The organism is Aeromonas sp. R9-2 (assembly GCF_040908025.1).
In the GTDB taxonomy this organism is placed as follows: domain Bacteria; phylum Pseudomonadota; class Gammaproteobacteria; order Enterobacterales; family Aeromonadaceae; genus Aeromonas; species Aeromonas veronii.
In genome coordinates, this window is record NZ_JBFOCX010000026.1 from 171,659 (window position 1) to 228,474 (window position 56,816).

51 protein-coding genes (2 of these 51 running past the window's edge) are annotated in these 56,816 nt (G+C 61.2%); 35 read left to right on the top strand and 16 right to left on the bottom strand.

The genetic code is table 11. The annotated features are described in order from the left end of the window. The 4 genes from macA to nadK all read right to left on the bottom strand — a co-directional run. Nucleotides 1–1,138: the 5' portion of a macrolide transporter subunit MacA gene (gene macA, locus AB5Y71_RS14945; RefSeq protein ID WP_368171912.1), read on the bottom strand. It extends 26 nt beyond the left edge of the window; only the first 1,138 of its 1,164 coding nucleotides appear in the window; the start codon lies at nt 1,136–1,138; its stop codon lies beyond the left edge, outside the window. A 249-nt stretch (nt 1,139–1,387) separates the two neighbouring features. Beyond that, a complete protein-coding gene (locus AB5Y71_RS14950; RefSeq protein ID WP_335832770.1) occupies nt 1,388–2,278 on the bottom strand; it encodes a manganese-dependent inorganic pyrophosphatase in 891 nt (296 codons plus the stop codon). A 321-nt stretch (nt 2,279–2,599) separates the two neighbouring features. Continuing rightward, the gene (gene recN / locus AB5Y71_RS14955; protein WP_368171913.1) at nt 2,600–4,264 is read right to left on the bottom strand and encodes a DNA repair protein RecN; all 1,665 of its coding nucleotides are present in this window, start codon (nt 4,262–4,264) and stop codon (nt 2,600–2,602) included. Nucleotides 4,265–4,514: 250 nt separating this feature from the next. Then, complete coding sequence (nadK, locus tag AB5Y71_RS14960; protein ID WP_005338038.1) at nt 4,515–5,399, bottom strand: NAD(+) kinase; 885 nt, start codon at nt 5,397–5,399, stop codon at nt 4,515–4,517. A 291-nt stretch (nt 5,400–5,690) separates the two neighbouring features. Here nadK and grpE point away from each other — a divergent pair, with 291 nt between their 5' ends. The 8 genes from grpE (at nt 5,691) to AB5Y71_RS15000 (ending at nt 16,479) form a co-directional block, all read left to right on the top strand. Continuing rightward, nucleotides 5,691–6,266 carry a nucleotide exchange factor GrpE gene (grpE, locus tag AB5Y71_RS14965; protein ID WP_005338036.1) on the top strand — a complete coding sequence of 192 codons (576 nt, stop codon included), beginning with the start codon at nt 5,691–5,693 and terminating at the stop codon, nt 6,264–6,266. 297 nt (nt 6,267–6,563) lie between these two features. Next, a complete protein-coding gene (dnaK, locus tag AB5Y71_RS14970) occupies nt 6,564–8,492 on the top strand; it encodes a molecular chaperone DnaK (protein WP_005338034.1) in 1,929 nt (642 codons plus the stop codon). Nucleotides 8,493–8,593: 101 nt separating this feature from the next. Further along, complete coding sequence (gene dnaJ / locus AB5Y71_RS14975; RefSeq protein ID WP_005338032.1) at nt 8,594–9,736, top strand: molecular chaperone DnaJ; 1,143 nt, start codon at nt 8,594–8,596, stop codon at nt 9,734–9,736. A gap of 264 nt (nt 9,737–10,000) precedes the next feature. After that, nucleotides 10,001–11,506, top strand: a complete 1,506-nt coding sequence (locus tag AB5Y71_RS14980) for a carbohydrate porin (protein ID WP_368171914.1) — start codon at nt 10,001–10,003, stop codon at nt 11,504–11,506. A gap of 115 nt (nt 11,507–11,621) precedes the next feature. Beyond that, entirely contained in the window at nt 11,622–12,578 is a 957-nt protein-coding gene (locus AB5Y71_RS14985) for an aminoimidazole riboside kinase (RefSeq protein WP_368171968.1), read from the top strand. Between the two features lie 83 nt (nt 12,579–12,661). Beyond that, nucleotides 12,662–14,026 (top strand): sucrose-specific PTS transporter subunit IIBC, encoded by a 1,365-nt coding sequence (locus AB5Y71_RS14990; protein ID WP_368171915.1) that lies wholly within the window; start codon nt 12,662–12,664, stop codon nt 14,024–14,026. Beyond that, entirely contained in the window at nt 14,026–15,441 is a 1,416-nt protein-coding gene (locus tag AB5Y71_RS14995; protein ID WP_368171916.1) for a glycoside hydrolase family 32 protein, read from the top strand. Before AB5Y71_RS14990 ends, AB5Y71_RS14995 begins: the two co-directional genes overlap by 1 nt. A gap of 27 nt (nt 15,442–15,468) precedes the next feature. Next, nucleotides 15,469–16,479: a LacI family DNA-binding transcriptional regulator gene (locus AB5Y71_RS15000; protein WP_100654144.1), complete on the top strand. Its 1,011-nt coding sequence runs from the start codon at nt 15,469–15,471 to the stop codon at nt 16,477–16,479. A 90-nt stretch (nt 16,480–16,569) separates the two neighbouring features. Here the strand turns inward: AB5Y71_RS15000 and AB5Y71_RS15005 are convergent, their stop codons facing one another. The 4 genes from AB5Y71_RS15005 to AB5Y71_RS15020 form a co-directional block, all read right to left on the bottom strand. Further along, entirely contained in the window at nt 16,570–17,298 is a 729-nt protein-coding gene (locus AB5Y71_RS15005) for an MgtC/SapB family protein (protein ID WP_368171917.1), read from the bottom strand. Between the two features lie 217 nt (nt 17,299–17,515). Continuing rightward, entirely contained in the window at nt 17,516–17,920 is a 405-nt protein-coding gene (locus AB5Y71_RS15010; RefSeq protein ID WP_368171918.1) for a hypothetical protein, read from the bottom strand. A 380-nt stretch (nt 17,921–18,300) separates the two neighbouring features. After that, a complete protein-coding gene (locus AB5Y71_RS15015; protein ID WP_368171919.1) occupies nt 18,301–19,572 on the bottom strand; it encodes an NAD(P)/FAD-dependent oxidoreductase in 1,272 nt (423 codons plus the stop codon). 55 nt (nt 19,573–19,627) lie between these two features. Next, complete coding sequence (locus tag AB5Y71_RS15020) at nt 19,628–19,813, bottom strand: DUF2892 domain-containing protein (RefSeq protein ID WP_323891095.1); 186 nt, start codon at nt 19,811–19,813, stop codon at nt 19,628–19,630. A gap of 88 nt (nt 19,814–19,901) precedes the next feature. On the opposite strand from AB5Y71_RS15020, the gene AB5Y71_RS15025 reads away from it, so the two are divergent. From AB5Y71_RS15025 to AB5Y71_RS15065, 9 genes are read left to right on the top strand one after another with little or no spacing between them, the layout of a single operon-like run. Further along, the gene (locus AB5Y71_RS15025) at nt 19,902–20,216 is read left to right on the top strand and encodes a helix-turn-helix transcriptional regulator (RefSeq protein WP_182927555.1); all 315 of its coding nucleotides are present in this window, start codon (nt 19,902–19,904) and stop codon (nt 20,214–20,216) included. After that, nucleotides 20,216–20,629, top strand: coding sequence for a YeeE/YedE family protein (locus AB5Y71_RS15030; RefSeq protein WP_368171920.1), 414 nt, complete (start codon nt 20,216–20,218; stop codon nt 20,627–20,629). The genes AB5Y71_RS15025 and AB5Y71_RS15030 overlap by 1 nt, the downstream gene beginning before the upstream one ends. A 13-nt stretch (nt 20,630–20,642) precedes the next feature. Continuing rightward, nucleotides 20,643–21,113, top strand: coding sequence for a YeeE/YedE family protein (locus tag AB5Y71_RS15035; RefSeq protein ID WP_005338003.1), 471 nt, complete (start codon nt 20,643–20,645; stop codon nt 21,111–21,113). A gap of 41 nt (nt 21,114–21,154) precedes the next feature. Then, nucleotides 21,155–22,195: an efflux RND transporter periplasmic adaptor subunit gene (locus AB5Y71_RS15040; protein ID WP_368171969.1), complete on the top strand. Its 1,041-nt coding sequence runs from the start codon at nt 21,155–21,157 to the stop codon at nt 22,193–22,195. Beyond that, complete coding sequence (locus AB5Y71_RS15045; RefSeq protein ID WP_368171921.1) at nt 22,188–25,364, top strand: efflux RND transporter permease subunit; 3,177 nt, start codon at nt 22,188–22,190, stop codon at nt 25,362–25,364. The genes AB5Y71_RS15040 and AB5Y71_RS15045 overlap by 8 nt, the downstream gene beginning before the upstream one ends. Nucleotides 25,365–25,391: 27 nt before the next feature. Next, nucleotides 25,392–26,531 (top strand): efflux RND transporter periplasmic adaptor subunit, encoded by a 1,140-nt coding sequence (locus AB5Y71_RS15050; RefSeq protein ID WP_368171922.1) that lies wholly within the window; start codon nt 25,392–25,394, stop codon nt 26,529–26,531. Further along, nucleotides 26,524–27,213 (top strand): ABC transporter ATP-binding protein, encoded by a 690-nt coding sequence (locus tag AB5Y71_RS15055; protein WP_216955074.1) that lies wholly within the window; start codon nt 26,524–26,526, stop codon nt 27,211–27,213. Before AB5Y71_RS15050 ends, AB5Y71_RS15055 begins: the two co-directional genes overlap by 8 nt. Continuing rightward, the gene (locus tag AB5Y71_RS15060; protein WP_368171923.1) at nt 27,214–28,428 is read left to right on the top strand and encodes an ABC transporter permease; all 1,215 of its coding nucleotides are present in this window, start codon (nt 27,214–27,216) and stop codon (nt 28,426–28,428) included. Continuing rightward, nucleotides 28,428–29,627, top strand: coding sequence for an ABC transporter permease (locus tag AB5Y71_RS15065; RefSeq protein ID WP_216955076.1), 1,200 nt, complete (start codon nt 28,428–28,430; stop codon nt 29,625–29,627). The genes AB5Y71_RS15060 and AB5Y71_RS15065 overlap by 1 nt, the downstream gene beginning before the upstream one ends. A gap of 52 nt (nt 29,628–29,679) precedes the next feature. Here the strand turns inward: AB5Y71_RS15065 and AB5Y71_RS15070 are convergent, their stop codons facing one another. After that, nucleotides 29,680–32,094, bottom strand: a complete 2,415-nt coding sequence (locus AB5Y71_RS15070; RefSeq protein WP_368171970.1) for a diguanylate cyclase — start codon at nt 32,092–32,094, stop codon at nt 29,680–29,682. A 478-nt stretch (nt 32,095–32,572) separates the two neighbouring features. Between AB5Y71_RS15070 and AB5Y71_RS15075 the strand changes: the two genes are divergently transcribed. Both AB5Y71_RS15075 and AB5Y71_RS15080 read left to right on the top strand, forming a co-directional pair. After that, nucleotides 32,573–33,589 (top strand): lipoate--protein ligase A, encoded by a 1,017-nt coding sequence (locus AB5Y71_RS15075; RefSeq protein ID WP_236268456.1) that lies wholly within the window; start codon nt 32,573–32,575, stop codon nt 33,587–33,589. A 223-nt stretch (nt 33,590–33,812) separates the two neighbouring features. Further along, nucleotides 33,813–35,507 (top strand): aspartate aminotransferase family protein, encoded by a 1,695-nt coding sequence (locus AB5Y71_RS15080; protein ID WP_368171924.1) that lies wholly within the window; start codon nt 33,813–33,815, stop codon nt 35,505–35,507. Between the two features lie 144 nt (nt 35,508–35,651). Here the strand turns inward: AB5Y71_RS15080 and AB5Y71_RS15085 are convergent, their stop codons facing one another. The 4 genes from AB5Y71_RS15085 to AB5Y71_RS15100 all read right to left on the bottom strand — a co-directional run bounded on the left by AB5Y71_RS15085 (nt 35,652) and on the right by AB5Y71_RS15100 (nt 40,629). Continuing rightward, nucleotides 35,652–36,281: an NAD(P)H-binding protein gene (locus AB5Y71_RS15085; protein WP_113738797.1), complete on the bottom strand. Its 630-nt coding sequence runs from the start codon at nt 36,279–36,281 to the stop codon at nt 35,652–35,654. A 172-nt stretch (nt 36,282–36,453) separates the two neighbouring features. Then, nucleotides 36,454–36,792 (bottom strand): outer membrane protein assembly factor BamE, encoded by a 339-nt coding sequence (gene bamE, locus AB5Y71_RS15090; RefSeq protein WP_005337980.1) that lies wholly within the window; start codon nt 36,790–36,792, stop codon nt 36,454–36,456. Nucleotides 36,793–36,917: 125 nt separating this feature from the next. Continuing rightward, on the bottom strand, nt 36,918–37,622 hold the full coding sequence (locus tag AB5Y71_RS15095; protein ID WP_368171925.1) for a hypothetical protein: 705 nt from the start codon (nt 37,620–37,622) through the stop codon (nt 36,918–36,920). A gap of 1 nt (nt 37,623) precedes the next feature. After that, nucleotides 37,624–40,629, bottom strand: a complete 3,006-nt coding sequence (locus tag AB5Y71_RS15100) for a DUF1566 domain-containing protein (RefSeq protein WP_368171926.1) — start codon at nt 40,627–40,629, stop codon at nt 37,624–37,626. 61 nt (nt 40,630–40,690) lie between these two features. Between AB5Y71_RS15100 and AB5Y71_RS15105 the strand changes: the two genes are divergently transcribed. The 13 genes from AB5Y71_RS15105 to AB5Y71_RS15165 are packed head-to-tail and all read left to right on the top strand — an operon-like array spanning nt 40,691 to nt 51,683. Continuing rightward, entirely contained in the window at nt 40,691–41,053 is a 363-nt protein-coding gene (locus tag AB5Y71_RS15105; protein ID WP_368171927.1) for a Flp family type IVb pilin, read from the top strand. Further along, a complete protein-coding gene (locus AB5Y71_RS15110) occupies nt 41,053–41,466 on the top strand; it encodes a prepilin peptidase (RefSeq protein WP_183042107.1) in 414 nt (137 codons plus the stop codon). The genes AB5Y71_RS15105 and AB5Y71_RS15110 overlap by 1 nt, the downstream gene beginning before the upstream one ends. 9 nt (nt 41,467–41,475) lie before the next feature. Further along, a complete protein-coding gene (gene cpaB, locus AB5Y71_RS15115; protein WP_110302831.1) occupies nt 41,476–42,366 on the top strand; it encodes a Flp pilus assembly protein CpaB in 891 nt (296 codons plus the stop codon). Nucleotides 42,367–42,385: 19 nt separating this feature from the next. Continuing rightward, the gene (locus AB5Y71_RS15120; RefSeq protein ID WP_368171971.1) at nt 42,386–43,783 is read left to right on the top strand and encodes a type II and III secretion system protein family protein; all 1,398 of its coding nucleotides are present in this window, start codon (nt 42,386–42,388) and stop codon (nt 43,781–43,783) included. Between the two features lie 11 nt (nt 43,784–43,794). Further along, the gene (locus AB5Y71_RS15125; protein WP_368171928.1) at nt 43,795–44,343 is read left to right on the top strand and encodes a pilus assembly protein FlpD; all 549 of its coding nucleotides are present in this window, start codon (nt 43,795–43,797) and stop codon (nt 44,341–44,343) included. 3 nt (nt 44,344–44,346) lie between these two features. Beyond that, complete coding sequence (locus AB5Y71_RS15130) at nt 44,347–45,480, top strand: CpaE family protein (protein ID WP_368171929.1); 1,134 nt, start codon at nt 44,347–44,349, stop codon at nt 45,478–45,480. After that, nucleotides 45,480–46,793: a CpaF family protein gene (locus tag AB5Y71_RS15135; RefSeq protein ID WP_368171930.1), complete on the top strand. Its 1,314-nt coding sequence runs from the start codon at nt 45,480–45,482 to the stop codon at nt 46,791–46,793. Before AB5Y71_RS15130 ends, AB5Y71_RS15135 begins: the two co-directional genes overlap by 1 nt. Next, nucleotides 46,790–47,674 (top strand): type II secretion system F family protein, encoded by an 885-nt coding sequence (locus AB5Y71_RS15140; protein ID WP_368171931.1) that lies wholly within the window; start codon nt 46,790–46,792, stop codon nt 47,672–47,674. Before AB5Y71_RS15135 ends, AB5Y71_RS15140 begins: the two co-directional genes overlap by 4 nt. 3 nt (nt 47,675–47,677) lie before the next feature. Beyond that, entirely contained in the window at nt 47,678–48,562 is an 885-nt protein-coding gene (locus tag AB5Y71_RS15145; RefSeq protein ID WP_368171932.1) for a type II secretion system F family protein, read from the top strand. Between the two features lie 19 nt (nt 48,563–48,581). Further along, nucleotides 48,582–49,340 (top strand): tetratricopeptide repeat protein, encoded by a 759-nt coding sequence (locus AB5Y71_RS15150; protein WP_368171933.1) that lies wholly within the window; start codon nt 48,582–48,584, stop codon nt 49,338–49,340. Next, nucleotides 49,337–49,810, top strand: coding sequence for a TadE/TadG family type IV pilus assembly protein (locus tag AB5Y71_RS15155; protein WP_005359316.1), 474 nt, complete (start codon nt 49,337–49,339; stop codon nt 49,808–49,810). The genes AB5Y71_RS15150 and AB5Y71_RS15155 overlap by 4 nt, the downstream gene beginning before the upstream one ends. Next, nucleotides 49,807–50,298 carry a pilus assembly protein FlpK gene (locus tag AB5Y71_RS15160; RefSeq protein ID WP_368171934.1) on the top strand — a complete coding sequence of 164 codons (492 nt, stop codon included), beginning with the start codon at nt 49,807–49,809 and terminating at the stop codon, nt 50,296–50,298. The genes AB5Y71_RS15155 and AB5Y71_RS15160 overlap by 4 nt, the downstream gene beginning before the upstream one ends. After that, nucleotides 50,298–51,683 (top strand): pilus assembly protein FlpL, encoded by a 1,386-nt coding sequence (locus AB5Y71_RS15165; RefSeq protein WP_368171935.1) that lies wholly within the window; start codon nt 50,298–50,300, stop codon nt 51,681–51,683. Before AB5Y71_RS15160 ends, AB5Y71_RS15165 begins: the two co-directional genes overlap by 1 nt. Before the next feature lie 49 nt (nt 51,684–51,732). On the opposite strand, the gene yiaY is transcribed toward AB5Y71_RS15165, so the two are convergent. After that, complete coding sequence (gene yiaY, locus AB5Y71_RS15170) at nt 51,733–52,884, bottom strand: L-threonine dehydrogenase (RefSeq protein ID WP_005359322.1); 1,152 nt, start codon at nt 52,882–52,884, stop codon at nt 51,733–51,735. Between the two features lie 382 nt (nt 52,885–53,266). Between yiaY and udp the strand changes: the two genes are divergently transcribed. Then, on the top strand, nt 53,267–54,022 hold the full coding sequence (udp, locus tag AB5Y71_RS15175; RefSeq protein ID WP_005337975.1) for a uridine phosphorylase: 756 nt from the start codon (nt 53,267–53,269) through the stop codon (nt 54,020–54,022). Nucleotides 54,023–54,189: 167 nt separating this feature from the next. Here udp and AB5Y71_RS15180 read toward each other — a convergent pair whose 3' ends face one another. After that, nucleotides 54,190–54,885: an RluA family pseudouridine synthase gene (locus AB5Y71_RS15180; protein WP_368171936.1), complete on the bottom strand. Its 696-nt coding sequence runs from the start codon at nt 54,883–54,885 to the stop codon at nt 54,190–54,192. Between the two features lie 239 nt (nt 54,886–55,124). Between AB5Y71_RS15180 and rihA the strand changes: the two genes are divergently transcribed. Together rihA and AB5Y71_RS15190 are read left to right on the top strand one after the other, a co-directional pair. Then, nucleotides 55,125–56,060, top strand: coding sequence for a pyrimidine-specific ribonucleoside hydrolase RihA (gene rihA / locus AB5Y71_RS15185; protein WP_368171937.1), 936 nt, complete (start codon nt 55,125–55,127; stop codon nt 56,058–56,060). Between the two features lie 33 nt (nt 56,061–56,093). Then, on the top strand, nt 56,094–56,564 hold the full coding sequence (locus AB5Y71_RS15190; protein ID WP_368171938.1) for a hypothetical protein: 471 nt from the start codon (nt 56,094–56,096) through the stop codon (nt 56,562–56,564). Between the two features lie 186 nt (nt 56,565–56,750). On the opposite strand, the gene AB5Y71_RS15195 is transcribed toward AB5Y71_RS15190, so the two are convergent. Beyond that, a protein-coding gene (locus AB5Y71_RS15195; protein ID WP_005344341.1) for a helix-turn-helix domain-containing protein crosses the window boundary here: on the bottom strand, nt 56,751–56,816 show its final stretch. 231 nt of this gene lie beyond the right edge of the window; the window shows 66 of its 297 coding nt (coding positions 232–297); its start codon lies beyond the right edge, outside the window; the stop codon is at nt 56,751–56,753.

Consider the following 56,816-nt stretch of genomic DNA (forward strand, 5'->3'; position numbering starts at 1 on the left):
TGTCGGCGGGGGCTCCGTGATTGAGCTGCACCTCCTCCTTCTCACTCAGCCCGCTGATCACCTCAATGCGGATCTCGTCCTTCATACCTGTCTTGATATGACGGGTTTCGGTCGTCTCATCGTCCTTGATCACGGTGACTTCATACTCGTTGTCACCCAGCGACTTGCCGAGGGCTGTTTGCGGCACAGTGAGCACCTGCTTGCGCTCGCCGAGCACAATGGTCACCTGGGTGGTCATTGCGACCCGCAGGGTATGGTCGGGATTGGGCACATCGAACAGGGCGTAGTAGTAGACAGCCGCATTGTTGGTGGTGGTGCCTGTGGTGGCCTGATCGTTGATGTTGGTAGGCGCTAACTCCACGGCGCGAAGGGTACCCTGATAGCTGGTATCCGGATCGCCAATGAGGGTGAAGTAGACTGGCATGCCGGCTTTGACCTTGGTGACATCAGCTTCGGAGATCTGAGCCTTGACTGTCATGGTCTCGAGGTTGGCCAGCTTGAGCACGGTCGGCACCGTCTGGCTGGCAGCCAGGGTCTGGCCCTGACGGGTCACAATGCTGATGACGGTGCCATCCATCGGCGCCAGGATCTTGGTGTAGCCCAGCTCGGTCTTGGCCCGATCAACCTTGATCAGGGCGTTGTCGATATTGGCCTGACTGTTTTGCAGTTCGGCGCGGGTGACCGCCAGCAGTGCCTCGGCACTCTCCAGATCGGCCCGTGAGCTCGCCTCCTGCTTGAACATCTGCTGCTGGCGCCGCCAGGCGAGCTCGTTCTGTTTGAGTTGTGCCTGCTTGATCTTGAGCTGGGCGCGGTTGCTGGCAAGCTCCGCCTCGGCCGTCTTGAGGTTGTTCTGGGCAATCAGGGGATCAATCTCGGCCAGCAGGTCTCCCTGCTTGACCTGATCTCCGGCCTCGACGGCCAGCTTGGTAACCTGACCGGAGACCTGGGCCCCCACATCCACCTGCTCTACGGCCTGCAGCACACCACTGGCCAGCACGGTTTGGGCAATATCCTCGCGGGTCACCTGAGCGGTCAGCATCGCCTTGGGTGGTTGACTGGGCCAGAGCAGCCAGCCGAGGAGTACCACGGCGATCAGCATGGTGATGGCCAGGGTTCTCTGCTTGGGGGTTATGTTCATCGATCACCTGAATGGAAACGGGAAAGGTTGTGCGCGGCGAATATCCTGCAGCAAAGCCCTGATAAATAACAGCCGCAAATATGTAAGCAAAGTTATGGCGTTAACTGTCAATAATCCGTGAAAGGAGTAAGCGAGAGACCGCAGTGATGAGCAAGATGGTCAGCAAGAGGATAGGAGTGCCGCTGGCGGTGGCGATGAAAAAGCCCTGCGCAGAGGCAGGGCTTTGGAATAGGTGATGGCGAGGGAGGATCAGGCCTTGGCCAGCAGATCCATCACCCAGGGCAGACCCTGCTTCTTGCGGCTGACAAAGCCTGGGTGGTAGCTGGACTCTGCCGGTACTTTCGGGTGTGCAGTAAAGTAGATGCGGCTGGCTGCGGCCGTCAGGTCAGTCACCATCAGCACGAAGAAGTCGAGCCCTTCGCTCGCCACGCGCTGGGCCATCTCCTGCTGCAGGGCTGGCAGGTGCTCGGCCAGCTGCTGCTCGCTGCCCACTTCGATCTGGCTCATGATGAAGTTCAGACCTTCGGCCTGGAATGCTTTCTCATCCTGCTGCAGCAACTGCGCAGGAGTGAGACCGCTCAGGTCGGTTTTTGCCATCAGCAGCTGTTGACCAAACTCGGCCAGCGACACCTCGGCCAGCGGCGCAAGACGCTCGCAGGCGATCTTGTCCTGCTCGGTGGTGGTTGGCGAGGTGAGACAGAGGGTGTCGCTCATGATGGCACCCAGCATCAGGCGAGCCTGGCTGCGGGTTACAGTGCCTTGCTGGCTCAGCAGATCGAAGGCGATGGTGCAGGTGCAACCGACGGCCCGGATCCAGGCATCCAGCGGAGACTGGGTGACCAGGGTACCGAGACGGTGGTGATCCACCAGACCCAATACATTGGCTTGTGCCAGTGTGGCAGGGCCCTGTTCCAGATCACTGAAATCCACCAGCCAGACATCTTCACCGGTCAAATCTTTGGTCAGCAACTCGGGTTCGCTGACGCCTGCCTGCTCCAGAATAAAACGGGTTTCGGTGCGCAGGTCACCCAGACGCCATGGGGTGGCCTGACGGCCCTGGCCATTGAGCCAGTCGGTGATAACCAGCGCACTGCAGATACTGTCGCTATCAGGATTCTTGTGACCAAAAACGTGGATCATAGACAAAGCCTCACAATTGGATACCCATAAAGGGGGGAAACACTATGCGAAATCCGCCACATGAAGGCAACCGGATCCACGCCCATGTTGCTGCCAGCTTCGCCTAACTCGCCATTTTATTGATCTGGGTCGGTAATCCTGACGCGAGTTCGGTTCTCACAGTTGGCTATTGGCTATTGGCTATTGGCTATTGGCTATTGGCTATTGGCTATTGGCTATTGCTGACTGTGCAGGCTATGGCACTCGTTCGTGCCTGCGCAGTCAGCATGTTCTGTCAGCGTTATCAGTCGCCATCGCTGCAAATGGGCTTTATTGCCTGATTCAGCGACGCAGCAGCTCGCGGGCATTGGCCAAGGTGTTGTCGGTGATCTGGTCGCCACCGAGCAGGCGTGCCAGCTCGTTGAGACGGGCTGTCTCATCAAGGGCGCTCATTTGGGTTTCGGTGGTTTTGCCATCGGTATGCTTGCTCACCACCATATGCTGGTGGCCGTTGCCTGCCACCTGAGGCAAGTGAGTGACCACCATCACCTGAGTGGACTCCCCGAGCTGGCGTAGCAGGCGACCGACCACGGCGGCAGTTGGGCCGCTGATCCCGACATCCACTTCGTCGAAAATCAGGGTCGGGGTTGAGACCTTGCGAGCACTGATCACCACGATGGCAAGGCTGATACGTGACAGCTCACCGCCTGAGGCTACCTTGCCAAGCGGCTGGATCGGTTGGCCCGGGTTGGTGGTGACCATAAATTCCACCCGATCTATACCCAGCGGAGAGAGGCTGCTATGGGCATCGGGTCGTACCTCGATGGCAAAACGGCCATCGGGCATCGCCAGTTCGTGCATGCTACTGGTCACCTTGGCGCCCAGCTCCTGGGCGTAACGCTGACGGCTCTGGCTCAGGGCCTCGGCGGCCTGGACAAAAGCCTGACGAGCCTCGGCCAGCTCATCCTCCATCCCCTCTAACCGCTCCTCATCGGAGTTGAGGCGGGCGAGATCAGAGGCCAACTCCTGATGGTACTGAGCCAGATCTGCCGGTTTGACATGGTGCTTGCGGGCCAGATTGATCGCCTTGGAGAGGCGGGCTTCCAGCTCGTTAAAACGCTCGGGATCCAGCTCCAGCCGATCGAGGTAGCTGCGCAGCTCGCTGTGGCTCTCCTGCACCCCGATCAGGGCTTCGTTCAGCATCTCCAGTACCGGACTGAGGCGGCTGTCCATGCTGACCAGCCCCTCGGCCCGATCGACGGCTGATTGCAGCAGGCCAGCGATAGTGGTCTCTTCGTTGTCATAGAGCAGATCGAGGCAAGCCCCGCACTCCTGCATCAGCTCGGTGCCGTTGGCCAGACGCTGGTGCTCCTCTTCTATCTCTTCGAACTCCCCCGGTTGCAGGGCAAATTCGTCCAGCTCCTGCACCTGATACTCGATAAGCTGGCGACGGGCCTCCCGCTGCTGCTGCTCGGCCTTGAGCCGGTTCAGTTCGTTTTGCAGTTGGCGCCACTGCTGATAGTGCTGGCGCACCTCGTCGAGCAGCAGATGGTGACCGGCATAGCCGTCGAGCAGGGCGAGCTGGTAGTCCGGTTTTAGCAGCATCTGGTGGGCATGTTGACCGTGTACGTTGACCAGCAACTGGCCCAGATTCTTGAGCTGGGTGAGGGGGACAGGCACGCCGTTGATATAGCTGCGTGAGCGCCCCTCGGCGGAGATGACTCGCCGTACGATACACTCACCTTCATTTTCCAGCTCGTTGGTGGCGAGCCAAGCGCGGGCGGCCGGGTTGTTGTCCAGCAGGAAGCGGGCGCTGACCTCGCTTTTGTCGCTATCGGGTCGCACCATGCCGGCTTCGGCCCGCTCGCCGAGGCAGAGACCGAGAGCATCGATGGCGATGGATTTACCGGCGCCGGTCTCACCGGTGATGCAGGTCATGCCCGGTTGCAGATCGAGTTCGAGAAACTTGACGATGGCGAAGTTGTTGACGGTCAGCTGGGTCAGCATGGTCTCATCCTGTATAGGTCAACATTACTGTGTATGCATCCAGTATATACTGGTCTTATATACAGTAAAGAGGGCGCCGTCATTTTTAACACAGGAAAGCCGCGCCAGTGTGGTATCGCAATGAAAATGCGGTACTGACTATTGGTACGCGGTACGGGTATGAGAGTGCAGGCGACGTTGCCACGACAGAAAAGAGAAGGGCGCCAATTCAGGCGCCCTCTCTGGCAATGCCGTTGTCGGTCAGCGCCGATTAAAACAGCTTGCTGCCCCAGCCGAGCTTGTTGCGCAGCACGTGGAAGTAGCTGTAGTCGAGCGGATGCACCAGATGAAGCTGATGGTGGCTCTTCTTGATAAGGATCTCGTCCCCCGGGTGGACCGCCAGGGTCACCTGACCGTCACAGCTGACCTGCATGGCATCGTCCTGATTGTCAGGCGAGACCAGCAGCCGCACTTCACTGTCGGCATCGAGCACGATGGGGCGACTGCTCAGGGTATGCGGGAACATCGGCACCAGCGTGATGGCGTTGAGCTTGGGGGTGAGGATGGCGCCACCTGCCGACAGGGAGTAGGCGGTGGAGCCGGTCGGGGTGGCCACTATGATGCCGTCCGAGCGCTGGCTATACATAAAGCTGCCATCGATATAGACCTCGAACTCGATCATGTGGGCGATCTTGCCCGGGTGCAGCACTGCTTCATTCACCGCCAGATTGCTCGACTTGCGCTCGCCGTGGCGATAGACCGAGGCCTCAAGCAGGAAGCGGTGTTCGCTCTTGTAGTGGCCGGAGAGCACCTGCTCCAATGGCAGCAGGTAATCCTGCGGCGAGAGATCGGTCAGAAAGCCGAGGTTACCCCGGTTGACCCCGATCACTGCTACATCGAAGCGTGACAGCACTCGCGCCGCCCCCAGCATGTTGCCGTCACCGCCGACCACGATGGCGAGGTCGGCCTGCTGGCCCAGTTGTACCAGGTCCATCACGTTTTCATCGAGGATGCTCAGGGTCTGGGCGACCCGGCTCTCCACCAGTACCCGAAAGCCGCGGGCGGTCAGGTATTGATGCAGGCCGGTCAGCGTCTGGTTGGCCCCCTCATGGTGGGGTTTGCCAATCAGGGCGATGGTTTTGAACGGAGAATCCATAGTCAGTCAGATCTGGGATGGGTATTGCGGGCCAGTATACAGTGCTTTGCTCCGCTTGTGACGCTCTCCCGTGTGACGGGGCCGGCTATCCCCTTGAGGCTACTGGTTAAACGGTGAGCGGTAACCCGGATAAACCGACGGTTGCGGCTATTCAGCAACCCAGATTGCCCTTTACCCCTTGAAAGCCGGGGATGCATCCCCATAATAGCGCCAACATAGTCGGTCTGTTGTCGTCCGGTCGCTCAACCAGACGTCAGGGCCCTCATAAGTAACCCCGGAATTGGAGATGTCATGAACCACGAAGAGCAAAAGGTTGAAGCGATGGAGCAAGTGGAAGCCCAGCCAGTCGAGCCGACCGATGTAGACAGTGAAGTGACAGCCGAGCAGGCCCGCATTGCCGAACTGGAAGCGCAGCTGGAAACCGCCATCCAAAAAGCGGCGGAAGAGCGTGAACGCGCCCTGCGTACCGCCGCCGAGATGGAGAACCTGCGCCGTCGTACCGAGCTGGATGTGGAGAAGGCGCATAAATTCGCTCTGGAGAAGTTCGCCAATGAACTGCTGCCGGTGCTGGACAACCTTGAGCGTGCCATCGAACTGGCCGACAAGGAGAACGAAGCCCTCAAGCCGATGATCGAAGGTGTCGAGCTGACCCTGAAATCCATGCAGAGCGGCGTGGCCAAGTTTGGTCTGGTGGCGCTCGACCCGATCAACCAGCCGTTTGACCCCAACGCCCATCAGGCGATGAGCATGGTACCGAGTGCCGATGTGGCGCCGAACACCGTGATCGCCGTAATGCAGAAGGGCTATGACCTCAACGGTCGGGTGATCCGTCCTGCCATGGTGATGATCGCCAAAGCGGTCGACTGATTGGCTGTGGGTGCCCGAGCCCGCCCTGTGGCGGGCTTTTTGTTTCGCAGTGCAGCACCTGTTCATCTTGCCCGGTTTACGGCTCAACGTGACCGCGCAACCATGACAAAGGGTGTGGTTTTTTAGGGTTGGGGCTTGAAGCTGCGTCTGGCGACCCCATATAGGGTGCAAGGCCGCGGCGGCACAAAAAATTTGATGCCGGGAGCTTGAAAGCCAGATTGGCAGCCCCCACCTAGCCGTTAACGCATTAAGGCGAGTTCCTCGCCAGTTTATTCAAAGTATTTGGAGATTCGTCAAATGGGTAAAATCATCGGTATTGACCTGGGTACTACCAACTCCTGCGTCGCTATTCTGGATGGCGACACTGCTCGCGTGATCGAGAACGCAGAAGGCGATCGTACTACTCCGTCCATCATTGCCTATGCCGATGATGGCGAGATCCTGGTTGGTCAGCCGGCCAAGCGTCAGGCCATCACCAACCCGAAAAACACCCTGTTCGCCATCAAGCGTCTGATCGGTCGTCGTTTTGAAGATGAAGAAGTGCAGCGTGACCTGAAAATCATGCCGTACGCCATCGCCAAAGCTGACAACGGCGATGCTTGGGTTGAAGTGAAGGGCAAGAAAATGGCACCGCCGCAGATCTCTGCCGAAGTGCTGAAAAAGATGAAAAAGACCGCCGAAGACTATCTGGGTGAGCCGGTAACCGAAGCAGTCATCACTGTTCCGGCCTACTTCAACGACGCCCAGCGTCAGGCTACCAAGGATGCCGGTCGCATCGCCGGTCTGGATGTAAAGCGCATCATCAACGAACCGACTGCTGCTGCATTCGCTTACGGCGTGAACAAGGTCAAGGGCGAGCGCAAGGTTGCCGTATATGACCTGGGTGGCGGTACTTTCGATATCTCCATCATCGAGATCGACGAGGTGGAAGGCGAAACCACCTTCGAAGTACTGGCGACCAACGGTAACACCCACCTGGGTGGTGAAGACTTCGACAACCGCGTCATCAACTATCTGGTAGACGAGTTCAAGCGTGAGCAGGGCATCGACCTGCGTAACGACCAGCTGGCTCTGCAGCGTCTGAAAGATGCCGCCGAGAAAGCCAAGATCGAGCTCTCTTCTGCCCAGCAGACCGACGTCAACCTGCCGTACATCACTGCAGATGCCACCGGTCCGAAGCACATGAACATCAAGGTGACCCGCGCCAAGCTGGAATCCCTGGTAGAAGACATGGTGAAAGACTCTCTGGAGCCGGTTCGTGTCGCCCTGAAAGACTCCGGTCTGGCAGTTGGCGAGATCGACGACGTGATCCTGGTTGGTGGTCAGACCCGTATGCCGCTGGTTCAGAAGACCGTTGCCGAGTTCTTTGGCAAAGAGCCGCGTAAAGACGTCAACCCGGACGAAGCCGTGGCCATGGGTGCTGCCATCCAGGGGGCCGTACTGTCCGGTGACAAGACCGACGTACTGCTGCTGGACGTCACCCCGCTCTCCCTGGGTATCGAAACCATGGGCAGCGTGATGACTGCGCTGATCGAGAAGAACACCACTATCCCGACCAAGAAGTCCCAGGTGTTCTCCACTGCCGAAGACAACCAGTCTGCCGTGACCATTCACGTGCTGCAGGGTGAGCGCAAGCGCGCCAGCGACAACAAGTCTCTGGGCCAGTTCAACCTGGAAGGCATCCGTCCGGCACCGCGTGGTCTGCCGCAGATCGAAGTGACCTTCGACATCGATGCCAACGGTATCCTGCACGTCTCTGCGAAAGACAAAGAGACCAACAAAGAGCAGAAGATCACCATCCAGGCCTCCTCTGGTCTGTCTGATGACGAGATCGAGCGCATGGTACGCGAAGCCGAAGCCAATGCGGCCGAGGACAAGAAGTTTGAAGAGCTGGTACAGGCTCGCAACCAGGCTGATGGTCTGGTCCACTCCGTACGCAAGCAGATCACCGAAGCCGGTGAAGCCCTGCCTGCCGACGACAAGACCAAGATCGAAGCCGCTCTGAGCGAGCTGGAAGCGGCCATCAAGGGTGACGACAAGGCTGCTATCGAAGCCAAACAGCAGGCTCTGCTGGAAGCGTCCCAGAAGCTGATGGAAATTGCCCAGCAGCAGGCTCAGGCCCAGGGTGCAGCCGGTGCTGATGCCGGTCAGTCCTCCTCTTCTGCCAAGGCTGACGACGACGTAGTCGACGCCGAGTTCGAAGAAGTGAAAGACGACAAGAAGTAAGCCCTACCCAGATGGGCGGAGTCCGCTTCGCCCATCGGCTTGGTCAATGAATTCACGGGCGTTGGGTAACCAACGCCCGTCTGCGTAACCACAGGATGAGTATGTCGAAGCGCGATTTCTACGAAGTACTGGGTGTGGCGAAAGATGCCGACGATCGCGAGATCAAGAAGGCGTACAAGCGCCTGGCCATGAAGTATCACCCTGATCGTAACCAGGGTGATGCCGCATCCGAAGAGAAGTTCAAAGAGGTCAAGGAAGCCTACGAGGTCCTGACCGATGCCAACCTGCGTGCCCGTTACGACCAGTACGGCCATGCCGGTGTCGACCCGAGCCAGGGTGGCGGTGGCCACGGTGGCTTTGGCGGCGGTGCCGACTTCGCCGACATGTTTGGTGACGTATTCGGTGACATCTTCGGCGGTGGCCGTGGTGGTGCCCGTCGTGGCCCGGCCCGTGGCTCCGACCTGCGTTACACCATGGAGCTGACGCTGGAAGAGGCGGTACGCGGGGTCTCCAAGGAGATCAAGGTGCCGACTCTGGTTCACTGTGAAGTCTGTAACGGCTCCGGTGCCCATACCGGCAGCAGTGCCCAGACTTGCCCGACCTGCCACGGCTCCGGCCAGGTGCAGATGCGTCAGGGCTTCTTTGCGGTGCAGCAGGCGTGTCCGCACTGTCACGGCCGCGGCAAGATCATCAAGGATCCGTGCCGCAAGTGCCACGGTGAAGGTCGCTACCAGCGCACCAAGACCCTGTCGGTGAAAATTCCGGCGGGCGTCGATACCGGCGATCGCATCCGTCTCTCCGGCGAAGGGGAAGCGGGGGAAGCGGGAGCTCCGGCAGGGGATCTCTACGTACAGGTGCACGTCAAAGAGCACGAGATCTTCGTGCGTGACGGCAACAACCTCTACTGCGAAGTGCCCATCAGCTTCACCGCAGCTGCCCTGGGTGGCGAGATTGAAGTGCCGACCCTGGATGGCCGCGTCAAGCTCAAGGTCACTCCGGAGACCCAGACCGGCAAAATGTTCCGCATGCGCGGCAAGGGCGTCAAGTCAGTGCGCTCCGGCCAGGTAGGGGATCTGATGTGCAAGGTGGTGATCGAGACGCCGGTCAATCTCACCGAGCAGCAGAAAGAGCTGTTGCGCCAGCTGGACGAGTCGTTCAGCGGTGCCGCTGCCAAGACCCACAAGCCGAAATCGGAAGGCTTCTTCGAAGGGGTGAAACGCTTCTTCGACGATCTGACCAGCTGATTTCAGCCACCCGAATAAACAGAGCCGGCCTTGTGCCGGCTCTTTTTTTGCCCGCCGTTTAGCCAGGATCCGCCTTATTGAGTGGATCCTGATGAGGGATCCTCCTCACAACTCCCGCCAATTCCTGCTGTACAAATGTTATCCCGCTCACACCGTTGCTGAAACGGTTTAGTTGTCATATTGAGTTGGCTAAATTGGTTTAGCTATGCTCTGTCTGTCGATAACAACAGCGCCCGACCGGGCCACAGATGACAGGTGAGGAAGATGATGATGTTCAAGAGCAAGTTGGCGCTGGCGGTAGCGCTGGGATTGGGGATGAGCAGCCCGCTGTGGGCGGCGCAGGCGAGTGTTGCAGGTGAGAGTGTCGAGGCCAGGCTGGCGGCGCTGGAGGCGCGGGTACAGGCGGCTGAAGCGAGAGCCGAGGCAGCAGAGAGCCGTGCCAGTCAGGCGGAAGTGAAGGCGAGTGCGGCCAGCGAGCAGGCGCAGGTGGCCAACAACCGCAGCCAGAAGGTGGATGAGAAGACCGCTGGTGCCCAGGGCTTCGAGTTTCACGGCTATGCCCGCTCGGGCCTGTTGGTCAACAGCAATGGCAACGGTGGGCGCGGCGGCCCCTACATCACGCCAGCCGGTTCGGTGGGTGGGGCCGTAGGTCGCCTTGGCAACGAGGATGACACCTACATGGAGGCCAACCTGCTGAAAACCCAGACCTTCGAGGATGGCAGCTGGGCCCGCTACAAGCTGATGCTGGCAGACGGGGTGGAGACCAGCAACGACTGGACCGCCAGCGATTCGAGCCTCAATACTCGTCAGGTGTTTGCCGAGATCGGCAATCTGGCGAGCTTCGACGGCCCCTTCAAGAATGCGGTGCTGTGGGCGGGCAAGCGCTTTGATCGGGACAACTTTGACATCCACTGGCTCGATTCCGACGTGGTGTTCCTGGCCGGTACCGGCGGCGGCGTCTACGACGTGCAGCTGGCCGATAGCTGGAAGGCCAACTTCTCCCTCTATGGCCGCGATTACGGCGACATCAGCGCCAGCGGTCTCTCCGATATCGAGAGCTACATCCTCACCATGAACAACCGCGTCGGTAACTGGCAGTGGATGGTGAACGGTCTCTCGGCCAAGGACAATGACGCCCGCATCAATGACAAGGGGGCGGGCAGCGAGGCGGCGGACAAGGGGGCACACACCCTGCTGGCCTATCACGGCGAGAGCTTCTTTGGCCTCAACCCCGGTTTTGCCAAGGCGGCGGTGCTGTACGGTCATGGGCTGGGGGCCGAGGTCAAGGGGCTGGGCTCTGACAGCGAACTGCTGCCGGACGCCGATGCGGTGCGGGTCGCCGTGTTTGGCGCCACCGATCTTAATCCGCGCTGGCGTTTTGCCCCGGCCCTGCTGGCCGAGCAGAGTCAGGATCGCTACGTGAAAGGAGACGAGTACCGCTGGCTCACCTTCAATACCCGGGTGGCGCAGGTGCTGAGCCAGAACGTCGAGCTGGTCTACGAGGCAGCCTGGCAGTACATGGATCTCGACCCCAAGGGCTACAAGGGACGCCAGGCGGTGAACGGCAACTTCACCAAGCTCACCTTCGCCCCCACCTTCAAGGCGCAGACCGCCGGATTCTTCGAGCGGCCCGAGCTTAGGGTATTCGCCAGCTGGATGGACTGGTCCTCCGAGCTCGACAACTACGCCAGCGACGATGCCATGGGTCAGAGCAACTTCACCGCCGGTGGCGAGTGGAACTTTGGCGTACAGATGGAAACCTGGTTCTAGTTCGTTATCCCGATCACAAAAATGGCAGCCGGTGCCGAGATCTGTTGGTTGGCTAAAACGGTTTAGCTGATAATGCCAGCCAACAGAACAGAGTTCGGGTTTGACAGTCGATCCGATGCAGCAGTGGAGTAGCAAGGTGACGAATCGTGTGTGGGTAATGGGGGATGCGGTGGTGGACTTGATCCCGGAAGGGGCGTTGCACTACCTCCAGTGTCCGGGTGGCGCGCCCGCCAATGTGGCGGTTGGTATGGCACGGCTGGGTGGCGATGCGGCCTTTATCGGCCGGGTTGGTGCTGACCCGTTCGGCCGCTTTATGGCCGATACCCTGAGTGGGGAGGGGGTGGATATCGGTGCGCTGCGGCTCGATCCAGACCATCGCACCTCTACCGTGCTGGTGGCACTGGATGATGAGGGGGAGCGCAGCTTCACCTTTATGGTGCGCCCCAGTGCCGACCAGTTTCTCACCCCAAATGAGTTGCCCCGCTTCGACGCCGGTCAGTGGCTGCTCACCTGCTCCATCGCGCTCGCCAACGAGCCGGTGCGCACCAGTTGCCTGCAGGCCATGGCGGCCATCAAGACGGCAGGCGGGCGAGTCTGCTTCGACCCCAATCTGCGCCCCGAGGTGTGGGGCAACCCGGCCGAGATGCTGCCGCTGGTACGTCAGGCCATCGCGCAGGCGGATGTGGTCAAGCTCTCCATCGAGGAGCTGCAACTGCTGAGCGGCGAGGATGATCTGGCTGCCGGGCTCGATACGCTCTCGGGCCCTGCGTTGGTGCTGGTGACCCAGGGCGCGGCCGGGGTGGTGGCTCGCCTTGATGGCGAGTTGCTGGAGTGGGTGGGGCAGAAAGTGACGCCCATCGACACCACGGGGGCGGGGGATGCCTTCGTCGCCGGTCTGCTGGCGGCGCTGGCCGGGCGCTCGTCGCTGCCGACTCTGGCCGAGTTGCCCGCCATCCTGGCTCAGGCTCACGGCTGCGGGGCGCTCGCCACCACCGCCAAGGGGGCGATGACGGCGCTGCCGACCCGCTCCGAACTGGATGCCTTTTTGCGATCAAGCGCAAGCGGCTGTTGAGCTGAGGCTAGAAGCCCGGCTCGACAGCCCCTACTCTCATGTGACAAGGGCTCGCCAGCGTGGCGGGTCATAAGAGGAAGAATATGAATATCAGTGCGATAGCCAAGGATCTGGTGCCCCTGCTCGGGGGCAAGGAGAATATCGTCAGCGCTGCCCACTGCGCCACCCGGCTGCGGTTGGTGCTGGCCGATGACAGCAAGGTAAACAAGGCCGCCATCGACAAGCTGGAGGGGGTCAAGGGGTGCTTTAGCAACGCGGGCCAAATTCAGGTGATCTTCGGCACCGGTCTGGTCAACAAGGTCTATGCGGAGTTTGTGGCGCTGACCGGTACCGGCACCGCCAGCAAGGTGGAGCTGACCGACATGGCGGCGGCCAAGCTCAACGTGGCCCAACGGTTGGCGCGAACCCTCTCCAACATCTTCGTGCCGATCATTCCGGCCATCGTCGCCTCGGGCCTGCTGATGGGGCTGCTTGGCATGGTGCGCACCTACGGTTGGGTCAATGCCGACAGCGCCCTGTTTGTGATGCTCGACATGTTCAGCTCGGCGGCCTTTATCATATTGCCGATCCTCATCGGCTTTACGGCGGCGCGGGAGTTTGGCGGCAATCCGTACCTCGGGGCGACGCTCGGCGGCATTCTCACCCATCCGGCGCTGACCAACGCCTGGGGCGTGGCTGGGGGTTTCAAGACCATGGACTTCTTCGGGCTCGATGTCGCCATGATCGGCTATCAGGGCACCGTCTTCCCGGTGCTGCTGGCGGTCTGGTTTATGTCCCATCTGGAGAAACAGCTGCGCAAGCGCATTCCGGATGCGCTGGATCTGATCCTCACGCCGTTTCTCACCGTCATCATCACCGGTTTCGTGGCGCTGCTGTTTATCGGCCCGGCGGGTCGGGTGCTGGGGGATGGCATCTCGTTTGGTCTGAGCGCCCTCTATGAGCAGGCGGGCTGGCTGGCGGGGCTGGTATTTGGCGGCACTTACTCGCTTATCGTCATCACCGGCATCCACCACAGCTTCCACGCCATCGAGGCGGGGCTGCTGGCCAATCCGCAAATTGGCGTCAACTTCCTGCTGCCCATCTGGGCCATGGCCAACGTGGCACAGGGCGGGGCTTGCCTCGCGGTCTACTTCAAGACTCGCGACGTGAAGATCAAGGCCATTACCGTGCCGGCTGCCATGTCCTGCCTGCTGGGTATCACCGAGGCTGCCATCTTCGGGGTGAACCTGCGCTATATCAAACCCTTCCTTGCAGGTCTGTTTGGCGGGGCCTGCGGCGGCGCCTACGTGGTGGCGGCCAAGGTGGGGATGACGGCGGTGGGGCTGACCGGTATTCCCGGCATGGCCATCGTCCAGCCCATGAGCCTTATTCATTACATCATCGGGCTGGTGATCGCCTTTGGCGCCGCTTTCGCCGCTTCCTACCTGCTCAAGTACAAGGTGGAGTGATGAAGGAAAGCGATCTTCTCAACCAGATTGTCCGGTCGCTGCTGGCCGGACAGCTCAAGGCGGCGGCCGATCCCCATCGGCCCCGCTGGCATCTGGCAGCCCCGGTGGGGCTGCTTAACGATCCCAACGGCTTTATCGAGCACGATGGGCGCTACCACCTCTTCTACCAGTGGAATCCGCTGGGCTGCGAGCACCGCAACAAGGGCTGGGGCCATGTCACCTCCACCGATCTGCTGCATTGGCAGCACGAGCCGGTGGCGCTGTTGCCCACCGAAGCCTATGAGAGCCACGGCTGCTATTCGGGCTCTGCGGTGAGCGACAAGCAGGGGCGTCTGACCCTTATCTACACCGGCAATGTCAAATACCCGGATGGCAGCCGCACCGCCTATCAGTGTCTGGCTCGGGCCGACGGTGAGGGTGGTTTTGCCAAGCTGGGGCCTGTGCTGGATCTGCCCGCAGGCTACAGCGGCCACGTGCGCGACCCCAAGGTGTGGCACGACGGCCAGCAGTGGCTGATGGTGCTGGGGGCCCGAACCCTGGATGACAAGGGGGAAGTGCTGCTCTATCGTGGCGACACCCTGCAAAGCTGGCAGCGGGTGGGGCCCATCGCCGGCAGCGGGCGAGGGGGGCTGGGTGAGTTTGGCTATATGTGGGAGTGCCCGGATCTCTTCCCGCTGGGGGAGCGCCATGTGCTGATCAGCTGCCCGCAGGGGATTGCCCCGGCAGGCGAGGACTATCGCAACCTCTATCAGTGCGGCTGGCTGGCTGGCAACTTCGACGGCGAGTGCTTCGGGCACGGGGCTTTCCACGAGCTGGATCGGGGCTTCGAGTTCTATGCGCCGCAAACTACCCGAGACAGTCAGGGTCGCCGCCTCTTGTTCGGTTGGCTGGGGCTGCCGGAGGAGAACGAGATGAGCCAGCCCACTATCCCCTATGGCTGGATCCATCAGATGAGCTGCCCGCGTGAGCTGTTCTGGCAAAATGAGTGGCTCTGCCAGCGGCCGGTGGCGGAGCTTGCGGCATTGAAGGGAGAGTTGACCCGTTTCGAGGGGACGCTTGGCGAGTTTCCAGGGCTGGCCATCGACTCGGCCTGGCTCGATCTTGATCTCTGTGGTGAGGGGAGCCTCTGGTTCGGTGCCGTGGCCGAGCTGGTGTGGCAGCCGGACCGCATCACCTTACGGCGCCAGAACTGGCAGAGCGGAGCGTGGGAGACCCGCTGCAGCCCATGGGCTGGCGGGCGGATCACCGTCCTGTGTGATCGCTCCAGTCTGGAGTGTTTCATCGATGAGGGGCGTCACAGCCTGTCGGCGCGCTACTTCCCCGGGGAGAAGCCGCAACTTTCATCAGGTAACGGCGATGATGGCTGCAAAATTTGCCTCAATCACTGGCCGCTGTCGGCGTGCCTAGTACAATAGCCCGGTTCTAGTCAGCCGGGAGGCCAGGTGGAGAAGAAGAAACGGATCACGATTGCCCAGATCGCCGAACTGGCGGGGGTGTCCAAGGCGACCGCCAGTCTGGTGCTCAACGGGAAGAGTGCGGAGTACCGCATTGCCGACGATACCCGCAAGCGCATTCAGGCGGTGGCGGAGGAGTGTCACTACCTGCCGAGCTTTCACGCCCGCTCCCTGCGCGAGACCCGCAGCTACACCTGGGGGCTGGTGATCCCCGATCTCACCAACTTCGGTTTTGCACGCATCGCCCGCGCCCTCGAGGCCCACTGCCGGGAGGCGGGCATCCAGCTGCTGATCGCCTGTTCCGAGGATGATCCCGCCCTCGAGCAGCGGGTGGTGGACAACCTCATCAGCCGTCAGGTGGATGGGCTGATTGTCGCCTCCAGCGGCCACAGCGATGACATCTATGCCCGCATCCACGACCGCCTGCCGGTGGTGCAGCTCGACCGCCACATCGGCGAGTCGCGCCTGCCCATGGTGATCTCCGATGCCTGCAAGGCGACCGCCGAGTTGGTGCGGGACATGGCCAGCGAGTGCGGCGAGCAGATCTACTACTTCGGCGGCCTGCTGGATCTCTCCCCCAGCCGTCACCGGCTGGCGGGCTATGAGCTGGGGCTCCATCGCGCCGGTTTTGAAGCCGATGCAGCCCGGGTGCGCCATCGCGACTACCAGCCGAGCTCCGGTTATCAGCTGATGGCCGAGCTGGTGGCTGAGCTGGGAGCCCCCCCCAGGGGGCTCTTTACCGCCTCCTTTACCCTGCTGGAAGGGGTACTGCGCTACCTCAACGAGGCGGGGTTGATGGAGACAGGGATGCGCCTGTGCACCTTCGACGATCACGACCTGCTCGACTGCATCCCCATGCGCATCGACTCGGTGGCGCAGGATTGTCCGGCGCTGGCCCTCGCCGCTTTCGAGCTGATGCAGCAACTGATTGCGGGCAGTCCTCCCGCACAGACCGCCCAGGTGATCACCCCCAGGGTGCGCTGGCGCAGTCGCCGCTAGCCACTCTTCGCCCATCCATATGAAAAAGCCCCGCCATTGCTGGCGGGGCTTTTTGCTGTGGGCGGGTGGCTCGTTCCTCTGACCGGCAGCTCAGTCGGTGGTACTGGTGCGCCAGAAGACCTGCTTGATATGGGGGTGGATGGCCAGCTTTTGCATCAGGGCATCCAGCTCGTCGCCATCGATGGAGGTAGCCAGCAACACTGCCGAGATCTCCAGATCCCCCTCGCCAAACGGCTCGATATCGAGCTCGCTCAAGGGATAGTTGGCCTGCTCCAGCATCTCCTCGAGCCAGTGCAGCACCTCTTTTTGATGCTCGCGCTGGGTCAGTGCCGTCACCTTGTAGGTCACTTCGGTGTCGGTATTGTCTACCGGGCGACGGTTGATCTGGTTGACCAGCGGTCGCAGCAGGGTGTTGGCGGCCAGCACGAACAGGGCACCCAGAATTGCCTCCATGGCGAGCCCGGCGCCACAGGCGGCGCCGACAGCAGCGACACCCCAGAGAGTGGCGGCGGTGTTGATGCCGCGGATATTGCCCGACTCGCGCATGATGACGCCGGCGCCGAGAAAGCCGATGCCGGAGACGATATAGGCCACCACATGGACCACGTTGTAGTTGCCGCCGTGCAGGCCATAGATACGCTGGGCCAGACTGACGAACAGGGCGGCTCCCACGGCGACCAGCACGTTGGTGCGAAGGCCCGCGGTACGTTGGCGGTACTGGCGCTCCAGCCCGACCAGACTGCCGAGCACAAAAGCGAGCAGCAGGCTGGCCAGGGTGTCGAGCAGGGAGATCATGTCAATTTGTTGCCACATCTTCATGGCGTACTCCTTCTGATAAGCGCTGGCTTGGCGCAATCCATGATGAAACGCGGGAGGCGGATGGATCAGGGGATGATTGCGCGGATGGCCAGCAGACAAACAAAAACGCGGCGTCCCGGGGCGCGAGCACCATCAGATGCCCTGACGGTCGGAGAGGACGCAACAAGCGGGGCCAGCGTAGCTGGCCCCTTTCACTGTGGTTAACGCAGGTGTGCGGTCAGTTGAGCTCGGGATCGCAGTCGATGCGCGGGCGCAGTTGCCAGCGCACTGGATGTGTTACCCCGACCTGATGAACAAACTGCACCAGATAGCGTCGCTGGGGCGGGGTGCACTGCAGGTTGAGCACCAGCTCTCGCCCGCCGCCGCGACCCGGCTTCATCGATTGCATCGGTTGCAGCCCCGCCGGTTGCAGGGTGTGGTTCACCATATCCAGCACCTGCTCCATATCGGCGCGATCCTCACAGCGGATCTGCAGCCGGTAGTGGTGCCGACGCTGTTTGCCGCCCAGCCAGCGTGGCAACATGCCACGGCCGAGCCGGCTCAACAGGGGGTGAGCACGGGTAGCAACAGAACCTGTTGCGACCGCGCGATCCACAGCCGGTTTGATTGAGATAAAACGCATAGCAGCCTCCTTGTGGGAAGCAGAAACTATGCAGGCATGGCGACCGTGGCGATTGGCCACTGGTTGCCAGACGTCAAGTGTAAAAAGGGAGAAGAGGGGAGTGGATTTCCGCTTCTCGCAGGGTGCGAGCATGCGGCAGAGAAAGACCTGCGGCTAGCTCGCGACCTTGGTACCGACGATGAGGGTCGGTCTACAACTGTCACTTGATGAGTTGCCCACTGATGGTCTCCGCTATTGATAAGAGGCTCGAATGATAGCCGAGGTGGCAGGCAGGGTAAACCCCGCCCCGCCCGCAGCAACATCTTGAAACATAATCGAAAGCCCTGTTTTGCCGCGCAGGGCCGCCAAAAGCAGACCCGGCGAGGGCCGGGTCTGCGGGGTCATTCGGTCTTGTCGATGCCGAGGTATTTGAGCATCAGTTTCTCGTAGATGGGCTCGGTATCCCCCACCTGCATCTTGTGCAGGAAGTACTTTTCGAAGGCGATCTTGGCCAGATGGACCCACTTCCCTTTCTTGAACCAGGCGACGTTGCGCGGCGGGATCTGCGGCATGGCGACGAAGGCGGCACCTGTGTCCCCCATGTCTGCCAGACAGATGGCATTCCACACTGCCTTGGTCACCGGCGGCTGGCCGCTGAGCTCCGCCTTGATGTTGTGGCTCAGGGTGCGCACCATCGCCTCAATCATGTAGCCGGTCTTGGGCACCCCGGTCGGTACCGGCGTCTTGTGCGGCGGAGCAATGGCGATGCAGACACCGGCGGCGTAAATCTGCGGGAAGGCGGGGTTGCGCTGGTGTTCGTCGACGATGACAAAGCCGCGGGGATTGACCAGCCACTCGATGCCCCGCAGCGGCGCAATGCCGACAAAGGCAGGCAGCATCATGGCGTGTTTGTAGGGCAGGGTGTGGGTGCGCTTGAGGTTACCCTCATCGTCCAGCTCCTCCACCGTCATCTGACCATCTTGCGCCGCCACGGTGCGGGCATTGCAGATCCACTGCACGTCGCGCATCCGCAATTCGCTCTCCAGCATCCCCTTGGAGTCCCCCACACCATTGAGACCCAGATGGCCGATGTAGGGCTCGCTGGTGACAAAAGTCATGGGCACATTTTTTCTCACCTTCTTGTCGCGCAGGTGGCGATCGAGGATGAACGCATACTCGTAGGCGGGGCCGAAGCAGGAGGCGCCCGGCATGGCACCGACAATCACAGGGCCGGGCTCATCGACCAGTGCACTGACACTGTGGCGGCACTCTTCGGCGTGGGAGAGGGTACAGACGCTGGTGGTGCCACCGGATTCGGGGCCAGCCCCCGTCACCTCGTCAAAGGCGAGGGCCGGGCCGGTGCAGATCGCCAGAAAGTCGTAACGCAGGGTCTGGCCATCAGAGAGGGTGAGCTGCTGCGCCGCCGGTTGCAGCTCGGTCAGGGCTGCATGGATAAAGCGGATCCCCTTTTTCTTCACATGGGGTTCGATGGGGATCGAGGTCTCCTTGCGCTCCCGCCACTGGACGGCAATCCAGGGGTTGGAGGGGGTGAATTCAAAGTCCGGCTTGTCATTGATGAGGATCACCTCATGCTGCTTGCCCAGTTCGGCCTTGAGTTCGTAGGCGGCAGACATGCCCCCCAGACCCGCGCCGATGACGATTACCGTTGCCATGTTCAGCCTCCTGCGTTTATTACACGCTCATATGAGCCTGGGTCATCCGACCCTGTTATTTAAATCCTATCCGTTTGAGGATCATCGCTGCCGGGCAGAAACCGGTGAATGCGCTCTGGATCAGGTTGACCCCGACAAAGGCACTCAACCAGACAAAGCCCGGATGAACCCAGGCGGTAAGGAGCAGCGAGAGCAGCAACATGCAACCCGCGACAATTCTGACTCCGTTATCTACTGTCATGGTCTTTCTCCTTATCTACTTTAGATATTGCTAATTTAGTGTTGTTTTATACAATAGAACAAATATCAGCAATTGCTAATTTACTCTTATGAGCCAATTCGACGAGATGAACAGACATGCGACAGCCGCCGCCTCCCTGCTCAAGGCGTTGGCTCATCCCGAACGCCTGATGGTGCTCTGCCAGCTGGTGGAGGGGGAGAAGGGGGTCGGGGAGCTGCTGGCCCATAGCCAACTCGGGCAGTCGGCCTTCTCCCAGCAACTTTCGGTATTGAAGCGCTACGGCCTGATCCGTTCGCGCAAGGTTTCCCAACAGATCTACTACTCGCTGGTGAGCGAGGTGGCCGCCGATGTGCTGGGGGCGCTGCAAACCCATTTTTGTCACTCGGAAAATAAGGAATCTTGATGATGGAAAGCCAATGGCTGCTCTCTTTGGGCGGTGGCATGCTGGCGGGGCTGTCGGCCCTGATCTTGATGTTGTTCAACGGCCGGGTGGCCGGGATCAGCGGCATTCTGGCCGGTGCGCTGCAACACCGTGCGCCCTGGCGGGTGCTGTTTCTGCTGGGACTGGGGGCGGGTGCCTGGTTGGCGCTGACCCTGGGCTGGGCCAGCATGCCTGCATTCACCACGCTGCCCGGCTGGCCCGTTCTGCTGCTGGCCGGTCTGCTGGTCGGGGTCGGTACCCGTCTTGGCAATGGCTGCACCAGCGGCCACGGCATCTGTGGCATGGGGCGGCTCTCCCTGCGCTCCATCGTCGCCACCCTGACCTTTATGGCGACAGGCTTTATCACCGTCTTCGTCACTCATCATCTGCTGTAAGGGGCTGATTGCCATGAAGTTGCTGACAAGTTTGTTTGCGGGTGTGTTGTTCGGGCTGGGGATGGCCATCTCCGGCATGATGGATCCCGCCCGGGTCACCGGTTTTCTCGATCTGGCCGGGGCCTGGGATCCCAGCCTTGCCTTCGTGATGGGAGGCGCCCTGCTGGTCTTTATGCCGGGTTACTTCTTGCTGGTGAAACCCCGTCGTCAGAGCGTGCTGGGGGAGCCCATCGCCGCCGTACCAGCTCCTCGGCTCGAGCGCCGGCTGATCGGCGGGGCCGCACTGTTTGGCATCGGCTGGGGATTGGTGGGTATCTGCCCGGGGCCTGCTCTGAGTCTCATTTCCAGCGGGCAGCCCATGATAATGTTGTTTATAGCGGCCATGGTGGCCGGGATCTTGCTGTTTGACAGAGGGCTGGCCAGGGTGCTGACCAAGGCGCCAGTTCGGGGAGTGGATAAGGTGCGCCAGTCCCATACCGCCTGATCCCGTGAAGTGATTGATGATGCCAGGGAAGGAGAGTAATGATGGAAAAGATCCGGTTGCTGGGGATCACCATGTTGGTGATGACATCGCAGGCCATGACATCCCCCCTGGCCTTTGCCGCGGACGGGGAGCCAGAGCCCCTGTTGACAGTAGCGCCACAACCGGTGACTGACTGGCTGACGCTGGATGGCACCGTCAGTGCCATCAATCAGGGGACGGTGGCGGCCCAGACCAGCGGCCGGGTCTCCCGTATGCTGGTGGATGTGAACGATCAGGTACAGGCGGGACAGCCGCTGCTGGAGATCAGTGGCAAGGAGCAGTTTGCCGCCGTCACGGGGGCCGAGGCGCGGCTGGCGCGGGCGCAGGCCCAGCAAGTGGAAGCCGAGCGCCAGCTCGCCCGCTTTCAGGCGCTGATTGCCAAGGGCGTGATCACCCGCGCCCAGCTCGATAATGCCCAGGCGACTGATCGCGCCGCCCGCGCCGAGGTGAACGCTGCCGATGCGGCCCTCACTCAGGCCCGCGAGGCCTACGGTTATACCCGCATTCTGGCCCCTTACGCCGGAGTGGTGACCAAACGGCTGGTGGAGTTGGGGGAGACTGTCGCCCCCGGTACCCCGCTGCTCTCCGGCTTCTCCCTCGACACCTTGCGGGTGGAGGTGGAGTTGCCCCAATCCGCCCTTTCGCTCGCTCGTGAGCCTGCGGATATGCAAGTGCTGCTGCCTGATGGCAGGGCCGTTACCCCGGTCAAATTGACCCGCTTCAACTATGCCGACAGCCAGAGCCACGCCTTCAGGTTGCGCCTCGACTTGCCGCCGCAAACCGCCGGGGTATTGCCCGGCATGTGGCTCAAGGTCCAGCTCAAGCAGGGTGAACGTCAGGTGTTGCAGGTGCCGGATCGCGCCCTGCTGCGGCAAGGGGAGTTCAACGGCGTCTATCTGCAGCAGCCCTCTGGCTGGGCCCTGACGCCGGTGCGGGTCGGCCATTGCTTTGAAGGGCAGTGCGAGATCCTGGCCGGGCTGCAAGCCGGTGACAAGCTGGCTCCCGATGCCTGGGCGCAGCAGCAGGAGGTGGCCCATGAGTAGCGAGCTGAACAGCAACAAGGAGAGGCTGGGGCCTGCCGGTCGGCTGGCTGCGTTGTTTCAGGGCTCGGCCATCACGCCGCTGCTGGCGCTGGTGGGGCTGTTGCTCGGCCTGTTTGCGGTGCTGGTGACCCCCAAGGAGGAGGAGCCGCAGATCGATGTCACCTTCGCCGATGTCTACATTCCCTTCCCGGGAGCCACTCCGGCTGAAGTGGCCTCTCTCGTCACTACCCCTGCCGAGCAGGTGGTCTCCCAGATAAAGGGCATTGATACCCTCTACTCTTTTTCCCAACCCGATGGCGCCCTGCTGGTGGTGGTGTTCAAGGTGGGAGTGAGCCGCGAGCAGGCCATCGTCGATCTCAACAACCAGCTCGACTCCAACCGCGACTGGTTGCCACAGGGGATCGGGGTCGGTCAGCCGCTGGTAAAACCCCGGGGGATCGATGATGTCCCTATCGTCAGTTTGACCTTATGGAGCAAAGATTGGAGCAAAGAAGGGAGCAAGCAGCTGGGTGCACCCGAGCTGACCCGGGTCGCCCATGAGCTGGAGACCGAACTCAAGCGCATTCCCGGTACCCGCGATATTTACACGCTGGGCAGCCAGAGCGCCGTGTTGCGGGTGATGCCGGATCCGGCGGCCCTCAGCGCCCACAGCATCAGCTGGGGCGAGCTGAGCCAGCGACTTGCGGCCGCCAATCAGGTGGGCACGACACAGGCTATCGAGCAGAGCAACAGTGAGATTAAGGTGCAGGTGGGGCAGTTTCTGCAAAGTGAGCAGGAGGCTAGAGAGCTGGTGGTGGGGCTGCACGACGGCAAGCCGGTCTATCTGGGGGAGGTGGCCAGGGTCTCTCTGGGTCAGGAGACCCCGACCAAGCGCAGCTGGATGGGGCTGGGACAGGCCAGTTATCCGGCGGTGACCCTGGCCATCGGCAAGCAGCCGGGCCAGAATGCGGTCGATGTGGCCAAGCGGGTGGAGGCGCGGGTCGAAAGTTTGCAGAATCGACTGATCCCTGCCGGGGTCGAGGTGACGGTGACCCGGGACTACGGCGTCACCGCCGAGACCAAATCCAAAACCCTGATCGGCAAGCTGATTTTTGCCACCACAGCGGTGGTGCTGCTGGTGCTGGTGAGCATGGGTTGGCGAGAGGCGCTGGTGGTGGGCGTTGCCATCGTTATCACCCTGGCACTGACCCTGTTTGCCAGCTGGGCCTGGGGCTTTACCCTCAACCGGGTGTCGCTGTTTGCGCTGATCTTCTCCATCGGCATTCTGGTGGATGACGCCATAGTCGTGGTGGAGAACATCCACCGCCATCGCGGTTTGGGCAAGGGGGCGCTCAAGGATCTGATACCGGGGGCGGTGGATGAGGTGGGAGGGCCGACCATACTGGCGACCCTGACCGTTATCGCGGCCCTGCTGCCGATGGCCTTTGTCAGTGGCCTGATGGGCCCCTACATGAGCCCCATCCCCATCAATGCCAGCATGGGGATGCTCATCTCCCTGCTGGTGGCCTTTGTCTTCTCCCCCTGGCTGGCGAGCCATTTGCTCAAGGGTGAGGTGCACGGTGCCCACGGCGAGGCCAAGGCTGGTCTTTTTCACCGGCTGATGACTCCTTTCCTGATTGGTGATGGCGCCAAGCGCGCCAGACGCAAACTCTGGCTGGTGGTGTTGCTGCTGGTCGGGGCCGCCACCGCCATGCCGGTGGTGCAGTGGGTGGTGCTCAAGATGCTTCCCTTTGACAACAAGTCGGAATTTCAGCTGGTGCTCGATATGCCGGAGGGGGCGACCCTGGAGCAGACCGAGCGGACCCTGCTGGCGGTCGGACGAGAGCTTGCCAAAGTGCCTGAGGTGAAGGATTACCAGATCTACGCCGGCACCGCCGCCCCCATCAATTTCAACGGGCTGGTGCGCCACTACTTTATCCGCAGCGGCGCCAACGTGGGGGATATTCAGGTCAATCTGGTGGACAAGCATGAGCGGGATCGCAGCAGTCACCAGATTGCCCAGTCGGTTCGGGGGCCGCTGCAGGCCATCGCCAGTGCGGTGGGGGGCAACCTGAAAGTCGTGGAGGTGCCCCCCGGCCCGCCGGTCTGGTCACCCATAGTTGCCGAAATTTATGGCCCGACTCAGGCTGCCCGAGAAGCGGCGGCGCGGGCTGTACAGGCCCGCTTTGTAGCCACCACGGATCTGGTGGATGTGGATATCTATCTGACCGACCCGCAGCCCAAGTGGCGGCTGGTGGTGGATCGCAGCAAGGCGGCCCTGCTCGGGGTCGATCTCGGGGATCTGGTGAACACCCTCAATGGCGGGGTGGGTTATCAGGATGCCAGCTGGCTGCAGGGGCACGGCGCCAAGTATCCGGTGCCGATCCGCATCGAGCTGGCCCCCGGCGACAAACGGGATCTGGCGGGCGTGCTGGCGCTCAAGGTGCGCAGCCAGAGCGGCCAGCTGGTGCGGGTCTCCGAGCTGGTGAGTCGCCGTGATGAGGTGGCCCCCAGCTATATCATGCACAAGAATATGCAGCCCATGGTGATGGTGGTGGCCGACATGGGCGGCCACACCGACAGCCCGCTCTACGGCATGTTTGCCGCCGGTGCCGATATCGACCTGCCCCAATATTACGTGCAGCAGCCCGACAAGCTGGGGGAGGTGGCGCTGTTGTGGGACGGGGAGTGGAAGATCACCTACGAGACCTTCCGCGATATGGGCATCGCCTACGGGGTGGGGATGATCCTCATCTATCTGCTGGTGGTGGCCCAGTTCCGCTCCTATCTGGTGCCACTCATCATCATGGCCCCGATTCCGCTCACCATCATAGGGGTGATGCCGGGCCACGCCCTGTTGGGGGCCCAGTTTACCGCCACCTCGATGATCGGGATGATCGCCCTGGCCGGGATCATCGTACGCAACAGCATCCTGCTGGTGGACTTTATCGAGCAGCAGCGCAGCGCCGGAGTGGCGTTCGAGCAGGCGGTGATCGAAGCGGCGCAGGTGCGGGCCAAACCCATCATGCTGACGGCGCTGGCGGCGATGAGTGGGGCCCTGTTTATCCTCGATGATCCCATCTTCAACGGGTTGGCCATCAGCCTGATTTTCGGGATCCTGGTCTCCACTTTGCTCACCCTGGTGGTGATACCCTTGCTCTATTATGCCCTGCTCTCCCGACGCTCATGACGGGAGTCACTAGCGAAAGGATGCGCGATGAAGAGAGGTTGGTTGTGGTGGGGAAGTGGCGCCGTGGTAGCGGTGGCTGCTCTGGCATGGTGGTGGCGACCGCAGCCGACGCCGATCAGGCTGGCAGAGGTCGGGCGGGGGGATGTGCTGGTCACCGTGGTCAATACCCGGGCCGGCACCATCAAGTCGTGTCAGCGAGCCGGACTCAGTCTGCCCGGTGGCGGCGTGGTGGAGCAGATCGCCGTCAAGGCCGGGGAGCGGGTAGCCCGGGGAGATCTGCTGCTGACCCTCTGGAGTGACGATATTCACGCCGATCTCGCCCGGGCCCGCGCCCAGCAGGCCCTTGGCAAGACCCAGCGTGAGGAGCGTTGCAGCGAGGCGGCCTACTACGAGCGGGAGGCCAACCGGCTGGCCACCTTGCTGGCCAAAAACCTCACCTCCCGCACCCTCGCCGAGCAGGCCCAGAATCTGGCCGATACCCGCCGCTATGTCTGTCAGGCATCCCGTCAGCAGGAGCGAGTCGACGAGGCGCAGGTCGCCCAGGTGGAGGCTCGCTTGAGCGAGCGCCGCCTGCTGGCGCCGTTTGCCGGAGTGGTGGCTGAGGTCAACAGCAAGCTGGGCGAATACATGACCCCCTCACCGCCCGGAGTGGCCATGCCTCCGGTGATCGATCTTATCGATGATAAGTGTCTGTATGTCTCAGCCCCCATCGATGAGGTGGATGCCGCCCGCCTCAAGGTGGGCCAGTCTGCCCGGGTACTGCTCGATGCCATGCCAGGGCGCGATTTTGCCGCCACCGTCACCCGTATCGCCCCCTATGTGAAGGAGCTGGAGAAGCAGGCCCGCACCGTGGAGGTGGAGGCGACGCTCACTGCCCTGCCCACCGATGTCCCCCTGCTTATCGGCTACAGCGCCGACCTTGAAGTCGAGGTGACCCGCGCCACCGATGTGCTGCGGGTAGCGGCCAGCAGCCGGGCCGACGATGGTAGCGTGTTGCGGCTGGAAGGGGATAAGCTGGTGCGGGTGGTGCCCCGTTGGGGGGGGGAGAACTGGAACTGGATTGAAGTCGCCGAGGGGCTCGCTACCGGTGATCGGCTGGCGGCCCAGCCCGGACAGATTGTCGGGGAGGGCCCTTTCAGCGCCGCCACGGAGCAGACGGATGAGTGATCTCATTCGCCTTGATGCCGTCAGCCGTCGTTTCACTCTGGGGGGGAGCAAAGTGGCCGCCCTCGATCGCGTTTCCCTGCGGGTTGCCGAGGGGGAGTATCTGGCGGTGATGGGCCCCTCGGGCTCCGGCAAATCGACCCTGCTCAATGTGCTGGGGCTGCTGGATCGGCCCGATGAGGGGCGCTACTGGCTGGGAGGGGAGGACACCGCCACCCTGTCAGAGCCAGCGCTGGCCCAGCTGCGCGGCCATCGCATCGGTTTTGTGTTCCAGTCGTTTCACCTTATCTCCCGCCTCACCGCCCGTGAAAATGTCGAGCTGCCGCTGATGCTGTGCGGGATCGCTCCCGCCGAGCGCCATCGCCGCAGCCAGCAGTTGCTGGGAGAGCTGGGGCTGGAGAACCGGGCCGGACACCGCCCTGCCGAGCTTTCCGGCGGTCAGCGTCAGCGGGTAGCCATCGCCCGGGCCATGGCAATGGCGCCGCGGCTGATCCTGGCCGACGAGCCCACCGGCAATCTCGACTCCCGCTCCGGGGAGGAGGTGATTACCCTGCTGGAGGAGCTCAACCGGGAGCAGGGGATCACGCTGGTGGTGGTGACCCACGATCCGCGCCTCGGTGAGCGGGCGGGCAGGCGGATCCTGATGAACGATGGCCACATCAACATTGATAGCGGCGGTGGCTGAATGCGGCGGCCCGATGTGATCCGCTTTGCCGCCGTGGCCTTGTTGCGTCAGCGTTCACGGGCGCTGGTGTTGATCCTGGCGGTGAGTCTGAGCGTCACCTCGGTGCTGCTGCTCACCGCGCTGGGGGAGGGGGCGAGGCGCTATGTGGCCGACCAGTTCAGCTCCCTTGGCAAGGATCTGCTGGTGATGTTCCCCGGCCGCAAGGAGACTACAGGCGGGCTGCCGCCGGTCACCGGCAACAGTCTGCGGCAGATCACTCTCGATGATATGCACTACCTTGGCCAGCATCAGCCAAACGTGCGGCTGGTGCCGCTGGTGATGGGCTTTGCCGAGGCCAAACAGGGGGCGCGCCTGCGCCAGACCATGCTGCTTGGCAGCAGCAACGGGCTGCGCGATACCCACGGGCTGGAACTGCTCTCCGGCCGCTGGCTGCCGGGGGATGCCGCAGAGGATCGCCCAGCCGTTCTGCTCGGGGCCAAGGTGGCCCGTGAGCTGTTCGGTCAGGCCGATCCGGTCGGCCAGTGGCTGCGTTTTGACAATCGCCGCTTTCGGGTGGTGGGGGTCTTCACCAGCCAGAGCAGCAATCTGGGGATGGATATGGCCGAGGCGGCGCTGATCCCGGTCGGTAGCGCCATGCGGCTGTTCAACACCGAGGGGCTGTTTCGGCTGCTGATCCAGCCGCTGGCGGGGCAAGCGGTGCCCCCGCAGGTCAAGCGACTGGAGCAGCTGATGCAGTCGCGCCACGGGGTACTCGATGTGACCGTGGTGCGCCGCGACGCCATGCTGGCCACCTTCTCCACCATTCTCTCGACCCTCACCCTGGCCGTTGCCGGCATCGGTGCCATCAGCCTGCTGGTCTCCGGCATCATGATGATGAATCTGGCGCTGATCAGCACCCGCCAGCGCACCGGCGAGATCGGCCTGCTCAAGGCGCTGGGGGCCGACAGTCGCCAGATCCGCCAGCTGTTTTTGTGGGAGGCGCTGTTGCTGAGCGGCAGTGGCGCGCTGTTTGGCACTGTGTTGGGCTATGCCCTGGTTGGCCTCGCCGGAGTGATTTGGCCCGGATTTCCGGCGGCGGTCCCCTTGCTTGCTACTTTCTGCACCATACCGGCGGCCCTGCTGAGCGGGCTGTTTTTTAGCTGGCTGCCCGCCTCCCGGGCGGCACGGCAAGATCCGGTCAGCAGCCTGCGCAGCGGGCAGTGGAGCGGTGGCTGATGCGCGCCGCTGATCTGCTGTTCTGGCTCTGGCGCGCCTTGCTGGCTGGGCGCAGTCGCAGCCTGCTGTCTGCGCTCGGCATTGCCATCGGGATCGCCTCGGTGACCCTGCTCACCGGCATCGGCGAGGGGCTCAGGCTCTATCTGCTCGACAGCTTCTCCCAATTTGGCACCCGGTTGATCGCCGTGACCCCGGGCAAGACCGAAACCGCAGGCGGCCCGCCCGGCATCCTCTCCAGCAGCCGTCCCCTGCTACTGGAGGATGCCGATGCCCTCGCCAGATTGGCAGGGGTAGAGGCGGCGCTCCCTGTGGTACAGGGGCAGGGGGAGGTGCGCAGCCGTGGGCTGACCCGCAGCACCGCTATTCTGGGCACAGGTCCGGCTGCGCTCTCCGGCTGGCGACTCACCCTGGTGCAGGGGCGTTTTCTGCCCGCGGATGACAGTGCCATGCCCCGCGCCTATGCGGTGCTGGGGGCCAAGGTGGCGGCTGAGCTGTTTCCTGGGGGCGATGCACCGGGGAACCTGCTGCGCGCCGGTGATCGCCGTTTTCGGGTGGCCGGGGTGCTGGCCCCCAAAGGGCAATTTCTCGGCTTTGATCTGGACGATATGATCTATCTGCCCGCCGCTCACGCCCAGGCGCTGTTCAACAAGGAGGGATTGCAGGAGATCGATGTCATCTATCGCACCGGGCAGACGGAGGCCGAGATCACCGCCCAGATCCGGCGGGTGCTGATCGCCCGCCACGGCGCCGAGGATTTCACCCTCACCTCCCAGCAGGACATGCTGACCAGCCTCGACAAGATACTCTCCATCATCAAGCTGGCGGTTGGCGGGCTCGGCATTATCTCGCTGCTGATCGGGGCGGTCGGCATCTTCAGCATCATGAGCATCGCCCAGCAGGAGCGGATCCCCGAAGTGGGCTTGCTGATGGCGCTGGGCTGCCCACGGCGGCGCATTCTATTGCTGTTCCTGCTCGAAGCCGTAGTGCTGGCGCTGCTGGGCGGAGCCATGGGGCTGGCCCTGCTCGGCGGGCTAAAACTGCTGCTCACCCTGCTGGTGGCCGGCTTGCCGCTTACCCTCCATCCTCTCTATCTGCTGCTGGCGCTCGGTTGCAGCGCCCTGGTTGGCCTGCTGGCCGGGGTCGCTCCTGCGCTGCGGGCAGTGCGTCTCGACCCAGTAGTTGCCCTGCGCGGTGACTAGGTTGCTCCTTTCGCAAGAGGCGCGTTACGCTCGGGGCTGAACAGGGGGGGGGCTAGGTGACCACCTCCGCAACCGGCACGCTGCGCTCAGATCTGAACAGAGGGAAGTAGCGGCGATCCGCCTGACTCATGTGGCCGACAACCAGCTCCTGAATGATGAAGTTGAGCAACTCGTCGTTGCCCAGTGTTCCCGCTTTGGCGGCGTGCAGCAGCTGGCCAGCCTTGTTGAGCAGGCGCTGGTGATCCTGACGGTGGCTGACGAGTTCCTGATAGTCGATCTCCGCCAGCATCTGCTCTTCAAAGGCGAAGTGATGGCGGGCCATGTCGAACAGGCTCTCCAGACTCTCCAGAAACGGGGCCGGCTCCTCGTGCTGATCTTTCATCCGCTCCAGCAGCCGGTTAGTCAATACGAAGAGCTGGCGATGCTCGGCATCGATGCGCGGGTGACCGCACTCGTGGCCGGGTTGCCACAGCAGGGCGCCCTGCTCGGGATCAAGGCCCTCGGTAAAGAGGCAGACCCGGCCGCGGCCGCGATTCTTCGCCTGATACATGGCTTGATCGGCGTGGTGCATCAGGGTTTTGGCATCCTCCCCGTGCTCGGGATAGAGCGCCAGCCCGATACTGCTGGAGATGAGCAGCTCCTGCCCCTCCAGCTGGAACGGATGGCGCAGCTGCTGGTGCAGCTTGTCGGCCACCGCCAGCACTTCGTCGCCACTCTCCGGCAGCAAGATAACGAACTCGTCGCCACCCAGCCGTGCCACCAGATCCTGTTTGCGCACGCAGTGGCTCATCCGCTCGGCCACCATATTGAGCAGAATATCCCCGGTCTCATGGCCGAAGGTGTCATTGATCGGTTTGAAGTGATCGAGATCGATAAACATCAATGCCAGCGGACGGGGAGCCTCCTGCTCCATCAGCTCCTTGAGCCGTTGCTGCAGCAAGCGGCGATTGGGCAGCCCGGTGAGGGGGTCGTAGAAGGCTAGGCGGCGCATCATCTCCTCTCGCGCTGCCCGCTCGGTGATATCCCGGGTGACCCCGAGGATCGCCTCCGGCTGGGCATTGTGGTTGCCATGGAGGGTAGTGATGGTCTCGGTCGCCACCAGATGGCCATCCTTGTGGCGCAGCTGGGTGCGAATGACCCGGCGGGTCTGGTCATGTTCCCCCCGCTGCCAGGCCTCCAGGGTGGCGGAGATCTCCTCGCGCAGCAGTTGCCTTGAGGCATCCGGTAGCAGCTGTTTGAGGGGCAGGGCAAACAGCTCGGGGGCCTCGTAGCCGCTCAGGGGGGCGATGGCCGGGCTGACATAGCGAAAGCGCAAGCTGGCGGCATCCATGGTCCAGATCACATCGGCACTGTTCTCCGCCACGAAGCGATAGTGCTGTTCGCTCTGGGCCAGTTCACGGGTCAGCCGCTGGCGATCTCGCGCCTCCTCGCGCAGGCGCAGATAGAGGTGCAAGAAGATGCCGAGCAGGGTCATCAGGGTAAAGGTGATGAGCATGGCCACCGCCACGCTCTTGTCGAGCAGTTGCCGTTGCTGGCGCAGCCGCTCCTGCGCCGGGTCGTAGATAAAGCGGTCGAGGTTGGGCAATACCGTGAGCATGCCCGCCTCCAGATAGGTTTTGGCGATCTGCAGCCAGCGCTCCTGCTGCATGTAGCCAGGTTCGATCAGATCCGGCTGCATCAGCGCTCTGGTTTCGCGAGCCTCGAACTCCAGCTGTTCACGGCCAGCCCCGGTCGGGTACTGCTCCATGATGAGGTTGATCATCTCTTCGGGGTGGTCCATCGCATAGCGCCACCCCTTGAGGCTGGCCTGCTGGAAGGCGTAGACCCGATCCTGTCGGGTGATCAGCTCCCGCTCTGAGGTAAACAGGTTGTCGCCGTAGAAGTCAAAGTCGATGGTGCGCGGACTGAAAACCCGATAGGGGATCCCTTTTTGTTGCAGATAGAAGGGCTCGGTAGTGCTGTAGGCACTAATGGCATCCACCTTGCCCGCCAGCAGTGCCTGTATCCCCTGTTTGTATGGGAGGGTGACCCAGTCGCGGCTGCGGGTCTGGTGAGAAAGGTAGGTCAGCAGCTCGTTGGAGCCAGGCTCCAGCATCAGTCGCTTGTTGGCCAGATCGGCCGGGTTGCGAATATCTGGCCGATCCAGCGTGAGCAGGATCAGCGGCGAGTGCTGCAGCAGGGCGGCGAGCACCACCACCGGACGACCGGCAGCCCGATCCAGCAGCAGATCACTGCCGCTGATGCCAAAATGGGCCTTTCCCGAGATCACCTCGCTGACCACATCGGTGCGGGAGTCCGCTTCGCGCAGGGTGACATGCAGACCGGCCTCCCGATAAAACCCTTTGGCGATGGCCGCGTAGTAACCGGCAAACTGGAACTGGTGTTGCCACGGCAACTGGACGATGACCTGCTCGCCGGCTCGCACGGGGGAAGAGGTCAGGGTCGCGATGACCATACCGACCAGCATTGGCAGAAACCAGCTCAGGGGCTGGCGGGGGGCTGCGTTCTCCGTCATACAACGTTTCTCTCGGGAGCGATGTCTAGGCTAGATTCAAGCAATTTTGTGTCACCTGCAAGGGGAGAAAAGGCGTTTGCAATAGGGTATAGGGGGGTTGGAAAGTCATTTTTGTGTCGTTCATCACACGGGATGGATACATGCCGTTTTTTTGCAAGTTATGTGACCAATAAGAGAGTCATATGGCCTATCGAAGTGGTCGCATTCTAGCCACTTTTTCCCGTTTTTATCGTTGTCATTGTAGCTTGACTGCATTTTTTCCGTGGTTGCACGTCAAGCTGTGTCGTTATATCAATAGATACTTTTATGGGGCGGTCAGGTGTGACGCAAATGTGTCGCGGCTGCTGCGCACCGGTTAATGTGCAACGGCTCAGTGATGGTACCCCGTCAGTGTTATCATGCTGCCCCCAGTTCCGGATAAGGTCTTTTTATGTCCCGCTTGCGTCTGCTTGTCTCCGACTCTCACGATCCCCTGTTCAATCTGGCCGTCGAGGAGTGCATCTTCCGCCAGATGGACCCCGGCCAGCGGGTGCTGTTCCTCTGGCGCAATGCCAATACCGTGGTGATTGGCCGTGCCCAGAATCCGTGGAAGGAGTGCAATACCCGCCGAATGGAAGAGGACGGGGTCACCCTGGCGCGTCGCAGCAGTGGCGGCGGCGCCGTGTTCCACGACCTTGGCAACAGCTGCTTCACCTTCATGGCGGGCAAGCCGGAGTATGACAAGAGCGTCTCTACCGCCATCGTGCTGGACGGGCTCAAGCGACTGGGGATCGAGGCGTTTGCCTCCGGTCGCAACGACCTGCTGGTGGCGACCCCGGACGGGGAGCGCAAGGTATCGGGTTCGGCTTACAGGGAGACCCTGGATCGCGGGTTTCACCACGGCACCCTGCTGCTGGACGCCGATCTCGGCCGCCTGGCCAACTACCTCAACCCCGACCCCAAGAAGCTGGCGGCCAAGGGGATCACCTCGGTGCGCAGCCGGGTGGCCAATCTGTGCGAACTGTTGCCAGGGATCGGTCATCAACAGGTGAGCGAGGCGCTGGTCGAGGCCTTCTTCCACCATTACGGCGCGCGAGTTGAGCCCGAGCATATCTCCCCGGAGCAGATGCCGGATCTGCCGGGCTTTGCCGAGACCTTCGCCCGCCAGCGCAGCTGGGAGTGGAACTATGGCCATGCCCCGGCCTTCAGCCATCTGCTGGAGGAGCGGTTCAGCTGGGGCGGGGTGGAGTTGCACTTTGATGTGGAGAAAGGGGTCATCACCCGGGCGCAGCTCTTTAGCGATACTCTGGAGCCGGCCCCGTTTGATCTGCTGGCGGCCGAACTGGCGGGTTGCGGCTATCGACCGGAGGCTGTCGCCGCGCGCCTGCAGCCCTGGCTGGCGGCCTTTCCGCATCAGCAGAGCGAGCTGGCGGAGTTTGCCGAGTGGCTGTTGACCTCCCTGCGTTGAGGGGGACGCTGCGCTGATGGTGGTCTGGTAGTGAGGGCGCTGTCAGCCAGGGTGGGAGCAAGATCACGAAATCTAAAGAGGCGCCTCAAAGGCGCCTTTTTGCCAGCCCTTGTTATGGCTGATACATGACAAAAAGTAGGGTAGGCCATTAGATATTGTCACTGTCGGCCCCGCAGGTACAGGGGTATAACGGCCGCACATTTGCTGTACTAATGGTATAAAAATGAGTGACTTAGTTTATTTGCAAGACGAAAGCGTCAATGCCGTTCACCCCGATTTCTCCGCCCGTTTCGCCACAGTCAAAGCCAACTTTTTCTCGCGCAATCCCGATCTCTGGCCCGTTTTTCGCGAACCCGGATTTGCCACCCTCAACGAATTTCGGGCCCGTGGTCTGGCGCCCGATGCCCGCCTGAACGCCTGGCCTGATGGCCGTGCCCGCCTGGCCGATCTCTGCGAGACCATGCCGGTGCCCGCCACCATGCGCACCTCGGGCGAGCCGATGGCCGAACTGCTGTTTGCCGCCGCCCTGTCGAAGGATTGGGAGAATCCCTCCAGCGTCGAGAACGTCATCACCATGTCGGCGGATCCCGCCATCTACGGCGCCCAGCTGGGAATTCTGGCCAACCCCAATCTGGTCTACTCCGAATACGCCGGAGTGGCCGAGGAGCTGGAGAAGAAGGTGGTGCGCCAGATTGCCCTGCTGGCAGGCTATGACCCCGAGCGGGCCACCGGCATCTTCACCCAGGGGGGTACCTTCTGTAACCTCTACGGCTACCTGCTCGGCATTCGCAAAACCTTGCCGGAGGCCAAGCACAAGGGGCTAGGCCACTATCAGGATTACCGCATCATCAACTCCCAGGGCGGTCACTACTCCAACATTACCAACCTCTCCCTGCTCGGGGTCGACATCGAGAACAAGACCATCCGCATTCAGGTCGGCGAGAACAACGACATCGATCTCGACCACCTCGAGCGCACCCTGACCGCCTGTTTTGCCCTGAAACATGTGGTGCCGACCATCATGCTCACCATGGGCACCACCGACACCTTCGGTGTGGATCAGGTGAAACCCGTGTTCGAGCTGCGCAATCGCCTCTGCGAGCAGTTCGAGGTGGCGGTCAAACCTCACATCCACGTCGATGCCGCCATCGGCTGGTCGATGATCTTCTTCCTGGGTTACGACTTTGCCGCCAACCCGCTCGCCATCAACAGCGCCACTCTGGCGGGGATCGAGCGCAACGTGGCACGCTTTGCCGAGCTGAAATATGCCGACTCCTTTACCGTCGACTTCCAGAAGTGGGGCTATGTGCCCTACACCTCCAGTCTGGTGATGATCAAGGAGCAGGATGATCTCAAGGCGATGGAGAATGACCCGGAGAACTTCTCCTACTTCGAGCGGGACATTCAGGGCCAGACCCACTTGCAATCCACCATCGAGTGCTCCCGCGGCGCGAGCGGCCTGTTCGGTGCCTATGCGGCGCTCAACTACATGGGAGTGGAGGGGTATCGCACCGTGCTGGCCCACTGCCTGCAAAATGCCAACTACTTCCGCTTCCGGTTAAGCCAGCTCGGCAACGTCAAGCTGGTGGCGCAGGAGAATCAGGGGCCGAGCGTCGGCTTCAAGATCTACAACCCCGAGTGGGTGAGCGATCCGGAAGCCGAATTCGCCTTCGAGCTGGCCCGCTCAAGCGATCCCGCCTACAAGACGCGGTTGCAGCGCAACACTGACTATCACCGCAGCTTGTTCAAGGGGCGCGGCAAGGTGGGGCTCTACACCAACTGGGTGGAGGCGGTGGCCCACTCCGACTATGACGCCCGCGGCAAGTACTCCTATATCGCCGGAGAGAAGGCGGTCTTTATGAACCCCGCCTGCACCCGCGAGCAGATCGACACCTTTATCGACCATATTCGCGGTTGATGGATGTTGCCCTGACAGCCGAGCGCAGCCTGTGATGGCAAGAGGCGGTCAGGATACCTCGCCAACAGATAGACAAAGGGCAAGCCAATTGGCTTGCCCTGCTGTTTTTGCAGCACTGTGCGTAATCAGTGGGGAAGGCCGGGTTCAGAGGGTCAGCAACTGCTCGTTTTCGACAATTTCGCACCCGGCGGGCATTTTCGAGAGGGCGATCATAGCGCGAGCCACCTGACGGGCCTCGATGGCGCGCCAGCGGGCGAGCTTGCCCACCAGCAGTGGCCGAAACAGCGGGTAGATGGTCTGAAAGACCTGCTCGGAGAGGCGCGGTGGCTGGCGATCCCCCAGCAGCATGGCGGGCCGCACGATGGCGAGCCGTGGCCAGGATTGGGCCAGCAGGGCCTGCTCCATCTTTCCCTTGGTACGCGGATAGAGAGCCGGGGACGATGCGCTGGCCCCCATGCTCGAGACCACGATCAGCCGTTGACAACCGTGGCGGCGGGCCAGCTCGGCAAAGGCGACCACATAGTCGAGATCGACCCGGCGAAACGCCTCGGCAGAGCCCGCCTCCTTGCGGGTGGTACCAAGGGCACAGAAGGCGATATCGACCGGGCGGGAGAGGGTGACGCTGGCCAGATCATCAAAATTGACCGGCAGCCAGTGGTGTGCCTCCTTGCCCGGCTGGCGACATAGCAGGGTCAGTTCATGTTCGGCAGGCAGTTGCTGCAGCAGTTCGCGACCGATCAGGCCGCTGGCTCCGGCAATCAGGATCCGGCTCATGGGGATTCTCCCTGTGTCATTCGATGGTGTTGATGCCATGGTGGCTGCTCATCAGCATCAGGCAATTTGCGAGCAGCTGCAATGGGGAGAAATGACTCAGTGTTGTCGGGCAGGATGAATTACGCGGGGCTGGATAAAAAAAAAACCGGCGCGAGGCCGGTTTTGCGGGATATCAGAGCGGGGTATTGAAAGCTGCTGGCAGTGGGAAGTCACCCGTCACTGTGGTCAGCCTGTCATTGGCGAAGGTGACAGTGAGCTCTTTGCGCTCCTTGTCGCCGTGGCCCGGCTGGAATTCATAGAGGTAGTACCAGGTGTTGGGGTCAAAGCCGTCACGCAGCATGGGGGTCCCCAGCACATAGCTGACCTGCTCGCGGGTCATCCCCTGGCGCAGTTTGTCGACCTGTTTTTGTTCCACATAGTTGCCCTGGGGAATATCGATACGATAGACCAGGCTGCAACCGGAGAGGGTGAGGGCGGTCAAAGCCGCGGCAATCAGGTGTTTCATCCGCATATCGAGTTCAGATCATCCATTCAAGTCTTTTTACGCTGGCCGAATCATACCTACTCCCTTGGCGGAAGTAAAAAGCCAAGGCAAAAATAGCCAAAGGGAGTTAACCCCCTTTGGCCAGCACGGCATCATTCACTGTGGTTAGGGATTGGCCTGACGAGCCTAAGCATAGGTGCACTGTAACCGCCTTCATTAAACACTTCATGTGATGGTTCGAACTGAAGGTAGTTGTATCCATCTCCGGAGGAACTGTCTGAAATAAACTGGAGCATGGTTAAGGCATAGCTTTGGTTGGTTAGCTTGTTGCAAGTCTGTTTCTGCTCTTCGGTTGGCTCAATATATTCGTCGGTCACCGCATCAAATCTGGCTTCACACGCATGCAGTTTGAGGACTTCAGTGTCTGCGGTCAGCTGAGGGTCTGGAAAGCCCACTGCGCTATAGGCAGCAGGTTGGCACTGAGGGTTGTAGAGGGTAAACAGCTCCTTGATGTCTGGGGCCCGCCAAGGGTGTGCAGGGGAGCCAAGCCGGTCGTTGGCCTGCATGATGATGGTCATCAAGGGGTTGTCGCTCGGGCTTGCTCTGCTGCTGATCACCTCAGGCATGCCCTCGCAGCCAGAGCCATTATCACTGACTTGTTGACCGTAGGGGCAGTAAAGCCACTGCAGGCCGGTGGCTCTGTCGTTGACCACCTGCAGCTTGCCTTCGGCCGTGTCGATCAGTTCGCTAACGAAACGGGTACCATCGTCCTGATAGCTAGGCAGGCATTCACGGGCCAGGCTCGCTGCCGGCAACAGGGCGGCAGCAAGTAATAGGGGGAAGAGAGAGTGGTGCATTTTATTCTCCTGTGACTTTGAAGCCATCGCTCACCAGCATGACGTGGTGGGGTTGATACTGACGGGCAATGCTGCCACGTAGCTGGGTAGTTGGGCGAACCTTGTAAGCATCTGGTCCGCCATCATCTTTCGCCCAGGTGCCGATGGGGCGACTGACCGGCATCACATCCGAGGTCCAGAAGCCGTGGGAGATACTCTCCAGCTCTTTCCACTTGCCACTGGTGTATTGCAGACCCGAATAGAGCGGGAAGTAGCGGGTATCGAGGGCAATGGGATTATCCCGGGTCAGGGTCATGATGCCGTAGAACTCCTGCTGGCTGGGGGCGCGCCAGTTGGAGAGGCCGCATAGCTTGCTATGGTTGACCTGGCTTATCTGGCGTTTCAGGTTGCAGCGGCTGCGGTCACTGGCCAGAGCACCACTTTGCGGGTCATAGCAGCTGCCGTTGAAGGCGTTGTTGCTCTGGATATCGTCATAGGCAAACAGGCTTTTGTCATCGTGCAGGGAAGATTCGCCATCTTTGTGTTGTACCTTGGTCTCCCACACCAGCCCACTCAGGGCGTCGGCCACGCAGGCAAACGGCATCTGTTTGTAGGAGAGATCCTGGCGTGGCAGGGGGTCTCCCCGGTTGTCCAGCTTGATGTAGCGAGCGCCGAGCACTCCATCCAGATTGCTGTTGACCGCTTGTCCACTCAAGGGATCGCAGCGGCTATCTAGGTCCCGGCCACGCTTGCCATCATCTAGCCCCATGCTGTGGGTGATACGGGTATCGGCCACATGCAACTGCCCGGCTCGGTAGGTCAGTGGGGCACTGATGGTGCCACCCTCGCTCATCACTCTTATCTGGTAGTCCTGATAGTGAGGGAGACCCTTGAGGGTGATGCGAGTCTGCTGGCTGATGTTTTGCTGTTCGGCGTTTTCAATATGTTCAAACGGGGTTTTCCCCCAGCCAATTCGATACTGACTCACTCCATCCTGGGGTTGCCAGCCGAGTGTGACCCAGTGGCTGCCATCCTGATCACGGCCCTGACCCAGAATAGCCAGGCCGATCACTTGATCTGACAACACCTCGCGCTGACAGACAGGGGATATGGGGCTGTTGGGGTAGGGGGTGAGCCAGCTACCCGCTGTGGTGGTTCCGGGATAGAGAAGAGCATCGCTTTCCGAGTTGCGGATCAGACCGGTCGCCGCCTTGATGATGTGGGAGATGTTCTTGTCTGGATTGGCATTCAACAGGGGGCCCAGCCCGCTATTGTCGGCGATGGTGGTTTCCAGTTTGAACAGGTCCGGTATCTGATTGTTGCGGGACACGGTTGAATATTCATTGGCCATGTTGATCTCCAGCCAGCTCAGCAGTTGCTGGCGAAAATCAGTGCCCTCGATCAGGTTGACAGATTGCTGCCAGAGCTCCCCTTCGGCCTGCAGGGCAACCATGGCTGCCAGTAGCTCAACCTGATGCCTCGGTAGTGCCTTGAGTTTTTGATCCAGCTCAGCCAGGGTCCAGGCTTGCCAGTCCAGGAAAGAGCCCATGCCGGCACTGAGTGTGGTTTTGAGCAGCAGAGCCCACTGCGCCGTGGTGGTATAGCCCACATTGAGGCGCGGATATTCGTTGGCACCGAGCATGCCATCGCGATTTTCATCGCGCTTGACCAGCTCGCAGAAAGAGCCGAGCACCGAGCGCAGTTCCACCTCACTCTTGGCATCCTGTACCACCAGGGTCAGGGTGTCTTCCATCAGATCATCACTGGTCTCGCTGCTGCCCGGTTTGCAACTGGCGAAGCTGTTGTTGAGGTCAGCGAGCGTGAGAGTGGTGCTGTACTGGTTGCCCTGCTTGATAGGAAGAGACTCTTGCATCTGACCACTCTGGGCCATTACCGCAAGCCGTTGTGGCCGAATGGGGCGTTCTGGTTTGAAATAGTGGGCATTGAGCCCATTGTGGTTGGGTTTGGCACCGATCTCTACCGATACCGATGCTTCGCTCAGACGAGAGGGGAATTGTCCCAGCAAGGTCAGTTTGCGCTGTGGGTAGAAGGTGGTGAGCAGCTGGTAGGTCGCTGTGCGGGTATCCAGTTTCTCCATGGCAGCGAGAGCATCGTTCAGCCGGGTTTCGGCGTCGTCAGGTAATGTTGTGCCTTGGCTGGTGGCCAGTGTCGTCAGGTGTTCAAACAGGGTGGATGTCGGGTTGGACTGTTGCTGGCTGACCAGTGCAGTTGCCAACTCACTGAGCTGCCGAGCCGGCAGCGGCATATCGCCGTTCAGGGTCAACTGCAGCAAGGCGGTGAGATCTCGGGCAAAACGGTGATTGAGATGAGGGTCACTGAAGAGCTGGCCAGAGACATCCTGTTTTCCCTCCTGCGTTTGCAGCGCCGCCATGATGCCCTGATATGCCAGCGGCATGGGGGAGAGGTGCAGGCGAGGACTCTCTTGCTCGGTGATGATCCCATCCCCGTTTTGATCCTGTTTGAGCAGTTGTGTCAGCGTAGGCAATTCACTGCTGAGGGATAGCGCGCTGTTCTGACGGTGGCTGGCGACAAGGCGCAGCGCCTTGTCTTGTGGCCATTGGCTCAATTTCAGTTTGAAGCCGAAACTGCCATCAGCCTGAGCGCTCTGGGTGACGCAGACCTTGTCGGCACAGAGCTGAATATCAAATTGTCCACCCTGTTCGTGAGTCAGCGGCAGTGCACCGGCCAGATCCAGCGAAGTGGGTGGGGCGGGCTGTGTCGTCTCCGTTGTTGGTTGGCCCGATTGGTCTGGTGATGTTGTTCCCGAGCCGCTACCTGAGCTCCCTCCGCTGCTACTGCTGGTGTTTCCTCCGCTGGCAGTACCTCCCGCAGTGCCCGGGGTGTTGCCACTTCCGCTATCCGGTGTGGTGGGTTGCTGGTTGCTACCGCTTCCTCCGCTGTTGCTTGCGTTATTTCCCGCCTGCTCGGGGCTGCCCAGCTCTGCCTTACATGCCAGCAATGTGGCGCAGCAAAGGAGCAACAGCAGTGGTTTCGTTGTCCTGAACACGTTCGACTCCGTTATTGTTGTTTAGATTATTAATCTGCCAAGTCCGGTTTTTAGCGCGTAAATGAAACCAATTGCAGATGTTTTTGCTGTTAACTTCGTTAGATTGGCAAATTCACTCTGCGAATTATTTCATTTGGTGTTAATGATATTGATTCTCGTTTGTGATCTCAATATCATCCTGTCGTTGTTTAATTTCAGGCATAAAAAACAGGGACAAAAAATGACGATGCGAGTTTGGGATTACCTTCGTGACTACCTGAAGGATGAAAGCGGTGCCACGGCCATTGAGTACGGCATCCTGGCTGCAGGGTTGGCGGCCGGGATCCTGGCCATATTTGGCTCGGACGGGATCTTCATCACGGCGTTGAAGGAGAAGTTCACCGCCATTGTTGCCGGGTTGAATATGGACGCGGCTGGCAAGTGATGGCGTGGGGGCAATGGCTCGCCACATTGATGGCCTGCTGGTGTCTGGTCAGTGATTTGTTCGAACGGCGGATCCCCAATCTGGCGGTGCTGGTACTGGCCCTCTGGGTTGGCTGGTTGTTGCCGTTCAATCCGCTGTCACTGGTGTTGGCCATACTGACCTTGCTGCTGGGGCTGATTGCCTATCGCAGAGGCTGGTGTGGCGCCGGGGACAGTAAATTGCTGGCGGTCTGCCTTTATGGGGCAGGTGAACAATGGCCCGAATTATTGCTGTTGATGGCGTTCTCCGGTGGCCTGCTCAGCCTGGTGTGTTTGATCCATAGCCGCCTGCGCCCTTCACCCAATCCAACTACTGTGCCTTATGGGTTTGCCATCCTCTGGGCGGCAGCTCTGACCACACCTCTATTTATGTAGTCACACCTTATGAAGAAACTCTTTTTGCTTATCGCTGCACTGCTGGTGCTGGCGGCGATGCTGGCTACCTTGTGGCCAGCTGAACCTGCGCCGCAGAGCGGTGCATCCCTACGGGATGCGCCAGTAGAATCGTTGGCGCCAGATCGGGTGGCCCAAGTGCTGGTTGCCGCCCATCGGGTGCAGGCTGGCTCTTTCATTCATCCCGAAGATCTGCGCTGGCAAGCCCTTCCCGAAGCCGAAGAGAGGAACCTGCCGGGTCTCTTTCTGTTTGGTTTTACCGATACCAAGGCCCTCAAGGGGAGTCTGGTGACCCGCACGCTGGAGGCGGGCCAGATAGTCTCTGCCGATGATCTGGTTCGTCCCGAGCAGAGTCACTATCTCTCCGCCATGATGGCGCCGGGCATGCGAGCGGTAACGCTGGCGTTGGGGAGGGAGGCGGCCAGCCACGGCCTGATCCGGCCCGGTAACCGGGTGGATGTGATCCTCACCAGCAAGCATGCGCGTCAGCACAATGCCCAAGGGGCAGAGGTAACCAGCAATCAGTCGGCCGAGATCATTCTGACCGATATCAAACTGCTGGCCATCGACGCCCAGGTGACCGATATCGCCGCGCTCAACGGCAATCCTGCGGCACAGGATAACTTCGACCAGGTCGCCGTGACCTTCGAGTTGCCCCCTCGAGCGGCAGCACGCTTGTTGCTGGCACATCGCTTGGGAGAGCTGGCTCTGGTGCTGTGTTCGGCACAGAGCGCACCGGCGGGCAGCCCTGCGATGGCGCTGCCGGAGGGGAGTCTGATATGGGCTGAACAGGTCGCTCGCGGCCAGAACCCGAGAGCCATTCCAGGTCATGGGGTCAAGATCAGTTATGGCGACGGCAACGACCGAACCCGTCAACCCTAATCAACATAGAAAGGAAATGATGTTGCGAACATTTGCCATATTGCTCGCCATGCTGCCGCTCTGGGCCGCAGCCGCCGAGAGCCTGACGCTCACTCCCGAGCAATCCACCCTGCTCAATTTTGATGAACCTGTGCTGGATGCCTTTGTCGTCAATTCGGAGTTGGTCAGAGTGCACAGCCCCTCTGATCAGCAATTGCTGATCTATGGCCGCAAGGTGGGCAACACCGATCTGGTGGTGACTGCTCTCGATGGCCGAACCCTGGGTCACTATCGGGTAACCGTCGTCGCTGATCTCGCACCGCTTGAACAGCTGGCCCGTCAGCATTTCCCCCAGAGTCGACTCACCTTTAGCGAGTCGGGCGGTGCCATCGTAGTGGCAGGAGAGGTGACCAGCCCGCTGCAGGCGCACGAAATCCTCAGCATGGTGGAAGGCTTTGCCAAGGGACTGCAACCGCAATCCGTTGCCCAGAGTACGGTGACGGCCCCTGCGCCTCCGGCGGGTAACCAGGATGAAGGTGCCGCTGTCGCCGGTGGGGGCAGCGGTCAGTACGCCAATGTCATCAACCAGCTGCGACTGGCCGGATCGGATCAAATCAACATATCGGTGCGCATTGTCGAGATGCAGCGTACTACCAGTGAACAGCTGGGGCTGCGCTGGAGCGCGATGGGGGAGTATCTGCAGTTGGGTGTCTCGCCGGGTAACCGTTTCCCGAAGCCGCTGGAGCGAGGCAGCTGGACCGGCAAGAAAGATGTGGTCTACATCAACGCCATCATCGATGCGCTGGTGGAAAACAGCCTGGTCAATGTATTGGCCGAGCCCAACCTGACGGCCAAATCGGGAGAGGCGGCGACCTTTATGTCCGGCGGTGAGTTCCCCTTTCCGGTTGGCAACGGGGATAACGGGCCCGAGATTGAGTTCAAGAAGTTCGGCATCTCGCTGGAGCTGACGCCGACCCCGCTGGACAACAATCGCATCAGCCTGACGGTCTCCCCGGAAGTATCGACCCTGAGCCGGGAGAACAGCGTCACCATTGCCGGGGTCGTGGTACCGGGTATCGAGACGCGTCGTACCACCACCACCATCGAGCTGGCTGACGGCCAGAGCTTTGCGCTGGCAGGTTTGGTGCGCAGCCATCGCAACCAGAATAACGAAGCGTTGCCCTTCCTGGGAGAGATCCCCGGGCTGGCCCCCTTCTTTGGCAGCAACAGCTTCAAAAATCAGGAGAGCGAGCTGGTGATCATCGCTACCGCCCGTCTGGTGCAGCCCACCAGCGATCCCCTTTCCCTGTCGACGCCGCTGGATCACTACCGGGCTCCGAGTCGCTTCGAGCGACTGTTCTTCACCGACATGGGGTCAACCCAATTGCCGGCGGCGCAGACAACCCGCCTGTTTGGCAACTATGGCTACAGCTACTGAGGAGGATGACCATGTTGAAAGAGACGCTGTTGCTGGCCATGACGTTGCCGTTACTGGCTTGTACCACCCCACCTCCGGCTGCCCCTCTCAAGGATCAGTTGCAATTCCGGGTTGCCCCGTCGCAGTTGCAACAGCAGTTGCAATGGCAACTGGCCCCCCTGGCCAATCGGCTGGAGGCGGGCACCGTCACGCTGCAGATCAGCGGGCCGCAGCCAGCAAGCAATGCGCCAACGCCGGAGGCGCTGCGCCAGCAGCTGGCTCAGTGGCTGGCGCTCGAGACCCGGCTCATCTTCACCCCGACCGGGCAAGGTGACTATCAGGTGCAACTCGATGCCACCTTGCAGCCGGATAGCTGCCGTTATACCAGAGGCGGGGCGTCAGCCCCTGCCAGCGCCTGTCTGGTGCTGCGCAATCAATATCGTGCCCAAAGTCATGGCGAGCACTGGGCTCGTGGTGCCCGTTATGACGGCAGTGGTAGCGCCCTCGATGCCGGCGCGGTACAGCGCCTCTATCAGGGCAAGGCCAAATCGGCCAAGAAACAGCAGACGACCGGGGAGTAAGTCATGAGTGAACAAGCCAAACGGCTGGTGGCCGTGATGCGTCAGCCAGCCTTGAGTGCCGGGGTCGAGCGGGTGATGGCCGGATTGAGCGATGTGGAGCAACTGCAGCTGACGGGCTCTCTGGCGGAGGCCAGAGCGCACTGTCTGGCTCACGGTGCGCCCGATATCCTGCTGGTGGAGGTGGAAAATCAGCAGACGCTGGCGGCCGATCTGGCGGCGCTTGCCGAATGTTGTCCACCCCAGATGCGGCTGGTGCTGCTGGGGGAGCGGGGAGATGTCGCCCTGTTTCGCTGGTTGATCTCGGTGGGGGTGGATGATTACTACCCGGCGCCGCTGGATCCTGATGCGCTTCGTGCAGGTCTGCTGCGTCTGCTGGGGGTGCCGCTGGTGACCTCCTTGCGTAAAGGGAGAGTGATCTGTGTCGTGGGGGCCGCGGGTGGCGTCGGCACCAGTACCGTCTGCGCCAATCTGGCACTGGAGCTGGCAGAGCAGCATCACCGTCAGGTGGCCCTGCTGGATCTCAATCTTTATCACAGCCGTCACCCCATTTTGTTGGGCAGCGACTATGCCCCGCCCGGCGAGCAGTGGTGGCAGGCGACAGATCGGTTAGATGGCACCCTGCTGGCCCACACCGCTCATCAACTCGGGCCACGGTTGTTCCTTTTCTATGACGAGGGCGCTGAGCTGGTGCTCGGCGCCGAGCAGCTGGTGGCCGCGGTCAATGTGATGGCGGAGCACTACAGCACCCTCATTATCGATGTGCCGGACCTGCGCAGCCATGGGTTACGCGCCTTGCTGCAAGAGGCAGATGTGGTGATCTGGTTGCACGATTTCAGTCTGGGGGCATTGCGACTGCTGGGGAACTTGCCAAAAGGGGGGCAGGCTCAACGTCACCTGCTGGTAGGCAACCATTGCCGCGGCAAGGAGGGGCGAGTGCCCGCCACGGAGCTGGAGCGGGTCTGTGGTCAACCTCATGCTGCCGTGTTGCCTTATGACCACGGCGCCTTTGTGCGAGCCGAGCGGGCCGGCATGGCGCTTATCAAACAAAAAAGCAAACTGGCCCGAGCAATCAAGTGGCTGGCAGCCGAGCTGGTTGGCACCCAACCTGCGGGACGTCGCCGGGGAGGATTGCGCTGATGTTTGGACAAGCCAGCAATCGGCAGCTGCCGGTACAAGGGGCGCTGCTGACCATGTCTGAGGCCGCGCGCGAGGCGTTTTACGAGCTGGTGGAACCCTCGGTGGCCGCCACCTTGCCCCGTGATGCATTGTTGGAGCGGGTCGCCAATGCCCTCGATCAGCTCTCGAGCCGCCGCATGCTCCCTTACAACCGTCAGGAGTTGCTCCTGCTGGGGCGGCAACTGGTGGACGAGATGGTGGGGGTCGGGCCGCTGCAACCCCTGCTCGATGATCCCGAGGTGTCGGACATTCTGGTCAATGGTCCGGACAAGGTTTATGTGGAGCGGCACGGCAAGCTGGTGTTATCAGGGGTGCGCTTTCGCGACCGTCAGCATGTGTTCAATGTGGCGCAGCGGATCGTCAACGCGGTGGGACGGCGGGTGGATGAGTCCACCCCCATGGTGGATGCCCGTCTGGCCGATGGCAGCCGGGTTAACGTCATTGCACCGCCGATCGCCCTGTGCGGCACTTCCATCTCCATTCGCAAATTCCCGAGTAGCCGCCTGACGTTGGCTCATCTGGTGGAGAAAGGGGCCTTGTCGGACGCCATGGCCCGCTTTCTCGGTCTGGCTGCTCGCAGTCGTTTCAACGTGTTGATCTCGGGGGGGACGGGGTCGGGCAAGACCACCCTGCTCAACGCCCTGAGCAAGCACATCAACGACGACGAGCGGATCATCACCATTGAAGATGCCGCCGAGCTCTCTCTTGAGCAGCCGCACTGGGTACCGCTGGAGACGCGCAACGAGAGTGCCGAAGGCAAGGGGGAGGTTAGCGTGCGGGCACTGGTGCGCAATGCGCTGCGGATGCGGCCGGACCGGATCATCTTGGGGGAAGTGCGCGGCGCCGAGGCGTTCGACATGCTGCAGGCGATGAACACCGGCCATGACGGTTCACTCTGCACCCTGCACGCCAACACACCGGAAGATGCGCTGCTGCGCCTGACCAACATGTTGCAGATGGGGGCTGAGCGCCTCTCCGAGCAGATCATTCAGGCCCAGATCGCCAGCGCGGTGGATCTAGTGGTGCAACTGGAGCGGATGCGCGATGGTCAGCGCCGCATCACTGCCATCAGTGAAATCACGGCGCTGGAGGGAGGTCAGATCAGGATGAAACCGTTGTTTCGTTTCGTGCTGGAGTCCGAGCTGCACGGCAAGTTGCAGGGGCGCTTCATGGCCCATCCGCTCTCGGCCGGGGTACAAGAAAAGGCCCGTCAGGCGGGCCTGCTAGCCGAGTTGCTGGCGTGCATGGATGAAGATGGGGAGGAGGGCGCATGAGTATGCTGTTATCCGTCTGCCTTGGCTGGGGGGCGGTTTGTCTGCTGCTCTGGCAATGGCAGAGTCGGCGTGAAGCCTGGCTGCAACAGAGCCAGCGTTATGGCGGGCAACCGGAGTCCCGGGAGGCGGCGCGTCCCTTGCCCCAGTGGTATCAGCAGATGGTGACCATGGTGGGTCAGGAACAACTGACTCGCTGGTGCTGGCAGGGGCCGGCAGGCGCCGCACTTGCCTGCATCTTGCTGGTCGCCAATGGCATGCCGCTTTGGCTGGCGTTGTTGCTGGCGGTTGGCGGGGCACTGCTGCTTGGTCTGCTGCTCTATCAACAGCTGCAACAGCGAGCGCTGGAGCAGTTTCGCACCGGCCTGCCCGAGGTGATTGACGGGATGATCCGGGCGCTGCGGGTGGGGGCGCCGCTGGCCGATATTTTCCTGCAAGTGGCACGGCAGCAGCGCGGCTTGATGTCACGGCTGTTTGCCCAGATGCACGACGAGTTGCAGGTAGGGCAACCGGTGGCGCAAGTGATGCGACAGGCGGCAAGCAGGGTCACGGTGGCCGAGTTCCAGTTTCTGACCATAGTGCTCAGCCTGCAGCAAGAGACCGGTGGTCGCCTCTCCGACGTGCTGGCACAACTGGTCGAAACCCTGCGTGCCCGTCAGACCCTGGCGGCCAGCATCCAGACCATCACCGCCGAGAGTCGCAACTCTGCCAAGGTATTGGCCGCTCTGCCTGTCATCATCCTGCTGGTGCTGTTCAGTACCGGGCGGGAGCACTTTACCTATCTGATGACCACGGCCAGCGGCCAGTGGGTGATGGGGTATGTCTCATTCAGCGTGGCGGCGGGGCTCTGGCTTATCCGCCGGCTCACGCGTCTGCAGGGGTAGGTCATGGCTGTTATCCAACTATTCGCATTGGCACTGCTATCGCTTGCGCTTGCCGCAGTGACGGGCTGGTACGGTTACCGGCAACAGCAACAGTGGCAACAACAGTGTCGCCGTTATGCCACTCTTGCCGCGGCAAAGGTGTCGGGGCGTGAGTGGCTGGCGTGGTGCGGCCGCGGTTATCCGGTGGGCGGCCGCGAGCAGGCACGCTTGCAGCAGTTACTGGCGCAAGCCGGTATCTTTGCCAGCCAGGGTTTTGACCGGTTACGGGGGGCCAAACTGCTGGGGGGACTGGGGTTGGCCATCATGGTGCTGACATGGCGCCTGCTGGGTGCCCCGGCCGATGGATTCACCCTGATGTGGGTACTGATAGCCTATGTGGTAGGGGCCGGTTTGCCGGAGCGCTGGCTGCAGTGGCGGGCCCGCAAGGTCAAGGCGGCTCAGCAGAAGGTGGTGCCTGATGCCATCGACCTGCTGGTGATCAGCGTCGAGGCGGGGCTTGCGCTGGATCGGGCGTTGCTGCGAGTGGGTCACTATCTGGAGGCGTTGGAGCCGGGGCTTGCCCGGCAATTCTTGCGTACTCATGCCGAGATCCAGATGCGCGGCGATCAGGCCAGCTGTCTGGCACGGCTTGCCTGGCGGACCGGCTTGCCCGAGCTGGATCGTCTCGCCAACACCTTGCAGATGGCTCAGCAGTACGGGTCGCCATTGGCCGAGACCATGCGCACCATCAGTCAGGAGGCGCGCCAGATGCGACGACTGGCACTGGAGGAGCAGGCAGGCTCCCTGCCGGGCAAGATCACCCTCATCCAGATGGCGCTCATCATGTTGCCCATGCTGGTGCTGATCATTGCCCCCACCCTCAATTTGTTGATCAACAGCCTGCGTTGAGCAGGTGATGGAATCGGATATGAAATCGAGCTATTACCTCATTTTTATCTCGCTGCTTCTGCTGGCGGGATGCAGCAGTCATGGTGATGCATCGGCGCAGAGTCAAAGCAATGGCATGGCGGTAGCCAAGGCCGCTTTTGATTCTGCCCAGTATGAGAAGGCTGAACGCCTCTATCTGGCGCTCTTGAGCAGTGATGCCTCGCTGGAAGAGGCGCAGCTGATGCTGGCGCGAACCCGTTATCAGCAAGATAAAAAGCAGGCCGCGCGCGATGGTCTGCAACAGCTGCTAGACCGCGCTGGCAAGCAGGCACCGGAGGCGGCCAATTATCTGGGCAAGTTCCTGCTCGATGATGGTCGTACGGAGGAGGCCACAACCGCTTATCGTCAAGGACTCGCCTTGCCAGAGCTGACACCGCTGGCACGGGCCCGGCTCAGCAACGGGCTGGGGGTTGCCAGTCTGCGGCAGGGGGCGTTTGCCAAAGGGCGAGCGCTGTTTGAGGCGGCGGTCGCCGCTGCTCCGGATGAGCCTGACTATCGCGGCAATCTGGCATTGGGCTGGCTGATGGAGGGTAACCGGGTCGCAGCTCGTCAGGCCTTCGAGCCGCTGCTGCATTATCAGAGTCTGCCACCCCAGGTGGAGATGAACTACGCCCTGCTGCTGCTGGCCGAGGGCAATGAACCTCAGGCTCGCCTCATCCTGTCGCGCTTTCTCAGTGCCAGCCAGCTGGAACACGATATCCGGCTGCTCAAGGCGCAACTCAGAGGGCAGTCTGTGTGAATCATCAGCGTGGCGTGGCCAGCATCGAACTGGTGATCATCTTGCCACTGCTGCTGGCGTTGTTGTTGCTGGTGGTGGATGTGCTGCGGATACAGCTGCAATACAGCACCCTGGAGTATGGCCTGCGCGCTGCATTGCGGGAGCTGCAGGCCGAGTCGGCCGCAGGGCGTATCCCCTTGGCTGGCGCTATTCGGGAGCGGTTACTCAAGCAAGGGCACGGTGAATTGGCCGGGGTGGAGGTGACTGTCAGGCATCATGTGTCACTTGCAGCCATGTTGGGGCAACAAGAGGGGGGGCTGGATCCGGGCAGTGACACCCGTGCGCCTGCCGATCCCGTGCTGGAGGTGACTGCCAGACTTCGCCCCCGTTTGCTGCTGACTCCGAGCTGGCTAGTGGCCGATCGCCAGCTGGGTTATCAGAGCACCTTGTTGTTGCTGACTGACCGGTTGCCGGCAGGTGGTGCAGGATGAGCAGAACCATCTCTCGACCCGCACAAAACAGAGGGAGCATCAGCATCGAGGCGATGCTGTTTATCCCCGCGCTGTTGGCCCTGCTCAGTTTTGGCAACGAAGCATTGCAACTGCTGCGCCTTGAACAACGGTTGCACAATGTGGCCTATAACGTGACGCAGATCGTGACCCAGCAAGGGGTCACGCAGGATGCGGCGGCAGTTTCCCAGCTGGCGTTTTATCAAGGATTTGTGCAGCAGCAACTGGCGGCTCTGCATGGTGGGCAAACGGCGTTGACCATAGAGCAGTACAACAGCGCCAATGGTGAACTGTTGCCGCTGTTGCAGGGAAGTGGCTGTGCCGGGCAGGGCAATTGGCCGCCGCTGCGGGTTGGCACCTTGATGCGGGTGACCCTCTGCTATCGCCCGGATGTGGACGGGGGGAGCATGTTTAGCCGCCTGTGGGGCGATCGTGCGTTGACCACCCACTTTATTCAGGAGGTTCACTGATGCCACTATTGTCTGAACAGCGTGGCGGCTTATCTCCGGCATTCGCAGTGATGCTGGTCGGGGTATTGGCGCTGACCGGGGTCGCCATCGAGTTGGTGCGCGGTTACAACGGCCAGAGTCTGCTCAGCGCCGCTGCCGATGCAGTCATCTACTCTGCGGCAGATAGCGACACAGCCCAGCAGGATGCTCAGGCGCTGATGCAGGCCAATCTGAGCGGGCGTAACCTGCAGGTGGCTACTCCCCGCCTGAACCAGGGAGAGCAGGGGGCGCAGGTGATCTTGCAGGGAAAAGTTCCCGCTCTGATGGATCTCTCGGCGATAGATGAAGGGGAGGAGGGGATGCCGATTGCGGCGGCTGCGCGTGCCAGCAGTGCACGAAGCCGGATCGAAGTCGCGCTGGTGCTGGATATTTCCGATTCCATGTCAGGTGCACCCATGAAGGCGATCAAGCAGGGCCTGGTCGAGTTTGGCGAGGTGCTGTTTGGTCGCGAGCGGCGCAATCAGGATCGGGTGGTCAGCATCATTCCCGCCACCGGACTGGTCAATATCGGCGATCATCCCGAGCTGTTTCATCCCGAAAGCATAGAAATTCCCTTCGGGTTGCGGACGCTGGCAGAGGAGCGTGGTTGGCTCAATCTGTTGTCGCGGGAGGTGCCAGGGCGTCAACGCAAGGCATTCTGTGCCAGATTGCCGGAACATGTTGATGGTATCGATCGAGTGGCAGAGGTCACGCCCGGCTGGATCCGCAAACTGGAGCTGGTCCCGCGGGATGAACTGCGGCCCCATCTTTTTTACAGCACCAAGCCTCCCCCCATTGCTCGTTATGGCGATGGGACGCCCTTGCTGGCCTTTGCGCCCAAAGAAAATCCGCTGGATCGCTATCTGGAGAATCGCCGTGACAAGCTCGGTATTTTCGATGATGCAGATTGCGGGGTCAGTCCGATCCAGCCTCATCTTGCGACCCGTGCCGACTATCGTCAGGCGCTTGATACCCTCTATGCCGCATTCAATACCAACACGGCAGAGGGGGTGATGTGGGGTTGGCGGCTGCTTTCACCAGAGTGGCAAGGACGCTGGCGGCAGGGGGCGGCAGCTTTGCCGCGCCCATATGGGTTACAGGATAACCGCAAGATCATGGTGCTGTTTTCTGATGGGGAGCACATGGGGCCCGAGGCAGCATTGCGGGATCGCAAGCAGTTGCTGTTATGCCGGGAGATGAAACGCAAGGGGATCCAGATCTACACAGTGGCGTTCGAAGGGGATACCCGTTTCGTGGCCCAGTGTGCCAGTGATCGCTCCCTGGCCTTCAAAGCAACCAAAAGCAATATTCGTACTGTACTGACCCGGTTGGCGAGCTCCATCAACGATGTCGTGTTGACGAAATAATGCAAAGAGGGGCCTGAGCGGCCCCTCGCTATTCAAGGTGTTAACAGGGTCACATCGCCGCGCGGAAGATGGCGACGATCTCTTCGTGGCTTGCCTGTTTCGGGTTGGTGAAGCCGCAGGCATCTTTCAGGGCGTTGCTGGCCAGGGTATCGAAGTCATCGGCCTTGACGCCGAGCTGCTCCAGACCGGCCGGGATCTTCACATCCAGCGCCAGCTGCTTGATGGCGGCAATGGCAGCGGCAGCGCCCTGCTCGTCGCTCATGGCGCTCACGTCCACCCCCATGTAGCGGGCCACATCCTTCAGACGAGCCGCGCTCACCTGGGCGTTGAACGCCTGAACGTGGGGTAGCAGTACGGCATTGCAGACACCGTGGGGCAGGTCATAGAAACCGCCCAGCTGGTGGGCCATGGCGTGCACGTAGCCCAGGCTTGCGTTGTTGAAGGCCATGCCGGCCAGGAACTGGGCATAGGCCATCTGCTCGCGGGCGTGCAGATCATCGCCGTGGTGAACGGCGGTGCGCAGGTGCTTGGCGATCAGCTCGATGGCCATCACGGCGCTGGCATCGGTCACCGGGGTGGCGATGGTGGAGACATAGGCTTCGATGGCGTGGGTCAGGGCATCCATACCGGTGGCGGCGGTGAGACCAGCCGGCTTGGCCAGCATCAGCTCGGGGTCGTTGACCGACATCAGCGGGGTAACGTGCTTGTCGATGATGGCCATTTTCACGTGGCGCGCTTCGTCGGTGATGATGCAGAAGCGGGTCATCTCGGAGGCGGTACCGGCGGTGGTGTTGATGGCGATAAGCGGCAGTTGCGGTTTGGCGGAGCGATCCACCCCTTCGTAATCCTTGATGCTGCCACCGTTGGCGGCGACCAGCGCGATGCCCTTGGCGCAGTCGTGGGGCGAGCCGCCACCCAGCGAGATAACGCAATCGCAGCCGTTGGCCTTGATCATGGCCAGACCCGCTTCGACGTTGCTGGTAGTGGGGTTGGGTTTGGTCTCATCGAAAACAGCGCTTTCAATGCCATGTTCAGCCAACAGGGTGGTGAGCTTGGCGACCACGCCGATCTGGTTGAGAATTTTGTCGGTGACGATCAACGCCTTGCGATAGCCGTAACCCTTGATATCGGCGGCGGCCTCTTGCAGACAGCCGGCACCCATCAGGTTGATAGCGGGAATATAGAACTTGAATGTAGCCATGATGGACTTCCTATAGTTAGCCATTAAGTGGTAGTTGAGAGCTAGGCTACCATCTAGAAAGGGATACAAAAGCATCTTGTTTACAACTTTACGGGGTCGATCACGAGTCGTTAATTAAGCGCTGAACCAGGCTTGACTTTCCTGCATCTGACTCGATTGAAAGAAAAACGTTTGTCAATTATTTCATTGAGTTAGCAAACGTTTTGCATAATGTTTGTCACTGTCAATGCGTGGAAGTGTGAGGCGCTTCAAGGAATTGGAAAGCGCTTTCGACCATAGTTGGCGCCTCCCCGAAGAGGGGGGGAAAGGCTTGAAAGTATCATAAAGAATCATCTTAACTTGTGCCCTGACCATGCTGGCAGGGGGCAACCAGGAGTCCAATATGTCTGATGTATTTCACTTGGGTTTGAAGAAAGCGGATCTGCAAGGCGCCACCCTGGCGATCGTCCCCGGTGACCCCGAGCGCGTGAAGCGTATCGCAGAGCTGTTGGATAACCCGGTGCACCTGGCCAGCCATCGTGAATTCACTACCTGGCGCGGCGAGATGGACGGCAAGGCCGTGATCATCTGCTCTACCGGTATCGGTGGCCCGTCCACCTCCATCGCGGTAGAAGAGCTGGCCCAGCTGGGTATCCGCACCTTCCTGCGTATCGGCACCACTGGCGCCATCCAGCCGCACCTGAACGTGGGTGATGTGATCGTGACCACCGGTTCCGTGCGCCTCGACGGTGCCAGCCTGCACTTTGCTCCGATGGAGTTCCCGGCTGTTGCCGACTTCGACTGCACCACCGCGCTGGTGAACACCGCCAAAGAGATGGGCTCCAAGCTGCACATCGGTGTGACTGCCTCTTCCGACACCTTCTACCCGGGTCAGGAGCGTTACGACACCGTATCCGGCCGCGTAGTGAGCCGTTTCCAGGGTTCCATGAAAGAGTGGCAAGCCATGGGCGTGCTGAACTATGAGATGGAGTCCGCAACCCTGCTGACTATGTGCTCCAGCCAGGGCCTGCGTGCCGGTATGGTGGCTGGCGTTATCGTCAACCGTACCCAGCAGGAAATCCCGAACGCCGAGACCATGGCGAAAACCGAATCTGATGCCATCAAGATCGTACTGGGCGCTGCCCGCAAGCTGATCTGATAGCCCTCTTTGTAACAAAGAGTACCGAGTGGGGGGTGGGGGCCGTCGCGAAAGCGCGGCCCCTATCTTTATCCGCCGTTTACCGCCTTTCCTCTCCCGTCACCCCTTTCACTGATCCCGCCGCACTCGCGCTAGTTGTCTCTGCGGGCTGCCTCTACCTATTGCCCCTAAAAAGGCGCGGCACAGCGGATCTGCATCGGCTCGCCGCTCACCGGATGAGCAAAATCCAGCTCGCTGGCATGCAGCATCAGCCGCGGCGCCTGTTCGCAGCCGGGTTGCAGCAGGCCGCCATAGAGATCGCAGCCGAGGATGGGGTGGCCCAGAAGCTGACTGTGGATGCGCAGCTGATGGGTGCGACCGGTCTCCGGCACCAGTCGTACCCGGGTCAAAGGCACGGTTTGTCCCTGCATCTGCTGCGCCAGCCGCTCAATCACCCGATAGCGGGAGCGGGCGGGTTTGCCGCTGGCAGCGCAGATCTTCATCAGCGGGAAAATCGACGGGTCCTTGGCGATGGGGGCGTCGATAAGCCCTTCATCGTCAGCCAGATGACCGCACAGCAGGGCGCTGTAGGCCTTGCTCACCGCCCGCTGACTGAACTGCTGGCAGAGCAGGGCATTGATGGCCTTGTTTCTGGCCACCACCATGATGCCTGAGGTGCCAAAATCTAGGCGATGCACCAGGGTGCAGCCAGGGAAATCCTGCACCAGTCGATAGTGAACCGAGTCGAGGTTCTGCGGGTTCTTGCCTGACAGACTCAGCAGGCCGCTCGGCTTGTTGATGAGCAACAGGTGCTCATCCTCGAACAGGATCTCGATGGCGGCATTGCAGGGCGGGGCAATAAAGGTGTCGACGATAACAGACATAGGGGGCACGGGCAGAAAACGGGGGGCCATCATACCCAAGTGGCGGGTAAGGCGCGAATCGGCGTGCCGGATGCGCTCCCCACACCATTCCCTCATTGCGGCCTGCTGCTGGCCGGCTGTGACAGTGTGAAGGTAACTGATTGAAAAAAATCAGGAACCATTTTGTGACCCCCTCCCGAGTTCAGCCGCCTCGAGCTTGCTAAGGTAGGGCTCCCTTTGATGTTGTAAGGAGTCTCTCCATGGCACTGCCCGTTATTCTCGATTGTGATCCCGGCCACGACGACGCCATCGCCCTCATTCTGGCGCTGGCCAGCCCTGAACTGAAGGTGCTGGCGGTCACCACCAGCGCGGGCAATCAGACCCCGGACAAGACCCTCAACAATGCCCTGCGCATCCTCACCTTGCTGGGGCGCGACGATATTCCGGTGGCGGCCGGGGCGCCGAAACCGCTGGCCCGGGAGCTTATCATCGCCGACAACGTCCATGGCGAATCGGGTCTCGATGGCCCCAGACTGCCGGATCCCGCCTTTGCGCCGCAGGGGATGACGGGGATTGAACTGATGGCCAGATGTCTGCGCGAGAGCGCGGAGCCCGTGACTCTGGTGCCGACCGGCCCGCTCACCAATATCGCCCTGCTGCTGGCGGCTCATCCCGAGCTCAAACCCAAGATTGCCCGCATCGTATTGATGGGGGGCGCCGCAGGGGCTGGCAACTGGACGCCTGCGGCGGAATTCAATATTTATGTGGACCCGGAAGCGGCCGATATGGTCTTCAAGTCGGGCATCCCAATTACCATGTGCGGCCTCGATGTGACCCATGAGGCGCAGGTGATGGACGAGGATATCGAACGGGTACGCGCCATCACCAATCCGGTGGCCCAGTGTGGGGCCGGTCTGCTCGACTTTTTCATGATCTACCATCGGGATCCCAAGTGGGGATTTACTGGTGCACCGCTCCACGACCCCTGTACCATTGCCTGGTTGCTGGCTCCCGAGCTGTTCCACGGGGTCGAGTGCCGGGTCGATATCGAGACCAGAGGGGAGCATACCGTGGGGATGACGGTGGTGGATCGTTATGGTCTGACCGGCAAGCCAGCCAATGCGCTGGTATTGTTGGGGCTGGATCGTCCGGGCTTTATCGATCTGCTGGTGACGCGGCTGCGGGCGTTTGACTGAGCGCCGGTTCATTTTTGCAAGAAGGGGCGGGGAATGTGGAAGAGAGGCTTGGTGCTGCTGGCCGGGTTGCAACTGACAGGCTGTGCGACGCCATTCGAGCGGATGTGGCAGGGGCTGGCGACCTGTGAATTTACCGATCTCTATATCGACGGTGAGACGGGACGGCCAGCCAATCTGCAGCTTAACAACTACACCCCCTACAAGGTGAGCGACGGCTTTGCCTGGTACAGGGTGCACGAGGAGCTACACGGCTTGCCGGTGGTCGGCTTTATCGTGCCCGCTTCCAGCTTCGAAGTGCATGCTCTCTTTGTCGATACTCCCATCGCCAATGCCCGCCGCTTGACCCACAACGCCTACGGCAGCGAGTTTGGTGACGAGCAGAAGCATGACCAGGGGTTGGCGCCCCTGCTGCTGCGCGATCCCAACAACCCCAAGCGCTCCATCATCGACTGCACCCGCGGCGAGTCTGACGGAGAACTTGAGGATTCGGCCATGCCCGAGTAGGGCCACCTGTCACGCCATCGGCCTGAAAAAAGGGGGGCCAGCCTTGTCAGCTGGCCCCTCTTTTTTATTGTTGCTTAGCGCCCTGATCAGGGATAGCTCAGCGTCTCCTTGATAAGCGGCAGTTGAGCCTTGATCCATGCCGGATTGCAATAGGTTCCCCAGTCGCAGGCCTGACTCGACATCATTTCAGGGATAGCTCAACGTCTCTTTGATAAGCGGCAGTTGAGCCTTGATCCATGCCGGATTGATGGG

Excerpts from the sequence above, each read along its gene's own strand:
- AB5Y71_RS14950 (WP_335832770.1), bottom strand. The coding sequence starts at position 2,278 with ATGATCCACGTTTTTGGTCACAAGAATCCTGATAGCGACAGTATCTGC.
- recN (WP_368171913.1), bottom strand. The coding sequence starts at position 4,264 with ATGCTGACCCAGCTGACCGTCAACAACTTCGCCATCGTCAAGTTTCTC.
- nadK (WP_005338038.1), bottom strand. The coding sequence starts at position 5,399 with ATGGATTCTCCGTTCAAAACCATCGCCCTGATTGGCAAACCCCACCAT.
- grpE (WP_005338036.1), top strand. The coding sequence starts at position 5,691 with ATGAACCACGAAGAGCAAAAGGTTGAAGCGATGGAGCAAGTGGAAGCC.
- dnaK (WP_005338034.1), top strand. The coding sequence starts at position 6,564 with ATGGGTAAAATCATCGGTATTGACCTGGGTACTACCAACTCCTGCGTC.
- dnaJ (WP_005338032.1), top strand. The coding sequence starts at position 8,594 with ATGTCGAAGCGCGATTTCTACGAAGTACTGGGTGTGGCGAAAGATGCC.
- AB5Y71_RS14980 (WP_368171914.1), top strand. The coding sequence starts at position 10,001 with ATGATGATGTTCAAGAGCAAGTTGGCGCTGGCGGTAGCGCTGGGATTG.
- AB5Y71_RS14985 (WP_368171968.1), top strand. The coding sequence starts at position 11,622 with ATGCAGCAGTGGAGTAGCAAGGTGACGAATCGTGTGTGGGTAATGGGG.
- AB5Y71_RS14990 (WP_368171915.1), top strand. The coding sequence starts at position 12,662 with ATGAATATCAGTGCGATAGCCAAGGATCTGGTGCCCCTGCTCGGGGGC.
- AB5Y71_RS14995 (WP_368171916.1), top strand. The coding sequence starts at position 14,026 with ATGAAGGAAAGCGATCTTCTCAACCAGATTGTCCGGTCGCTGCTGGCC.
- AB5Y71_RS15005 (WP_368171917.1), bottom strand. The coding sequence starts at position 17,298 with ATGAAGATGTGGCAACAAATTGACATGATCTCCCTGCTCGACACCCTG.
- AB5Y71_RS15010 (WP_368171918.1), bottom strand. The coding sequence starts at position 17,920 with ATGCGTTTTATCTCAATCAAACCGGCTGTGGATCGCGCGGTCGCAACA.
- AB5Y71_RS15015 (WP_368171919.1), bottom strand. The coding sequence starts at position 19,572 with ATGGCAACGGTAATCGTCATCGGCGCGGGTCTGGGGGGCATGTCTGCC.
- AB5Y71_RS15020 (WP_323891095.1), bottom strand. The coding sequence starts at position 19,813 with ATGACAGTAGATAACGGAGTCAGAATTGTCGCGGGTTGCATGTTGCTG.
- AB5Y71_RS15025 (WP_182927555.1), top strand. The coding sequence starts at position 19,902 with ATGAGCCAATTCGACGAGATGAACAGACATGCGACAGCCGCCGCCTCC.
- AB5Y71_RS15030 (WP_368171920.1), top strand. The coding sequence starts at position 20,216 with ATGATGGAAAGCCAATGGCTGCTCTCTTTGGGCGGTGGCATGCTGGCG.
- AB5Y71_RS15035 (WP_005338003.1), top strand. The coding sequence starts at position 20,643 with ATGAAGTTGCTGACAAGTTTGTTTGCGGGTGTGTTGTTCGGGCTGGGG.
- AB5Y71_RS15040 (WP_368171969.1), top strand. The coding sequence starts at position 21,155 with ATGGAAAAGATCCGGTTGCTGGGGATCACCATGTTGGTGATGACATCG.
- AB5Y71_RS15045 (WP_368171921.1), top strand. The coding sequence starts at position 22,188 with ATGAGTAGCGAGCTGAACAGCAACAAGGAGAGGCTGGGGCCTGCCGGT.
- AB5Y71_RS15050 (WP_368171922.1), top strand. The coding sequence starts at position 25,392 with ATGAAGAGAGGTTGGTTGTGGTGGGGAAGTGGCGCCGTGGTAGCGGTG.
- AB5Y71_RS15055 (WP_216955074.1), top strand. The coding sequence starts at position 26,524 with ATGAGTGATCTCATTCGCCTTGATGCCGTCAGCCGTCGTTTCACTCTG.
- AB5Y71_RS15060 (WP_368171923.1), top strand. The coding sequence starts at position 27,214 with ATGCGGCGGCCCGATGTGATCCGCTTTGCCGCCGTGGCCTTGTTGCGT.
- AB5Y71_RS15065 (WP_216955076.1), top strand. The coding sequence starts at position 28,428 with ATGCGCGCCGCTGATCTGCTGTTCTGGCTCTGGCGCGCCTTGCTGGCT.
- AB5Y71_RS15070 (WP_368171970.1), bottom strand. The coding sequence starts at position 32,094 with ATGCTGGTCGGTATGGTCATCGCGACCCTGACCTCTTCCCCCGTGCGA.
- AB5Y71_RS15075 (WP_236268456.1), top strand. The coding sequence starts at position 32,573 with ATGTCCCGCTTGCGTCTGCTTGTCTCCGACTCTCACGATCCCCTGTTC.
- AB5Y71_RS15080 (WP_368171924.1), top strand. The coding sequence starts at position 33,813 with ATGAGTGACTTAGTTTATTTGCAAGACGAAAGCGTCAATGCCGTTCAC.
- AB5Y71_RS15085 (WP_113738797.1), bottom strand. The coding sequence starts at position 36,281 with ATGAGCCGGATCCTGATTGCCGGAGCCAGCGGCCTGATCGGTCGCGAA.
- bamE (WP_005337980.1), bottom strand. The coding sequence starts at position 36,792 with ATGCGGATGAAACACCTGATTGCCGCGGCTTTGACCGCCCTCACCCTC.
- AB5Y71_RS15095 (WP_368171925.1), bottom strand. The coding sequence starts at position 37,622 with ATGCACCACTCTCTCTTCCCCCTATTACTTGCTGCCGCCCTGTTGCCG.
- AB5Y71_RS15105 (WP_368171927.1), top strand. The coding sequence starts at position 40,691 with ATGAAACCAATTGCAGATGTTTTTGCTGTTAACTTCGTTAGATTGGCA.
- AB5Y71_RS15110 (WP_183042107.1), top strand. The coding sequence starts at position 41,053 with ATGGCGTGGGGGCAATGGCTCGCCACATTGATGGCCTGCTGGTGTCTG.
- cpaB (WP_110302831.1), top strand. The coding sequence starts at position 41,476 with ATGAAGAAACTCTTTTTGCTTATCGCTGCACTGCTGGTGCTGGCGGCG.
- AB5Y71_RS15120 (WP_368171971.1), top strand. The coding sequence starts at position 42,386 with ATGTTGCGAACATTTGCCATATTGCTCGCCATGCTGCCGCTCTGGGCC.
- AB5Y71_RS15125 (WP_368171928.1), top strand. The coding sequence starts at position 43,795 with ATGTTGAAAGAGACGCTGTTGCTGGCCATGACGTTGCCGTTACTGGCT.
- AB5Y71_RS15130 (WP_368171929.1), top strand. The coding sequence starts at position 44,347 with ATGAGTGAACAAGCCAAACGGCTGGTGGCCGTGATGCGTCAGCCAGCC.
- AB5Y71_RS15135 (WP_368171930.1), top strand. The coding sequence starts at position 45,480 with ATGTTTGGACAAGCCAGCAATCGGCAGCTGCCGGTACAAGGGGCGCTG.
- AB5Y71_RS15140 (WP_368171931.1), top strand. The coding sequence starts at position 46,790 with ATGAGTATGCTGTTATCCGTCTGCCTTGGCTGGGGGGCGGTTTGTCTG.
- AB5Y71_RS15145 (WP_368171932.1), top strand. The coding sequence starts at position 47,678 with ATGGCTGTTATCCAACTATTCGCATTGGCACTGCTATCGCTTGCGCTT.
- AB5Y71_RS15150 (WP_368171933.1), top strand. The coding sequence starts at position 48,582 with ATGAAATCGAGCTATTACCTCATTTTTATCTCGCTGCTTCTGCTGGCG.
- AB5Y71_RS15160 (WP_368171934.1), top strand. The coding sequence starts at position 49,807 with ATGAGCAGAACCATCTCTCGACCCGCACAAAACAGAGGGAGCATCAGC.
- AB5Y71_RS15165 (WP_368171935.1), top strand. The coding sequence starts at position 50,298 with ATGCCACTATTGTCTGAACAGCGTGGCGGCTTATCTCCGGCATTCGCA.
- yiaY (WP_005359322.1), bottom strand. The coding sequence starts at position 52,884 with ATGGCTACATTCAAGTTCTATATTCCCGCTATCAACCTGATGGGTGCC.
- udp (WP_005337975.1), top strand. The coding sequence starts at position 53,267 with ATGTCTGATGTATTTCACTTGGGTTTGAAGAAAGCGGATCTGCAAGGC.
- AB5Y71_RS15180 (WP_368171936.1), bottom strand. The coding sequence starts at position 54,885 with ATGTCTGTTATCGTCGACACCTTTATTGCCCCGCCCTGCAATGCCGCC.
- rihA (WP_368171937.1), top strand. The coding sequence starts at position 55,125 with ATGGCACTGCCCGTTATTCTCGATTGTGATCCCGGCCACGACGACGCC.
- AB5Y71_RS15190 (WP_368171938.1), top strand. The coding sequence starts at position 56,094 with ATGTGGAAGAGAGGCTTGGTGCTGCTGGCCGGGTTGCAACTGACAGGC.